Origin of the sequence: Massilia sp. LXY-6, from assembly GCF_051233485.1 — a bacterium.
Classification (GTDB): Bacteria; Pseudomonadota; Gammaproteobacteria; order Burkholderiales; family Burkholderiaceae_D; genus Telluria.
This window is the reverse complement of sequence record NZ_JBKFGF010000035.1, coordinates 1-57,671: the sequence shown is the minus strand read 5'-3', so window position 1 is coordinate 57,671 and position 57,671 is coordinate 1. Positions and strand designations below refer to the sequence as shown.

Below are 57,671 nucleotides of genomic sequence, written 5' to 3'. Positions count from 1 at the left end.
TGGCGCAGGCCGTGCTGGGGGACTTTCCGGCCTTGCGCGACGCCGCTGCCGCCCTGCCCTGCGTCGCCGCCCTCCTTGAACTGTCGCCGCGGCTGCAGGAGCTGGGCCTGGCCTGGGGTCCGGCCGGCGGCACCGGCTTCTGGCTGGCCTGCGGGCTGCCGGTGCTGCGTCCGGGCAGCGACCTCGATCTGCTGGTGCGCGCACCGCAACCGCTGGCCCCGGCCCTGCTCTCGGCACTGTGCGCGCTGCAGTCGCATGCCGGATGCCGGGTCGACATCCAGGTCGACACCGGCGCCGGCGGTTTCGCGCTGATGGAGCATGCGCGCGGCGGCAAGGTGATGCTGAAGACCGCCGGCGGCCCGCTGCTGGTGGCCGACCCCTGGCTGGCAAAGGAAGCGGCATGAGCGTCTTGTTCACCTTCCCCGGGCAGGGCGCGCAAAAGCCCGGCATGCTGCACGCGCTGCCGGAGCATCCGGAAACCGCGCGCACGCTGGCCGAGGCGTCGACGGCGCTGGGACGCGAGGTGCTGTCGCTGGATTCGGACGCCGCCCTGCGCTCCACGGTGGCGGTGCAGCTTTGCCTGCTGGTGGCCGGGGTCGCAATGGCGCGCGTGCTGGCGGCGCACGATGCGCAGCCGCAGATGGTGGCCGGACTGTCGATCGGCGCCTGGCCGGCCGCGGTGACGGCCGGCGTGCTGCCCTTCGGCGACGCGGTGCGCCTGGTGGAGTTGCGCGGACGCCTGATGGAGGATGCCTACCCGTCCGGCTTAGGCATGACGGCGATCGGCGGCCTGGCCCGGCAGCAGCTCGAACCGCTGCTCGCGCAGGTGCATGCGCCCGGCCGCGAAGTCTACCTGGCCAACTTGAACGCCGCGCGCCAGCTCGTGATCGCGGGCCGTGAGGCGGCGATGCGGGCGGTGGCCGAGCTTGCGATTGCCGCCGGCGCGCAGCGCGCCGAACGCCTGGCGGTGGCCGTGCCCTCGCACTGCGAATTGCTGGACGCCCAGGCGCGCACGCTGGCTTGCGCGATGGACCAGGTCGCGCTGGCGCGGCCGCGCATCAGCTTCATCAGCAGCAGCCAGGCGCGCGCGCTGTTCGACGGACGGCGGATCGGCATCGACCTGGCGGCGAACATGGCGCGCCAGGTAGCATGGGCGGATACGGTGCGGCACGCGTGGGAACGGGGGGCGCGCCTGGCAGTGGAGATGCCGAGCGGGTCGGTGCTGACCAAGCTGACCGGGCCCGAGTTTGCGGATGGGGTGGCGCTCAGTTGCGAAGCGGAGCGGCTGGACAGCCTGGTGGCGGCGGTCCGGCGGGCGGGCTGACGGGGCCTCCGCGGACGCTCACTCCAGGGCGCGGTTGCGCGATTCCAGGTCGACGCACAGGATCGCCCCCGCGCCGATCAGGAGCAGCGCGGCCAGCATCGCCAGCGCCAGCGTGAAATGCGCCGCCATCACCGGCGCGATCACCGCCGGCGCGAACAGGCCGCCGAAGCGCGCCACCGCGCCCGCCAATCCCATTCCAGTGGCACGCAGGTCGGTCGGATATACCTCCGGCGTGAAGGCATACAGCGCGCCCCAGGTGCCCAGCAGCGCAAAGCTCATCAGCAGGGTCGATCCGACCACCAGTGGCATCGCACTGCCGAAACTGTACAGCATGCAGCCGGCGGCGCTCAGCAGCAGGAAACCCACCAGGGTCGGCCTGCGCCCCCAGCGTTCGACGCCATAGGCCGACAGCGCGAAACCGGGCAGCTGCACCAGCGCCAGCACGATCAGGAATTCCTGGCCGCGCATGAAGCCGAAGCCCTCACCGCTCAGCTTCACCGGAAGGTAGACGAACACGCCGTAATACGCGATCGAGATCAGCATCCAGGCCACGCACAGCGACACGCTGCGGCGCCGCAGGCCGCCGGAAAACAGCGCCGCCAGCGATGCTTTCACCGGCGTTTCCGGGTGCAGCGCGGGAATGCTCACGGTGCGACCGTTGACCCTGGCGACGCGCTCCAGCACCGCGCGCGCCCGCTCGGGCATGCCGCTGCGGTTCAGGTACATCGGCGATTCGGGGACCGAGAAGCGCAGCACGACACCGACCAGGGCCGGGATACCGGTGACGAAAAAGATCACGCGCCAGGCGTCGGCCCCCCATCGCAGGGCGGCCAGGGCCAGCACCGCCAGCAGGATCGTGCCGACCGCCCAGAAGGATTCGAGCAGCACCAGCCAGCGTCCGCGGCGGTCGCTCGGCAGGAATTCCGCCATCATCGTGTAGTCGACCGGGAGCGTGCCGCCCACGCCGATGCCGGTCAGGAAGCGCAGCGCCAGCAGCCAGCTGAAATCGGGGGCGAAGCTTGATGCCACGCCGAAGCAGGCATCGACCACCACGGCGCCCATCAGCACCGGCCGGCGCCCGATCCGGTCCGCCAGGCGGCCGAACACGAAGGCGCCGATCAGCATCCCGATGAAGAAGAAGGTGCCGGTTTCCAGCGCCCGCGGCATCGCGATCCCGAAGGTCTTCGCAATCGAGGGCGCGCTGAAGCCGATCGACAGTACCTGCATGGCGTCGGCCATCCAGACCAGGCCGAAGATGACGAACAGGCGGTACTGGAACTTGCCGACGCCGGCCGTCCGGATGGCCTGTTCGACGCTCGCGGGTAAGCTCGTCATCTGCTTTTCTCCAGTATTCATCTCTGGGGTTCAGGCGCAAGCAGCCGGCGCAGCTGGGCCGCCTGGTAGGCGCCGAAGCTGTCGCCGAACAGGCAGCGGATCAACGGATCGTCGACCACGTCGGCCTGCGCCAGTTCGTGCTCGGTGGCCGCGTCGAACACCGCGTCGTTGATCCGCATGTACATCGAGGTCAGCGACTCGCCCAGTTCGAGCGCCGCATACAGTTTGGCGGCCGGGATCTCGGTGGTCCAGGCGAGCGGGGCCGACGTTTCGTCAAGACGAGCCCCGCCCTCCGGCTCGAGGCGGTAGCGGAACCGGATCGCCTGCCCCGTGTGATCGAGCACCGAGAGCTGCCAGATGCGGGGCCGGTCGAAATAGTCGGAGGCGGCTTCCGTCCCGGCGTATTTTTCCGGCAGCTCAATACGGCAGTACTCCATCACGCGTGCCTGCTGGGGCGCCGTCAGTGGCTCGAAGCGGCGCGCAATCTCGGCCGTCGGGGGCGCGGCCGCGTTTCCTTCGTAGACGTAGTCGACGTCCTGTTCGCCGACCGGCACGACCCAGCCGAGCGGCGGCGCGGACTGCAGCGACACGGCGTCCAGCCGCACCGACACCGAGGGATCGAGCCGCACCACCTGCAGCTGCGGCAGTGCCGCCCTCAGCTCCTGCGCAAAGCGCGCATAGGAAATCGGGAAGAAGGCGCGGTTGTACCACGACCACGGTTCGAGCCGGAACTGGCAGGAGCTGGGGACCACGTAGCGCGGTGCGAGCGCCTTCAGCTGCCCGATCCACTCCTCCGGCAGTTCGGGCGGCGCCGCGGCCGCGCGCGACGGCGCCAGCACTTCGAGTTCGCGCATGGTCTGGAACGGCCACAGCACCATGTCCCACGGCCCCTCCCGGACCAGCTGCGCGAGCGTGACGTCGTCGATCCACGAATCGACCACGTTCAGCACATTCAGCCCGGCGGCCTGCACCTGGAACATCGAATCCACGTCGGCATCCATGGCTTCGCGCGGCACCACGCGGAAGGCCCCGACCTCCACCGGATGGTCCAGGCGCAAGGCCTGCACGCACGTGAATCCGAGCTGGCGCACCATGTCGAATAGCTCCTCGAACAGGCAATAGATGTATAGCGGCGTGTCGCGCTCCAGCAGGTCGAGGCTCTCGAGCGAGCAGTGGTCGTCGTGGAAATGGGAGATGAACACCGCATCGAAACGCTGGCGCCGGATCTGCTCGTGGTCGAAACGGACGTCCGGAAAGGCGTGGCAATTGCGGCTGAACGGGTTTTCGAAGATCGTGTCGAAGGCGATGCGCGTGCCACCGCATTCGAACACATAGCCTGCGTGGAGGATGCGGGAAATGCTCAGCGACGGGCTGCTCATGGATGGCGTGCCCCCCGATTCAGTCGAGGCGCTTGAGGCGCTGGCCGTGGATGCCCCAGCGGCACTCGACGCCGTCGACGCTCCCGCACAGGGCCCAGCCGGTGCCGATCTTTTCGACCGTCACGCCGCTCTCGATTTCGCGGGCCAGCTTTTCGGCCCACATGCTCGCCGCGCCCCGGCCCTTGAACAATTCCTTGCCCTCATAGATGACGGTGGCGTCGAATACGGGCATGGCGAATACGGTCATTGCTTCCTCTGCATGGTGAATATATGTAGCGCCATCCTAACATTTGACGCGCAAGCGTGACAAAATCGTGGTTTTACCAGGCACAGGCGGCGGACATGGCGGAGCACCAGACGATGACATTCGAGGAATTGGCGGAACTGGCCCGCTCGTCAAGCGGCGTGACGCGCGCCTGCCCGTGCGCGCTCGATAGCTACCGCGAATGGACCCGCGTCCCGGCCGATTTCCCGCAAGCGCAGATGCGCACGGCCTGCACCCTGACGGGCGATCCCTACCTTGAACCGACCTATGCCGAATATCATCCGCATGGAAGCGCTTACTGGTCGGCCGACGCGCCGATCGCGCCGCGGTATTTTCCGTACAACCGCTGCACGGCGCAGCAATGCACGGTATGCGGCCGCAGCTGCCTGCGCTATGTCGAGGCGGGCGGCTATTACGTCGAGCCGCGCATCCGTGCGCTCGATCCCTCGCTGCTGGTGGATGCGCCGCTGGACGTTTAAGACGCGTCCAGCGCCGCCTCCAGCACCCGCGCCACGTGCAGGGCTTCGCGCTGGGCGCCGTCGGCGATCTGGTGCCGGCAGCTGGTGCCGTCGGCCACGATCAGCGTGTCGGGCCCGGCCTTGCGCACGGCCGGCAGCAGCGACAGCTCGCCCATCTTCATCGACGTCTCGTAGTGCTTCGCCTCGTAGCCGAAGCTGCCGGCCATGCCGCAGCAGCTGCTTTCGATGAGCTTGACGTCGAGCTTGGGGATCAGTCCCAGCACCAGCTGCACCGGCTTGACCGCGTCGAAGGCCTTCTGGTGGCAGTGGCCATGCAACAGGGCCGTCGATTGCGGCAGCGCCTTGAGCTTCAGCTTCAGCTTGCCCGCCTTCGATTCGCGGGCCACGAATTCCTCGAACAGCAGGGCGGCGCCGGCCAGCAACTGCGCTTCTTCGCCGAAGCCGTAGGCCAGGAACTCGTCGCGCATCGTCAGCAGGCAGGAGGGCTCGAGTCCCACCACCGGCACGCCGCGCCGTACGAAGGGCAACAGCGCATCGATGGCGCGGCGGGCTTCCTGTTTTGCTTCGTCGACCTGGCCGGCGGCCAGGTAGGTGCGGCCGCAGCACAGGGGACGCGACTCGTCCGGGGCGCGGGCCACGTGCACGTGGTAGCCCGCCGCCTGCAGCACGCGCAGGGCGGCGCGGGCATTTTCGGACTCGAAGTAGTTATTGAAGGTGTCGGCGAACAGCACCACTTCCATCGCATCCTTCGCCGCCTGCGTCGGCGTCGGCGCCACGGACAGGAAGGTGTCGCTGCGCCAGCGCGGCAGCGTGCGCTTGGCGCTCAGGCCCAGCCACGTCTCGCTCAAGCCGGCCGCGCCCGGCAGGCGGTCGCGCAGGTTCAACAGCGGCGCCAGCTTCGCCGCCCACGGCGCGTAGCGCGGCAGGTTCGCCACCAGCTTGTCTTTCATGGTCATGCCGTGGCGTTTGCGGTAGTGATACAGGAATTCGGTCTTCATGCGCGCCATGTCGATGCCGGTCGGGCAATCGCGCTTGCAGCCCTTGCAGCCCACGCACAGGTCCATCGTGTCGTACACGGCGTCCGACGTCAACGCGTCCGGCCCAAGCTGGCCCGAGACCGCCAGGCGCAGCGTGTTGGCGCGGCCGCGCGTGAGGTGCTGCTCGTCCTTGGTCACGCGGTAGCTCGGGCACATGGTGCCGCTGTCGAACTTGCGGCAGTGCCCGTTGTTGTTGCACATCTCGATCGCCTTGGCGAAGCCGCCGGTGGCGTCGCCGCCCGTGCCGGGCGCGCTCACCTGCTCCGTCACCGGGTCGGCCTGCACGTTCCAGGCCGACCAGTCGAGTGCCGTCCGCAGCGGCTGTTCGGCGTAGCCGGGCTTGAAGCGGTACAGCGAACGGTCGTCCATCTTGGTGGCGCGCACGATCTTCCCGGGGTTCATCAGGCCGTCCGGATCGAAGGCGTCCTTGATCTCGCGGAAGGCGCCCATCATGCGCTCGCCGAACTGCCAGTCGACCCATTCGCTGCGCACCAGGCCGTCGCCATGCTCGCCCGAGAACGCGCCTTTGTACTTGCGCACCAGGCTTGCCGCTTCTTCCGCGATCGCGCGCATCTTGGCGCTGCCGTCGCGCCGCAGGTCGAGGATCGGGCGCACGTGCAGCGTGCCGACCGATGCGTGGGCGTACCAGGTGCCGCGCGTGCCGTGCCTGGCGAAGACTTCGGTCAGGCTGTCGGTGTAGGCCGCCAGGTGTTCGAGCGGCACCGCGCAATCCTCGATGAAGGACACCGGCTTGCCGTCGCCCTTCAGGCTCATCATGATGTTCAGGCCGGCCTTGCGCACTTCCCACAAGGCCTTCTGCTCCGCTTCGTCCGCCATCTCGACCACCGTGCCCGGCAGGCCGAGCTCGCCCATCAGGTCGACCAGGTCCTTCAGCTTGCGGTCCTGCTCGGCCTTGTTTTCGCCGGCGAACTCCACCAGCAGGATCGCATCCGGCCTGCCGATCAGGGCTTTTTCGACGGTCGGGCGAAATGCAGGATTGGACAGCGCCAGTTCGATCATGGTGCGGTCGACCAGCTCGACCGCCACCGGCCCCAGCTTGACGATGTGCTGGGTACTGTCCATCGCCTTGCTGAAGTTGCCGAAGTTGACGATGCCCAGCGATTTTGCCTTCGGCAGCGGTGCCAGCTTCAGCGTCAGGCTGCGCGAGTAGGCGAGCGTCCCCTCCGAGCCGACCAGCAGGTGCGCCAGGTTGACGCTGCCATCCGGCGTGTAGGGACGCTCCGACTGCGGGTGGAAGATGTCGAGGTTGTAGCCGCCGACCCGGCGCATGACTTTCGGATAGCGTTCGCCGATCTCCTGGCGTTCGCGTACGGCGATCGCTTCCACCGTCTCGAGCAGGCGCTGGATGCGGGCGGACGCACCGGCACGCATCGCGGCCAGCGGGCCGAAACGACCCAGGCTGCCGTCGGCCAGCCAGGCGTCGATCGCCAGCACGTTGTGCACCATATTGCCGTAGTGGAGACTGCGCGAGCCGCAGGAGTTGTTGCCGGCCATGCCGCCGAGCGTGCACTGGGCCGCGGTCGAGACGTCGACCGGGAACCACAAGCCGTGCGGCTTGAGCCAGGCATTCAGGTGGTCGAGCACGATGCCGGGTTGTACCGTGACCGTCAGCGCTTCCTTGTCGAAGTCGATCACCTTGTTCAGGTACTTGCTGTTGTCGAGCACCAGCGCCGCGCCGACGGTCTGGCCGCACTGGCTGGTGCCGGCCCCGCGCGCCAGCACGGGCACGCGCGCCTCGCGCGCCAGCGCCAGCGCCCGGACCACGTCGTCCTCGGTGCGCGGCACGAACACGCCGACCGGCTCGATCTGGTAGATCGACGCGTCGGTCGAATAGCGTCCGCGCGACTGGCGGTCGAACAGTACCTCCCCCGATGTTTCGCTGCGCAGCCGGCTGGCCAGTTCCTGGCCGTCGATGCGTGCCTGCACGCCGGCGGACAGCAACACCTTGGACGGTACCGAATCGTTCATGTCAGGGACTCCGGGTGATGGATTGATCGATGCTGCTTATTCGGATGCGGGGCCTTGCGCCGCGCGCAGCACGGCGATCACGGCGTCGCGCTTGTTGCGCAGGTGCTGCTGCAGGATCAGGCGCAAGGCGTTGCCGTCGCGCCGCTCCAGCGCTTCCAGCATGAGGCCATGCTCGTGGACGGCCGCGTCCCACTTGTCCTGGTTGAAGTTCGAGCGGAAGCGCAGGCTCTGGATCCGCGCATTGATCTGCTGGTAGGTCTCGGTCAGGACCGTATTGCGCGCCATCGCGTTGATCAGGTCATGGATCGCGTGGTTCAGCTTGTAATAGGTCGGCAGGTCGCGCCGCGCATGGGCTGCCAGCATTTCGTAGTGCAGCGCGCGCACTTCGGCGACTTCGGCGTCGGTCGCGCGCGCACACGCCAGCTCGCCGGACAGGCTTTCCAATGCGCCCATCACTTCGAAGGTCTGTTCGATGTCGGGCACCGACATCTGCGCCACGACCGCGCCGCGGTTCGGCTGCAGCACGATCAGTCCCTCGACCGCCAGTGTCTTGAACGCTTCGCGCAGCGGGGTGCGCGAGACGTTCAGCTGTTCGCACAGCATGCGCTCGTTGAGGCGGGTGCCGGGCGCCAGGACGCCCTCGACGATCATGTCCCTGAGGCGCGCGCCGACGGCCGCAGACAAGCCCAGGCGGTCGATGCTGGCAATCACGGGTGGAGTTGCAGGATTATTCATGTGACGATTGTATACCAGATACAAAATGCCTGGTGAGTACACCCTCTCATTTCTGCTAGGTCCGCACTGCACAAAACACGATATGCATTGACTTGGTTTTAATTCTGCATATTGTATACAAAAGTTTTCACTCCTCTTTCTCAACACGACAGGCTTACACATGGTAAAACTGAACTCCCACCCGGCCGGCCGCCACTTCCTGCAGATCCCGGGCCCTTCGACCGTCCCCGACCGCATCCTGCGCGCGATGGACTATCCGACCATCGACCACCGCGGCCCCGAATTCCAGGCCCTGGGCAAGAAGGTGCTGGCCAATATCGGCAAGATCTTCCAGACCGCGAACCCGGTCGTGATCTACCCGGCCTCGGGCACCGGCGCCTGGGAAGCCGCACTCGTGAATACCCTGTCCCCCGGTGACACCGTGCTGATGTATGAGACCGGCCACTTCGCTACGCTGTGGAAGAAAATGGCCGACAAGCTGGGCATCAAGCCCGAGTTCATCGGCGACGACTGGCGCCGTGGTGCCGACGCCGCCAAGATCGAAGCGCGCCTGGCTGCCGACACCGAGCACAAGATCAAGGCCGTGTGCGTGGTCCACAACGAAACCTCGACCGGCGTGACCTCCGATATCGCCGCCGTCCGCCGCGCGATCGACCGCGCCGGCCACCCGGCCCTGCTGCTGGTCGACACCATCTCCTCGCTCGGTTCGATCGACTACCGCCATGACGAATGGGGCGTCGACGTCACCGTCGGCGGCTCGCAGAAGGGCCTGATGCTGCCGCCGGGCCTGTCGTTCAACGCGGTATCAAGCAAGGCGATCGCCGCTTCGCGCCAGGCCGGGCTGCCGAAGGCCTACTGGGGCTGGGACGACATCCTGGAAGCGAACAAGAACGGCTTCTGGCCCTACACCCCAGCCACCAACCTGCTGTACGGCCTGTCCGAAGCCTGCGACATGCTGCTCGAAGAAGGCTTGCAGAACGTGTTCGCGCGCCACCAGCGCCACGCCGCCGCCACCCGCGCCGCCGTCGAGGCCTGGGGCATGGAGGTCCTGTGCCAGAACCCGGCCGAGTACAGCGGCGTGCTCACCGGCGTCGTGATGCCGAAGGATGCCTCGGGCCAGTACTACAACGCGGACGCCTTCCGCAAGACCGTGCTGGAGAACTTCAACATGTCGCTGGGCCAGGGCCTCACCAAGCTGTCCGGCTGGGTGTTCCGCATCGGCCACCTGGGCGACTTCAACGACCTGACCCTGATGGGCACCTTGGCCGGTGTCGAGATGGGCTTCGAGGTGGCGGGCATCCCGCACCGCAAGGGCGGCGTACTGGCCGCCATGCAATACCTGACGGCCACCAGCCCACAAGGCCGGCGCGCCGAGACGCTGGCAAAGGCGGCATAAGAGCGCCACGCCGGTTCCAAGAGAAAAACGAACAGGAGACACCACATGAAAGCAAGCCGTGCCACGACGCAGGTGCTGTTACTACTCTGCGTGATGTACCTGATTACCTATGTCGACCGAGTCAACGTCAGTACCGCCGCGGCCAGCTTCGGCAAGGAGTTCGGTCTCAGCAAGACCCAGCTGGGCCTCGTGTTTTCCGCCTTCGCCTATCCCTACCTGGTGTTCCAGATCATCGGCGGCTGGCTGGGCGATAAGTTCGGCGCCCGCAAGACCCTGACCATCTGCGCGCTGGTCTGGGCCGCGGCCACCATCCTCAGCGGCCTGGCGACCGGCCTGGTGTCCCTGTTCCTGGCCCGCATGCTGCTGGGCCTGGGCGAGGGCGCCACCTTCCCGACCGCGACCCGCGCCATGGCAAGCTGGTTCTCGGCCGAGAAGCGCGGCTTTGCGCAGGGCATCACGCACGCCTGCGCGCGCCTCGGCAACGCGGTCACCCCGCCGCTGGTCGTCGCCCTGATGGCAGCCACCAGCTGGCGCGGCTCTTTCATCATCCTGGGCTGCATCAGCCTGGGCTGGGTGCTGTGGTGGGCGATCAGCTTCCGCGACAACCCGTCCGACCATCCGCGCATCACCCAGGACGAACTGGCCGCACTGCCCGAGTACAAGCAGTACAAGGACCGCCCGAAGGTTCCGTGGATGCCGCTGTTCAAGCGCATGATGCCGGTGACCATCACCTACTTCTGCTACGGCTGGATCCTGTGGCTGTTCCTGAGCTGGATTCCGCAGTACTTCCTGCACAACTACCAGCTCGACCTGAAGAAGTCCGCCATCTTCTCGGCCGGCGTGTTCTTCGCCGGCGTGATCGGCGATGCGCTGGGCGGCATCGTCTCCGACCATCTGCTGAAAAAGACCGGCAACCTGAACACCGCACGCCGCAACATCGTCGTGATCTGCATGCTGCTGACCCTGGCCTCGCTGGTGCCGCTGATGTTCGTGCATGACCTGGCGATCTCGGCGATCTGCCTGAGCCTCGGCTTCTTCTTCATCGAGTTCACCATCGGCCCGATGTGGGCGATCCCGATGGACATCGCGCCGAAGTTCTCCGGCACCGCCAGCGGCATGATGAACACCGGCTCGGCGCTGGCGGCGATCATCAGCCCGCTCTTCGGCGGCTGGCTGATCGACAAGACCGGCAACTGGGATACGCCCTTCATCTTCTCGATGGCGCTGATGGTGGTGGGTTCGATCACCGCGTTCGCGATGAAGCCGCAGAACAAGTTCGACGAAACGGCCCACGCCGTCCTGAAGGGAGTGCAACCGGCCTGACCGGGCCGGCATGCGCCAGCGGAGCCGGCCCGGGTACGCGACCGGCCGGCTCCCGCATTCACCAATGCAAGAGATCGATACAGAGGAGTTCCATGAGTAACGGCCGTGTGCAGCTGACCGTCGAAAACGGCATCGCTGCCATCCTGATCGACCGCCCGGAGGCGCGCAACGCCATGACCTGGGCGATGTACGAAGAGCTGGGACGCATCTGCGAGGAGCTGGCTGGCCGCTCCGACGTGCGGGTCGCCACCTTCCGCGGCGCCGGCCTTGAAGCCTTCGTGGCCGGCACCGACATCGAGCAATTCAAGACCTTCGACAGCGGCGCCGACGGCATCGCCTACGAACAGACCATCGACCTGCGCATCGGCCAGATCGAGCGGCTGCCGATGCCGACCGTCGCCATCGTCGACGGCTGGGCCATCGGCGGGGGCTTGGCGATCAGCGCCGCCTGCGATTTCCGCATCGCCACGCCAACCGCCTCCTTCGGCGTGCCGATCGCGCGCACGCTGGGCAACTGCCTGTCGATGGCGAACACGGCCCGGGTCGTGGCCGCGTTCGGCGTGGCGCGCGCCAAGCGCATGCTGCTGCTGGCCGAACTACTCTCCGCCCAGGAAGCCCTGGAGTGCGGCTTCCTGACCGCGGTGGCGGACGCGGCGTCGATCGACGCCGCGGCGCGCGAGCTGTGCGCCAAGCTGTCGAAACTGGCCCCGGTGACGCAGCGGGTCTCGAAGGAAGCGATCCGGCGCATGGTCGCCGAAACCGTGCCGCAGGGCGACGACCTGGTCGCGGCCTGCTACGGCAGCCGCGATTTCAGGATCGGCGTGAGCGCCTTCCTCGACAAACAAAAACCCGCCTGGACCGGGTCCTGAACACGAATCCCATGACAAGCACACCCACCATACCCCATCCCGGCCCGCTGGCCGGCATGCGCGTCCTCGAACTGGCGCAGATCATGGCCGGCCCCACCTGCGGCATGATGCTCGCCGATATGGGCGCCGACGTCATCAAGGTCGAGAAGCTCCCCGGCGGCGACGATTCGCGCGCCTACCGCGAGCCGCGCGTGAACGGCGTGTCGGCGCCGTTCATGATCCTGAACCGCAACAAGCGCGGCATTGCGCTCAACCTGAAGCACGCGAAGGGACGCGAGGTCCTGCTGAACATGGTGAAGCGGGCCGACGTCCTGACCGAAAACTACCGCCGCGGCACACTGGAACGACTGGGCCTCGGCTACGAGACGCTCAGGCAGATCAATCCCGGCCTGATCTACTGTTCGGTGTCGGGCTATGGCCGCGACGGCCCGTATGCCGACAAGGGCGGCTTCGACCTGATCGCGCAAGGGTTTTCAGGCCTGATGTCGGTGACCGGCGAACCCGGACGCCCGCCGGCCAAGACCGGAAACTCGATCGCCGACATCAACGCCGGCATCCTGGCCGTGGTCGGCATCCTGGCCGCCTATGCGCACAAGCAGAAGACCGGCGAGGGACAGATCGTCGAAACCTCGCTGATGGAGGCGGCGCTGCAGCAGACCTACTGGCACGCGGCGATCTATTTCGCGACCGGCCAGTCGGCCGGGCCGACCGGCTCGGCCCACCTGCTGACGGCGCCCTACCAGGCCTTCCAGGCCAGCGACGGCTGGATCAACATCGGCGGCGCCAACCAGGCCAACTGGGAACGCATCGCCGACGTGCTGGGCCATCCCGAATGGCGCGACGACTCGCGCTTCCACGACAACGCCGCGCGCATGCGCAACCTGCAGGCCCTGACCGAGGCGATGGCCGAGGTCCTGAAGACCCGCACGCGCGACGAATGGATCGCCGCCTTCGACGCCGCCGGCGTACCGGTCGGTCCGGTGCACACGATCGGCGAAGCGCTGAGCCACCCGCAGGTAGAGGCGCGCGGCATGGTGGTCGAGGTCGAGCACCCGCAGGCAGGCCGCACCAAGTCGCTGGGCTGCCCGCTGCACTTCTCGGCGACGCCGACCAGCGTGCGCCGGCATGCGCCGATGCTGGGCGAGCATTCGCGCGAGCTGCTCAGGGAGTACGGCTACGACGATGAGCAGATCGACGCGCTGGCGGCGGACGGGGTGATCGAGGAAGCACGCATGGACTAGCGCCTGCGCCGAAAAAGCCCCGGGACCGGGGCTTTCCTTATTCCGCCGAGCCGGCCGGAGCCCCACGCTTCGCCTCGAATTTGGCGAATGCGTCGCGCACCGCCCCGGTCAGCTCTTCGTCGACCCAGGGCTTGGTCAGGAACTTGAAGATCGCCCCCCGGTTCACGGCATCCGTCACCGATTGAAGATCGGTATAGCCGGACAGCACCATGCGGACCGCGTTCGGATACATCTGCTTGACCCGCGACAGGAATTCGGTGCCGCTCATGCCGTGCATGCGTTGGTCGCAGAGGATGACCCCGACCTCGTTGGTGGCCAGGATTTCGAAGGCTTCGTCGGCGCTGCTTGCCACCAGCACCCGATAGCCGCTATGGCGCATCGTGCGCTTGATCGCCGCCAGCAGATGGACCTCGTCGTCCATGAACAGCAGCGTGCGCTGGTAAGGCTGTGGCCGCAGCTTCTCCAGCGCGAGCGATGTCTCCTCACGCAGCATGCGCTCGCACTCGGCGGGCGGCACCGGACGGCTGAACAGGTAGCCCTGGATCTCGTCGCAGCCATGCTGCGCGAGCAGCGCCAGCTGGCCCTCGGTTTCCACGCCTTCCGCAATGACCTCGAGCCGCAGCCCGTGCGCCATCGCGATCACCGCGCGCGAAATCGCCAGGTCGTCCGGATCGCTGGTCAGGTCGCGCACGAATGACTGGTCGAGCTTGAGCTTGTCGACCGGGAAGCGTTTCAGGTAATTCAGGTTCGAGTACCCTGTTCCGAAGTCGTCGATGGCAAGCAGCACCCCCATGTCCTTCAGCTTGCGCAGCGTCTCGAAGGTCTTCTGCGGATCGTCCATCGAGGCGCTTTCGGTCAGCTCCAGCTCGAGCAATCCAGGCTCGAGCCCGGTCTCCGCGAGAATCTGGCCGACCGTGTCGGCGATCCGTTCCGAGAACTGGCGCGCCGACAAATTGACCGACACCGGCACCGCGCGCAGGCCCTGGCGCTGCCAGGCGCAACTTTGCGCGCAGGCGAGCCGCAGCACCCTTTCGCCAATCGGCAGGATCAGCCCGGTCTCTTCGGCCAGGCCGATGAAACGCCCGGGAGGGATCAAACCCAACTCGGGGTGCTGCCAGCGCAGCAGCGCTTCGAAGCCGATAATGGCGCCGGTCGACAGGCTGACCTGGGGCTGGTAGTGCACGATCAGCTCGTCGCGATCGAGCGCCCGGCGCAATGCGCTTTCGATGCGGAAGCGCTCGACCATGCCCTCGTTGAGCTCGGGGCGGTAGAAGGCGTAGCGTTCGTCCTTGCTCACCATGGCGCGCTGCAGCGCCGCTTCGGCGCCCTGGACGATATTGTCGAAGTCATCGCCATCGTTCGGGAACAGCGCAACGCCGATACACGGATCGAGATGGACCTCTTCACCCTGGTAATCGAAGGGCCGGTCCATCATCTGCTGCACCTGGCGCACCAGCGTGCCGACTTCGCTTTCATTGGCGCGCAGCGCCGCGATCGCGAAGGTGCGCTCGCCGGTGCGGGCCACCGTGAGATCGCCCGCCGCCAGCTCGCCCAGGCGGGCGGCGACCCGGCGCAGCAGCGCCCGCTCGGCATCCAGCCCGAGACTCGCCTTGATCGCCTGCAGGCGCACCGCCTTCACCGACAGATAGCCGATCACCTGCTTGCCCTCGATCACCCTGGCCGTCATCTGGCGCACGCGGTCGCGCAACAGCACCTGGTTCGGCAGGCCCGTGCCCGGGTCGAAGTTGCTCAGGTAGCGCAGCCGCTCCTCGGTGCCGCGCAGCTCGGTCACGTCCAGCCCGGTCATGACCACATAAGCCACCTTGCCGTCGCCACCCCGCAGCCAAGTGGACACCCAGATCACCTTGCGCACGCTGCCGTCGTGCGCCAGCCATTCACCGCTCCGCTGGACGGGCGGCTTGCCGGGAGGCGGCGGCTCGAACAGGACCGGCCCGTTGTCCGCGCGGCGGAAGAATTCGCGGAAATCGTGGCCCAGCACTTCGTCCGCGCGCCAGCCCGAGCTCTTTTCGAAGGCCGGGTTGAACAGGCGGATGATGCCGTTGCCGTCGAACACGGCGACCAAGGCGCCGCTGGTATCGACCACGGTCGACAGCAGCGCACGCTCCGATTCCAGCGCCGCCGTGCGCTCGTGCACCAGGCTTTCCATATGGCCGTACAGGTGCGCACGCTCGATGGCGACCGCGATCTGGCTGCCGACCGTCTCGAGCACGTTGCGGTCGTCGCTGGCCGGCTGGCCATCCATGAGGCTCAGGCACATCATCCCGCGCGAACGTACCCCCGTCACCAGCGGTATGTGCAAGCCGGGCCGTCCATGGCAAGTGGACAGCCAGGCCCCCGCAGGCTGTTCCTCGCCCGCCGAGGCGCCGCAGCCGCAGGGCTCGACCGCCGCGCCCGAGGCGTCGCGCGCGGCCGTGAAGCCCGGCTTGCCATCATGGTCCAGCAGCGTGATCGCGGCCTTCTCCACGCCCGGCAAATCCAGGACGAGGTCCAGCGCGAGTTCCGCTACCGCCTGCTCCGAGAGCACGGGGTTGAGCGCTTCGGCGACCCGGTACAGGCCCTCCAGCGACTGGTACGAATGGGCGATCCGCTCCTGCTGGGCGCGCAGCTGTTCGGTCATCTGGATCGCTTCTTCGTAGGTCGAGATCAGCAGGTCGAAGATTTGCTGGCGTTCGGCGGTGATGAAGTGGGTCTGCCCCCCCAGGTTGACCTGCATCCCGAGCTGCACCCGCTCGTTGCAACGCAAGGCCCGGTTGGCGAGGATGAACCGGATACGGCCGAGCAGGTAATGGGCCTTGAACGGCTTGCGGATGAAATTGTCGGCCCCGCAATCGAGGCCCTTGATCACATCGTACAGGCTGCTCAGGGACGTCAGCAGGATCACCGGGATGTCGCGCAGCGCCTCATCGCGCTTGATTTCCTTGCACATCTCGAAGCCATCCATGTTCGGCATGGCGATATCGGTGACGATCAGCGTCGGCGGCAGGCGCCGCGCTTCGCGCAGCCCTTCCCTGCCGTCGCTGGCGATGCGGACGCGGAAGCCGCCTTGGGCCTCGAGCATCTCGGCCAGCTGGCGGGCCTGGGTGGCGCTGTCCTCCACCACCAGGATCTCGATCTCGCTCTCGTAATGTGGACGTGTGGTGGTCATTGCATGGCTGTCTTCATTGTTGGAATGGGTACGGAAGGCATGGATCGGCCGGCAGCCGCGCCAGGAGCTTGCCGATCTCGGACGGCTCGAGCACCAGCATCGCGGCATCGAGCCGCACGGCTTCGCCGGGCATGCCGTACACCACCGAGCTGGCGCGGTCCTGCGCGATCGTGAGCGCGCCCTGTTCGCGCAGCTGTTTCATTTCGACGGCCCCGTCCTTGCCCATGCCGGTCAACAGCACCGCGGCGGTGGCCGGGCGCAGTTCGGGATCGATGGCACGGAACAGATACGACACCGACGGACACATGCCATGTTCCGGCGGCGCCTCCAGCAGCCTGCAGGCCGGGCCGGGACCCAGCGCCGCCTGTCGCCCTTCCGGGACGAGGTAGGCACGGCCGCCCAGCAAGAGCCCGGCATCCCGGGCCAGCTCGACCGGGTAACCGCTGGCGCCGGCCAGCCAGTCGGCCATGCCGCGCGTGAAGCCGGGCGCAAGGTGCTGGACGATCACCAGCGGCAGCGGAAAGCCGGCCGGCAGTTCGGCCAGGATATCGCGCAGCACGGTCGGCCCGCCGGTCGAGGCGCCGATCGCCACCAGCCGCCACTGCGCGCCCTGGACGCGCGGCATGGGGCGGCGCGTATCGCCCCAGCGCCGCACCACCCGCACCTCGGCCATGGCCCTGACGGTGCGGACCAGCGCCCGCGCGCTCTCGGCGTGCGCGGGACTGCCGATGCCATGGGGGCGCCGCACCAGCACCAGCGCCCCGGCCTCGATCGCGCGGAAACTCGCGTCGACCTCCTTGCGGTCCTCGCTGCCGCTGACGACGACGATGCGTGTCGGGCACGATTGCATGATCTGGCGGATCGCCTCGTAGCCGTCCATGCGCGGCATCTGCAGGTCCATCGTGATGACGTCGGGCCTGAGTTCCTGCGCCAGCCGCAGCGCGTCCACGCCATTCGCGGCGCTACCCACCACCCGCAGGCCGGAAGCGGCGCCGAGGATATGCTCCAGCAATGCCCGCACCGAGCTCGAATCGTCCACCACCAGCACCCTGATCATCGGGCCTCCATCCCGCCGACCCGGCGCACCGTGGCCAGCAGGCGGTCCTGGTCGAAGCTGCCCTTCGTGAAGTAGGCGTCGGCGCCGGCGCGCAGGCCGGCCTCGCGCTGCTCCGGGGTCTGGAGCGAGGTAACCAGGATGACCGGCAGCTCGGCGGTAGCCGGATTGGCGCGGATGCCGGCCGTCAGCGCCAGCCCGTCCATGCCGGGCATCTCGACGTCGCTCACCACCACGTCGTAGCGCGCGCCGCGCAGCCTGGACAGCGCGTCGAGCCCGTCGACGGCGGTGTCGACGCTCCACCCGGCGCCTTCCAGCAGATGCTTGAGCAGCAAGCGCGAGGTGACCGAGTCTTCGACCACCAGTACCCGCTTCACGCGCTTCGCCACCGCTTCGCCGGCTGGCAGGGCGCGCAGGCTGCCGAAACCGTGGCTGGCGATGTCCTCGAGGGCGATCACCGGCGCCAGGGTGCCGTCGCCGAGCTGCGCCGCGCCGCTGAACCAGCGCACCCGCCGCAGCATGGGGCCGAGGCGCTTGGGCAGGACGTCCTGCTCGGCAACGATGGCGCCGGCCAGCATGCCGAAGGCCTGGTCGCCGACGCGCGCCACGATCACCACCTCGGGTTCGGCGGCCTGCCCCGGCCGGGCCGTGCCGAACAGCGCGCCGAGCCGCACCAGCGGCAGGACCCGGTGCCCGACCCGCAGAGTCTCGATGCCCTCGACCGTGCGAATCTCCGCCTGCGCCGCGCTGCGCACCGATTCCAGGCCCGACAGCGGCACGGCATAGGGCGCGCCGCCGACCTCCACGACCAGCGCGCGCAGGCTCGCGACGCCGACCGGCAACAGCAGTTCGAAACAGGCTCCCGCGCCCGATGCGGTCCGGACCAGCACCTGGCCGCCGGCCGCGGCCACCTTCTCGGCCACGATCGCCAGCCCCATGCCGCGCCCGGAAACCGGCGTGACCTCGGAACGGGTCGACACCCCGGCGCGCAGTGCAAGCTGCAGCTTTTGCGCATCGCTCATCTGCGACAGGCCGGCTTCGTCCAGCCCCAGGCGTCGAACGGCCGCCTGCGCGACCGCATCGATGTCGATTCCCGCGCCATCGTCGCTGACCCGCAGCGCCACCGTGCGCGCATCGTGCTGCGTCACGGCGATCTCGATGCGCCCGACGCGATCCTTGCCCGCCGCAGCGCGCAGCGCGGGCGGCTCGATACCATGGTCGACGGCGTTGCTGACGAGGTGGATCAGCGCCTCGCGGACCACGCCCAGCACGCGGCGGTCGATCGAGACGCCGGCCCCGCGTGTCTCGATCCGAACCTGCTTTTCGTGGCCGCGCGCCAGCTTGCGCACCAGCGCCGGCAATTCGTCCAGCGCCATGGCCGACGGCACCAGGGCGGTTTCCAGCGCGGCGTCGAACAGGCGTGCGCGCACGGCATGCAATTCCTTGCCGGTGCGTTCCAGTCCGGCAGCCAGGCGGTCGCAGGCCAGCTCGAAGCAGCTGCTGTCATCCCGGTCCGCGCCGGCGTCCGTGTCGCGCCGGCCCGCGGCCATCGCGGCTGCGAGCGCGCGCAGTTCCTCGACGTGATGGCGCAGCTTCAACTCGACCGGCAGCAAGGCCTCGGTCTGCGCACGGATCGCATCGATGCTGCGGCCGTCGACGCGGATGCGCTCTCCCGCGCCATCGCCCCCGCCCGGTTCCGCGCCGGGTTCCGCATCTTCGCGCAGCGCGCCCTGCGCCGGTTCGGCCTGGTCGGCCGGGTCGGCAAGCGCCGCCGCTTGCGCCGGCAACCGCGGCGCGGCCATGAAGCTGGCGCCCGGCCTGGGCGATAGCTGCTGCGTGACGGCGTCGAGCTTCCCGGCCAGCACGGTGGCCCGCTTGCGGCTGCGCAGGCCAGGCGCATCGACCACCTCGCGCGCCGCGCCGGCGGCCAGGTGCATGCCGTCGAACTGTTCGGCGGAGGCCGGCACACCGGTTTCGCGCATGGCCACCAGCACGCTTTCGAACGCATGACACAGCTGTTCGAGCTCGCGCTCGTCGACCGCGCGCGCCGCCCCTTTCAGCGTGTGCAGCGCCTTCAGGGCCTGCTCGATCGCCGGGACACGCTGCGGCTGGTCCGCCTGTTCGAGCGCAAGCAGGGCGGCCTCGATATGCGCCAGGTGCTCGCGCGCCTCCTCGCTGAAGATCGCTCGCAGCCGCTGATGGAACTGCTGGTCGGTCATTGCCTGTTCAAAGCTGGAAGCGATCGACGACCTGGCGCAGCGACTGCCCCAGGGCGTGCAGATTCCGCGCCGACGCTTCCGTCTGGCGCGAGCCGGCCGCGTTTTCCGTACTCGCCTGCTGGATGTTTTCCATGGCCAGCGCTACCTGGTCCATGCCGGCTTGCTGCTGCTGGCTCGAGACAGCGATCTGCACCGCCGCCTGCGCGGCGTCGGCAATATTGTCCGCCAGTTCGTGGATGGCTTGCCTGGCCTGGGTCGCCTGGTCCACGCCCTGGGCCACGGTCTTGGCGCCCTGTTCGGTGATCATTACCGCCGCACTGACGCTCTTCTGGATGTCGCCGAGGATCTCGCGCACCTGGCGCGTGGCCTGGCGCGACTGTTCCGCCAGGCTCTTGACTTCCTGCGCCACCACGGCGAAGCCCTTGCCGTGCTCGCCCGCCTTGGCGGCTTCGATCGCCGCGTTCACCGCCAACAGGTTCGACTGCTCGGCCAGGCCGGCGACACTCGACGTGATTTCGCCGATGGCATGGCTGCGCTCGCTCAGACGGACGACCGTGCCGGCGATCGCTTCCATTTTTTCCTGGATGGTCCGCATGCCCTGCATGCTGTCCTCGAGCGCCCGGCGTCCCGCCGACGCGATGCGGGCCGCCTCCTGTGCGGACTCCGACACCGCGCGCGACTTCTCGCTCGACAGCATCGAGGTCTGCTTGACCTCTTCCACGGTGGCGGTGGTCTCGCTCACGGCAGCCGCGGTCTCGGCGGAGCTGGCGGCCCCCTGCGCGGTACTGGCGAGGATTTCGCCCGCGGCGCCGGTCAGCGTGGCCACCCCGCGGCTGGTTTCCGCCGCCAGCGTGCGCCATGCCTGCACCATGTCGCCGAGCGCCCGCAGCAGCTGGCCGACTTCGTCCCTGCTCCGGCTCGCGGGCACTTCCACGCGCAGGTCGCCGGTCGCGATCTGCACGGCCACCGCGGTCGCCTGGCGCAATGGCGCGGCAATGGCACGGTTCAACCAGAACGCCATGCCGCAGGCCAGCAGCACGGCCGCCAGGTTGAGCGCCACCAGCCTGGTCACGGCGCGGTCGACCAGCACGACACCGTCCTGCATGCGCCGCAGCGCCTGGCCCATCTGCTGCTTGCCGATCTGTTCGGCAACCGACTTGAACAGATCGAACCTGCCCTGGAGCCGCCCGGTGGCGGCCGCCATGGCGGCCGCATGCTGGCCCGCCTTGAACAGGCCGAGCACCTCGTTATCGCGCACCGCGCTGTAATCATGGTGTGCGGCGACCAGGCGCGTGAAATCGGCGGCAAACTCCTGGTCGACGTTCTTGAGGGTGGCCAGCTCGCCGAGCAGTGACTGCACCAGGTCTTTCTCGGCATCGACCTGGCGGCTGAAGCCTGCCTGCGCGGCACCGGTGGCGATCAACTGCGACAGCAGGGCCACCCGCTCGCGGTTGATGGCGTTGCGCAGCTCGCTCAGCTTGAGCGTGATCGCCACGTCATCGTTGAACAGGCGTTGTTGCGAAACCCGCTGTGCGGCCAGGCCCTGGTAGGACAGGATACTGGTCAATGCCATCGTCGCAACCAGCAGCCCGAAGCCGAACGTCAGCTTCGCGCGGGTGGATAGATCGGCAAACATGCGCATTACATTCTCCTGTTTCAGCGGTCGACATTCACGACCAGGGTGGAATCGGTCAGCAGGCGGCGCGCGTCGAGCAGCGCGGTGCGGTCGGGGGCGACGCCCAGCAGGTAACTTTTATCGAGGTCGGCCAGCATCGGCAGGCAGTGGCCGAGGCCGTCCCGCGCGAAGCGGCAGGCACCGTCGACCGCCTCGGCCAGCACGGCAAAGCGCTGGTCCTCGCCGCGCAGGACGATCAATGCGGCAGGGTCGGCCAGCTCGGACAGCGGCAATGCAAGCAGCACACGCAGGTCGAGCACGGCCAGGACCTCGCCCTCGGCCATGGTGATGCCGGCGTAGAAGTCCGGCAGGCCCGGGACTGCGGTCAGCGGCAGCAGCGGCAGCACGCGCGCGACCCAGGCCGCTTCGAACGCATAGCGCTCGCCGCCGCACTGGAATGCCAGCACCTCGATGCCGTCGTCCGGCCGCGCCGCCGTGGGGACGGCGGTGCCGGCCAGAACCGCGGCGCGCTCCCTCAGGAGGCGCTCCTGCGCCGCCGGGTCCTCAGTGCCGAGCGCGGCCAGCGAGGCGGCGCTCGCTTCGAGCCGGCGCAACACCTCTTCCCATGCGAAGCCTGTCATTGGATGCGTCCCAGCCACTGGTCGACCGCGTCGCTCAGCTCGGCGTCGGCGCCGGCAGCCAGCCGGCGGCTGTCATGCAACAGGCGCATGGCGAGCTCACGCCTGCCCTCGGCGTCCTCGATCAGCGCGGACAGGTAATGGCCGATCGCACTGTCGGGATCCAGGTAGAGCAAGCGCCGGACGCCCTGGCGCGCCATCTGCCGGTCGCCGTATTCGAGCGCGAACAGCGCTGCGCTCTGCTGCAAGGGCGCCGACAGCGGGTGTGCCTCGACCGCCCGGCGCAGGCATTGCAGCGCATCCTCGCGGGCACCGGCGCCGGCCAGTGTGCGCACGCGCGCCATCACCTCCTCCTGCGCCTGCGCCTGCCCCTGCGCCTGCGGGGCATGCTCCTGTGCCGGTAGCGGCGCCGGCAGCACCGGCGCAGCGCGCTTGCGCCCGGCCGCACAGGCGGCGGGCAGGCGCGCGCCGCGGGCGGCTGCAACGGATGGACCGGCGCCGGCCGCCGTTCCTGCGTTCTTGCGGAAGAAGACCGCCTCGCCGTAGCGCACCGGAGTAAAGCCCGGGAACAATTCCGGCGACGCCTCGCTCGCGTTCACCACCAGCCAGCCACCATCGACCAGGCTATCGCGCAGCCGCGCAGTGACCTGCATGATCTGCGCCCGTCCGAAATACATCAGGACATTCCGGCAGAAGATGACATCCATCGCCTGCGTCTGCGTCGCCGCGGACGGATAGGCGCCGGAAGCGAGATTCAAGCGGGCAAAGCGGATCTGCTCGCGCAGCGACGCGTCGATCTCGTAGCGCCCGTCGTGACGCAGCCGGAAAAACGCCGCCAGGTCGGCCGGATCGGTCCGGCGGAACGACCAGCGCCGGTAGGCCCCGGCGCGCGCCACATCGAGGAATGCGTCATTCAGGTCGGTGGCGAGGATCGACACCCTGTCGGGCGCCAGCTGGGGGACCCGCCGGCGCAGCGCCATCGCGATCGAATACGGTTCCTCGGCGGTGCAGCAGCCCGCGCTCCAGACCCGCAGCGGCCGGGCCAGGTCTTGCACGATGCGCGCGCGCGCATGGTCGCAGACCAGGTCGAGCGCGCGCGGCTCGCGGAAAAAATAGGTTTCGCCAATGGTGAAGAACCGCGCGCAAAGCACGCTGCGCGTCTCGGTCCAGCGGCCTTCCAGCAGCCAGGCCGCGCATTCCTGCGGACTCGGGTAACCGAGCGCCGCCGCCATCTTGACCAGGGCAGTGTGGAACTGCCTGCGCTTCGCGCCGGAAAAGTCGAGGCCGATCTCCGCCGCGATCCGCCGCGCTGCCTGGTCCAGCCAGGCAGCGGCCGGCATCGGATGTTCACTCCAGCGCATGGGATGCTCCCTCCAGTGCCTGCGCCAGCCGTTCCCGCTCATGCCCGAACAGGAAGCGCGCCGGCTCGATCACGAAGCAAAGGCCGCCAGGCAACTGCAGGGCGCCGCCGACGAATTCGGCGGCGCCGGCCGCGCCCGGCCATCCGCCGGCAACGCACGGGGCCATGCTCGGGCCAATGATGCTGTCGACCACCAGCGCACAGCGGAACCCGCCCAGGTCGACGATGAGGAATTGCTGCGTGGGGTTGATCACGGTCGGGCCGCACCCGGCGCGGCGCGCGAAATCGAGCACGGTCACGGTATCGCCGGCGACCTTGAGGACCCCGAGCACGATCTCGATTGCCCCCGGCAAGGGGCTGGGCCGGGCGCTGAGCACGGCGCGCCGCACGCACGACAGCGGCACCGCAAACCGCTGCTCCTGGCAGACAAACACCAGCACCGGCATGTCGTCGTGCAAGGCCGACCCGGCGTCATCCGGCGGCAATGCAGAGCTCGTCGCCTGGGGCGCGCGAATGGAAGGATTCATGGCAGTGGCTCTGTAAGCCTGCAGGTCGTTGACCAACAGTATCCGTTGTGTGTACGCCGAATCGTATCCAAGCTTAGGGCCGCCGTCACAGCCCGGTGTCGTCTGTATTTATCCGGCGCCGCCCGACGACATCCATACGATTGCGTCAGCAACTACTTGAAATCACGCGATTTTTTAACGGCGCTGAGTCGATAGGCGAGGCCATGCGTCATGAATAAGCCCGCTTCCTGTCGCGAATTGAACGACGTAGGCGTCGAAAAAATGTTGTTTCTCATCAACAATTGATGCGCCACGTCTTCAAGTTTCCAGCTTGCTCAACTTGCCCAGGCAACGGCGCTGGAAGCTGTCGAGACCTTCGGCAACGAGAGGGTCGTCCTCGGTCAACATGGCGCCGTCGAGCAACAGGCGCAGCTTGGCGATGCGGTCGCCCTGGCTCAGCGCCAGCGCAAGGCTGGACTCGCCTGGCTGGCTCGCCTGTGCGATGGCGTTTGCGACATCCTGCGGGAACTCCCAATGCTTCGCGATCTCGGCCGAGAGCTGGCGGCTGGCGGCGAGCAGGCTGATACCGAACTCGCCCGACACAGGCACGTTCCCGTTCTGGCAAACGCGGTCCGCCAGCCGGAACGCGACGACCAGGCCCACGTTCTGCATCAGGCCGGCCAGGTAGGACTCGAACACGCCGGCAGTCAGGCCAGGCGCCATCAGGCTGGCTGCCAGCGCGCATTTTTCGGACTGCCCCCAGATCTGCGGCACGACGCGCCGCGAAAACCCATCGGACTGCATCTTGATGATGGGCCGGAAGCCAATGCGCGCCAGCAGCATGCGCAAACCGTTTTGTCCGAGCATCATGATGGCGGCCTCGACGGTTTTTACCGTACTCATGGGCCGATAGTAGGCACTGTTGGCCTCGCGGATGACTTCCGCCGCCAGCACCACATCCTGGGCAACCAGGCGCGACAGTTCGGCGGCGGACGCGTCCTCGTCGGACAGGCTGCGCAAGACCTGCGGGATCACCTCGGGCACGCGCGGCACCAGGCCGGCCGCATCGCCGGGACGGCCGGTCAGGACCTGGACCTCGTCGAGAATCCGGGACTCCAGCTCGGCGGGCGCGTTGAATCCCGCGGATCCGGTCAGCCAATGGTAGTAGGCCGTGTCGATCTCCTTGCTGATCCCTTGCGAGCGCTGCGCCTGGTCCTCCCCGCCCCCATCCGGACCGGAATCATCGGACGTGTTGGCACCGCTTTCGGTGCCGCCCATTAAACGAGAAATCCATTTCTTCATGCGATCCTACTTTCTGGCATACAACAGTTGGTGATCAGGGCAGGCGGAGTTCGCGGCGCACGGCAAGGATCGTGCCGCGCCCCGGCCGGCCGCGGATCTGCAGGCTGGCGTGGATGCCGGCTGCCCGTTCGCGCATCCCGGCGATACCGATCGCGGTCGGCGCGTCGGCGACACCGCGGGGCAGCCCCACGCCGTTGTCGCACACGCGCAGCACCAGGTTGCGGCCGCGTACCGCGAGCTGCACCTGAATGTCGGTAGCGCCGGCGTGGCGAAGCACGTTCGTCAGGGCCTCCTGGCATATGCGAAACAGTTCAGCGGCCACGAGGCACGTCGGCTCGACATACCCGGCTTCGGCATGCCGCACGCTACAGCGCAGTGCGAAGCGGCGCTGGAATTCGCCGGCCTGCCAACGCAATGCCGCGACCAGCCCGCCGGCCCCGAGGTCGGGCGGACGCAGAAGCAGCGACAGGTCCTGTACCGATGCGATCGCCTGTTCGATGCTCGACAAGGCCGCGCGCAGCTCCCGCAGCAGCTCTTCACGGGACGGGAGCTCCTTGCCCTCGCCCGCGCGCCGTTCGAGCAGGCGGATGTCGATGTTCGCGGCGGTCAGCAGTTGCCCGAGGCGGTCATGGACTTCGCGTGCCAGCAGCCGGCGCTCCTCGGTGCGCAGCTGCTCGCACGCGCCCCATGTGGCGGCGCGCTGCGCCTGCGCCATGCGCACGTGCGCCTGGATGCGTTCGACAAGCTCCCCGGCATCGATGGAGGGTGCGAGGATATCGTTCGCGCCGGCCCGCAGGGCAAGGGTGGGCGCCGCCGCATCGGCGCGCGCCGACAGCATGAGCACCGGCACCGCGTCGAACGCCCGGTCGCGGCGAATCGAGCGCAGCAGTTCGAAGCCTTCCGCGTCCGCCAGCGCTTCGCCCAGCACCAGGACATCGGGCCGGATCGACCGCGCCAGCGCCATGCCCTGCAGCGCCGTCGACGCAGCATGAAACCCGACGCCGCGCCGGCGCAGGCGTCGCCCCAGCCCGCCGTGCCGCGATGCGTCGGCATCGATCAGCAAGACCTTCGGCGCTGGCTGCTTCGCCGGCATTTGTTCGAACGAAAAGTCTGTCATCGCAGCTTAGTACAGGCGGATGTTTCCATGCTCATCCCAGTCCACGCGGGTCATCCCCGGCTCTTCCACCTCGAGCTCTTCCAGCTCGATCTGGTGCGAAGGAGGATGCTGTCGCCCGGCCCGCAGGTCGGGCATCTGCGCCGCGGGCTGCTCCAGCCTCGCCCGCACCCGGCTGTCCCTGCGGACGAATGCTTCCCGCACCGTCGCGATCAGCTCCTCCTGTTGCCAGGGCTTGGCCAGATAGCGAAACACTTCAGCCCGGTTGACGGCGGCGATGATATCGCCAAACGCGGTGGTCGCGCTGACGACGATACGGACCGCATCCGGCTGCAATCCCTTCATCAGCTGAAGCACGTCGGCACCGTTGAGGCCGGGCATGCGATAGTCCGAGATGACGACATCGAAGTCTTGCACGCCGGCACGTAGCACCGCGTTTTCCGGTTCATCGAAGGTTTCGATCTCGATGGCCTCGTCGGGGAAAGCCGCGCGCAAGGTGCGCCGCAGGGCATTCAATACGGCGATCTCGTCGTCAAGAATCAGAATGCGGCGCATCCGTTCCTCCCGACTTGATGAAGAGTTGCAGTTCGACACCCGACCTGCGCTCGAATTCGGCAAGCTGTTTCAGCATTCTTTCACCCAGCACATGGTCTGCCGACAGCAGCAACGCGCCTTCCGTGGAAAGCAGGTCGCGGCTGAGCACCATGCCCGGCATGAGCTGCCCCACCCCCATCGCGACTTCCGCTATTTCGTCGCCCATGCTGCGCCCTGTCCGGATATCGTAGAACGCCTCCACGACGCCGGGATCGTAGCGCTTGCCCCTGCTTTCGACGACGAGATCGGTCGCCCGTTTGGCGTCCATCTGCTGCTGAACCAGCAAGCCCTGCTGCAATGCTTCGAAGTCGCGGGCCACCGCCAGCACCCGCGCGCCGAGTGGAATGTCGAAGCCGGCGCTGCCGTCAGGGAAGCCGGAGCCGTCGAAGCGTTCGCGGTGCGAGCGAACGATGCGTGCAGCTTCGCGCAATTCCTCGAGCGGCATCAGCAATTGCTCGCCAAGCTGGGGATATTTGCGGTATCGCCCCACGTTATCTCCTTTCAACAAGGACTCGGGCATGCCGAGCAAGTCGTCGGGAAGCCCGGTCTTGCCGATTTCATGGAGCAAGCCTGCCACGAACACATCCTGTACCTCGCGTGACGACAAGCCCATCCGCTGAGCAATCCGGCGCGCGAGGTCGGCGACCCGCCGCCCATGTCCTGCCATCACGCCGCCGCGCATTTCGGTCAGGCTCGACAGCATTTTGATCAAGGTAAGGAAATTCGCCTTCAGCCGCTCGTGCGACGCCTGCAAGGACTGCTGGGCGGAGTCCAGTTCCGCAGTCCGCTCACGCACGCGTCGCTCCAGCGTGGCGTTGAGTTCGCGCAGCGCCTCGTTCTGTTCCCTGGTCAGCGCCTCCAGCCGGCGCTTCTCGCGCTCCAGCGCCTGGCGCTCCAGCGCGTCGCGGATCACCAGCAGCATGGCGTTTTCATCCCACGGCTTGGTGATGTAGCGGTAGATCTCGCCACGGTTGATCGCACCGATGGTCGACTCGACATCCGCGTGTCCGGTCAGCAGCAGGCGCAGCGTGGCGGGCCAACGCTGCCTCACGCACTCGAGGAACTCGGTCCCATTGATCTCTGGCATTTGCATGTCGGAGATCACGATGTCGACCCGCTCCTGCTCCAGTACCGCCACCCCTGCCGCGGCGCCGCCGGCGCACAACACCCGGTAGTTCTCCTTGCGGAAAAGGCGGCGCAAGGCCGCCAGGATATTCGGCTCATCGTCGACGCACAGGATGGTGGCGGCGGGGGCGTCCGGCCTCATGGCGGCGCACACGCTCATTCGTGCACCTCGGACTGGTCCCTTTCCTCGTCATGCTTGATCGGCAATTCGATCCGGAACACGGTGCCGACTCCGGGCTCGCTCTGCACCTCGATCCGGCCATGGTGTTTTTGTATGATGCCGTAAGATAAGGACAGACCCAGGCCCGTGCCGCTGCCGATCGCCTTGGTCGTGAAGAAGGGGTCGAAGATGCGCGACAGGATCGTCTTGGGGATGCCGTTCCCGTTATCGCCAATCTCGATCCACACGTGGCCTTCGCCGGTCCCGGTCCTGATCGTGATCCGCCCACGCGGCCCGCTGATCGCCTGGGCGCCGTTCACGACGATGTTCATGATCACCTGGTTGATCTGGGACGGCAGGCATTCGACCTCGGGAATGTCGCCGTATTCCTTGACGATATCGGCCTTGTACTTGACCTCGTTGTTCACGATGTTCAAGGTCGAGTCGATCCCATGATGGAGGTTGGCCCACTGCCAGTCCTGGTGCGCGTCGACGCGCGAGAAGTCCTTGAGGTCCTGCACGATCTTGCGCACCCGTTCGATGCCTTCGCGCGACTCGCTCATCAGGACCGGAACGTCATCCATCAGGAAATCGAGGTCGACCTGCTGGCGCAAGGCCGCGATCTGCTCGACCATCTGCGGGTTCGCGATGAACTGCTCGGCCTTCTCGTACTGGGCAAGTACCCGCAGCAGGTCGGCGAGGTAGGTCTGCAAGGTCCCGAAGTTCGAAAACACGAAGCTGATCGGGTTGTTGATCTCGTGCGCCACCCCCGCCGCGAGTTGGCCGATGGACGCCAGCTTTTCCGACTGGAGCAACTGCTCCTGCGCCCGGGAAAGCTTTTCGTTCAGCTCGGTCAGTTCCTGGTTGCGGCGCAATAACTCCGCCTCGACCGACTCCCGGCAGGTCGAGGTCGCGCCACTGCGTGCCGTTTCTACATTGTCTTTCATATTCCTAGGCCACCATTAAAAGTCGACATGCTTCCTCGAACTGCCCTTCGGTCTCGCGGCAGACTGTCCGCAACTGCTCCGGCGTGAGGCGAAGACTGTCCCAGGTCGCATCGAGCAGGCGCGGCACGGCGGCATGGTCGCCACCGCCCAGGTCGAGTGCGTGCACCATCGCATTCGCCGCATGGACCACGCCGGGCAAGTTGCCCAGATCGTTCGTGGCCGGCGCGTGGTGCTTGCCGATCGCACGCTGGATCAGGGGCGGAAACTTCCAGGCTTCCGCCAGCATCTGGCCGGCGAGCTGGTGGTCCACGCCAAGCACGCGCAACTCGGCCTCGCTCATGCTCGTGTCGTTGCGCTCGGCGTAGTCGACGGCCTGCGCATACTCAACGGGAAAATTGGACGCCAGCACGAGCCGGCCGATGTCGTGCAGCAGGCCGGCAATGAAGGCATAGTCCTGGTCGACCTTGGCATGGCGTGCCAGGCTTTTCGCACACAGCGCGGCCGCGATCGAATGGCGCCAGAAGACGGCCACGTCGATCTGCTGGCAATTGCTGTTGCCGAAAGTCTCGATGACGCTGCTGGCGACCGCCAGCGCACGCGCACTGTCGAAACCGAGCACGACGATGGCCTGCTTGACCGTCTTGACCTTCGCCGCCAGGCCATAAAACGACGAGTTCGCCAGGCGCAGCGTCTTGGCAGCCAGCGCCTGGTCCCTCGACATTTTCTCCGCCAGTGTCGTCACGTCGACATCCGCGCGTTCGAAGGAAGCGATCAGGTCGAGGACGATCGAAGGCAAGCTCGGCAGATCCCGGATCCCTTTCACTACTTGGGCAATATCGACCATGATCAGGACAGCTCCGCCAGGCGATAGTCCTCGACCACCTGGCGCAGCAGCAAATTCGCCGCTCCGGCACCGGCATGACGGCACAGGTACGCGAGCCGTTGCTGTACCCGTCCGCGCTCGGCGGCAAGCTGTTCCGGCGTGATCGTGTCGTCGACGATCGCCACGGCTTCGACGCCACGCCGCAGCAGGGACTTGATCATCGTCGCGGACAGCGCGGTCAGCTTTGGCAGGAGGACGTTGCCGGCCCGGTCCCGCAGATCCTCGTACAGGCACATGCCCTCCTCGGCCTCCTCGGTTGGAACGATGCGAAATTGTTTCATGGGTCTAGTGCTCCGCGGTATCGAGTTCCCGTCCTGTGACAGCGATCAGCCAGCCGCGCGAATGGCTCCCATTGCCCATCGGGCGCAGTTCGGCGGGGAATCGCTTGTCACCAAGACGGTGTTCAAATGAAAATCCTGTACCTTCCGGCAATTCAGCGGGAAGACCGGGAAATAGTTGACGGACGTCGCAACCCAGCACCGGTCCGTGGCCCGAGAAGAGGTCCAGCGCGGCGCGGTTTGCCAGCACGATGGTGCCGATGTCATCGCTCGCCAGCACGGGTACCGGCACGTTGCTGAGCGCTTCGTGCACGATGTCCAGGCTGATCTCGCCACGTTCGATCTCGTTGCGCTGCTGCGCCAGCACCGACTCGAGCTGGTGATTCACCGCCGCGAGCTGCTGGTTGGCAGTGCGCACCTGCAGGGTCAGCAAACGGTTCTCGTTCGCCATCGCGCCATACAGGAAAGCCTCCTGGATATGTCCGCGCAACTGCTCGTCATCCCATGGCTTGGTCAGGAACTTGTAGATTGCCCCGGCGTTGACGGCATCGGTGACCGTTTGCAGCTCCGTAAAACCGGACAGGACGATGCGCACCGTGTCCGGATACAGTTGCCGGACGTTACGCAAGAAGTCGACCCCGGTCATCTCCGGCATGCGCTGGTCCGACACGATGACGTCGACGGCGTTTTCGGCAAGCACCTTGAGTCCTTCGCTCCCGCTGTTCGCGGTCAGGATCCGGTAGCCCTCGTTGCGCAGCAGGCGCCGGAGCGACGACAGGATGCTCGGCTCGTCGTCCACCAGGAGCAGCGTGGGCCGGGTCCGGTTAAAGCGCAGCAAATGCGGCGCCAAGCCGACACCGGCACGCAGGAACTCGGTCATGGCGTCTGCGGGTACCGGTCCGGAAACGTAGTAACCCTGCACCTCGTCGCACATGTTACGCGACAGGAAATCGCACTGGGCTTCGCGTTCGACCGCTTCGGCCACGACGCGCATCCCCAGGCTGTGTCCCATCGTGATGATGGCGTCCACGATCGCCGACGCGTCTTCCGCCTCCGGTACGCGCTGCAGGAACGAGCGGTCGATCTTGAGGACGTCGATCGGCAGGCGCTGCAGGTTGGCCAGGCTGGAATAGCCGCTGCCGAAATCGTCGAGGCACAGCTGGACCCCACGTTTTCTCAACGCGAACAGGCTCTCGACCGCGTGGTCCAGGTTTTCCATCAACAGGCTTTCGGTCAGCTCGAGAACCAGGCAGCTGGCGGGCAGTCCCGTGTCGGACAAGGCCTTGACGATGGAACTCTCCAGATTTCGCATCGAGAACTGGCGTGCCGACAGATTGACCGCGACCCGCAGGGAGCTGAAGCCTATTTCGCGCCAGCGGACGGCCTGGGTACATGCCGTGCGCAACACCCAGTCACCCAGCTCGCCGATCAGGCCACACTCGTCCGCCACGCTGATCAAGGTTGCCGGCGGCACCTTTTCGCCATCCTTCATCCAGCGCACCAAGGCCTCCACGGTGCACGGCTTGCCGGTCACCAGGTCGAGCTGGGGTTGGTAGTGGACCTGCAGCTCCCCCCGCGCCATGGCCTCGCGCAAGGCAAAGCCGAGACGCAACCGCTCGAGTTCGGCGCCGTCCGGCGCGGTATCGTCCCAGCGCAGCATGCCGGCGCCCGCTTCCCTGGCGCGTGCCAGTGCGCGATCGGCGGCGAGCAACAGGCTGTCGGCCGTCTGCCCGCTCAAGGGGAAGGTCGCACCGCCGACACAGCAGGTCACATACACCGCATGTCCTTCATGGTCGAAGGGTTCCGCCACGGCCTCGATCACGTCCTGGATCCGCTTCGCCGCGTCGGCCTCCTGCTCCCCTTCGAACATCAGCAGGAACTTGTCACCGCTTTCGCGCGCGAGCGTCGCCTCGGGCCCGGCCACGTGCTGAATGCGAAGCGCCACCTCGCGCAGGATGCTTTCGCCGCACTCGCGGCCGAGCAAGGCATTCACGCGCTTGAACATGTCGAGGTCGAATGCCGCAAGCTGCAGCAAGCCCTGGGCACGCGCGGCCCGCTGCAAGGCATGCGCGAGCCGGTCACGGAACAAGGCGTAGTTCGGCAACCTGGTCAGACTGTCGTGGGTGAGACTGAACTGGAGTTCACGCTGCGAAATCGTCTCCAGTGTCACATCGCTGCCTTGAATCAAGAGGCCGGCGATGCCTTCTCCATCGCCGGACGGAACCGGCTCGATGACAAAGTCCACATAGCGAAGTTGCGATCCGCCGTCGGCACCCGGCACCAGCACCGCGCGTGCGCGCTCGACACGCCTTTCCCCGCGCGCGAGCACATCGGCGATCAGCCCCGTCACCCCCTGTCCCGCCATTCCCGGCAGGGCGACATGGAGAGGCAGGCCGATCAGGTGTTCGCGGCCCACCAGGCGCTTGTACGCATCGTTTGCATGGGCAAACACCAGGTCCGGACCGGCAAGGAAGGCGACGAAGCCGGGTGCGTGCTCGAACCATTCCAGCGCCACATGCGCTTCGGGGCAAGCGGAGATGGTGAATGCACCCGCTTCACCCGGTCCTGGGGCAGAATGGTCCGGAAACCCTGTAGCGTGTGGTTTGACTGCTTTCATGAGATGGTGCCTGAAAAATTCGACAGGCTCTTGGGGAAATCGAGCGGATATCTCAAGGATATAGGACAGCTTCGCGCGACATGCTCACATAATTTGCGACAATCCTGTCGTAAAAACGAGGCAGCTACGCCCGCAAGACAACGCCACGGCCCAGCCTCCCCCATTCCTTGCCCGGGAAAGCCCGTCACTGGCAGCAGGATCGCTGTCGCTGTTTCTACGACAGGACGTCGTTACGCGTCTTGCTTACAATCATCATTGTGACTTGCAGTGACGCAACACTTTCCACTGCAATGAGAAAAGAAAGAGGGAGACACCACAATGATCGACGCCAAGCTCACCGATAGGCCCGGCAGGCGGCACGGCGCCGATTCCGCGGCCCCGCCATCCTGGAGTCCTTGCACATGATCAGGATTGTCCTTGCCGACGACCATCAACTCATCCGCGAAGGCATCAAGAAGACGCTCGCGCCCGCAAGCGACATCGTCGTCGTCGGCGAAGCATGGGACATGAAGTCCCTGCTGTCCGTGCTGAGTCAAGACGAGGTCGACCTGGTCGTGCTCGACCTGACCCTCAGCCCCCTGCATGAGCTCGCCGCGCTTCGGATCGTTCGCGAACGTTTTCCGCACATCCCCGTCCTTGTGATCAGTATGCACCTGGAAAGCCAGTTCGGCGTCGAGTGCCTGCGTGAGGGTGCAAGCGGATACATCAGCAAATCCATGACCGTCGACGTCATCGAGAAGTCGGTGCGCAAGGTGCACGCGGGCGGACACTACGTAAGCGAATCGCTGGCGGACCTGCTGGCCCTCGAATTGACGGCGCCGAAAACGCCGAGCCCCCACGCGCTATTGACCGACCGGGAACGCCAGGTGTTCGCCCTGCTCGCTATGGGGCTGTCGGTCAAACAGGTCGCGGGCAAGCTCGATATCAGCAACAGTTCCGTGAATACTTATCGAACCCGCATCTTTGCCAAGATGCAGCTGACCTCGAACGCCGAGCTGATACGCTACGCCATCAAGCACCGGATCGCTTCCTGATGCAAGGCCTGCCTCCGACAGCGCTCAGCCGGCCAGGCCAAGCTCGGTAGCAAGCTGATCGCGCAACAGGTACTTCTGGATCTTGCCCGTCACCGTCATCGGGAAGGCGGAAACGAAACGGATGTAACGGGGCACCTTGTAATGGGCAATCTGGCCGCGGCAGAAGTCCTGGATTTCTTCGGCGCTAGCCTCTTGCCCGGGACGCAGGATGATGCAGGCGCACAGCTCCTCGCCGTATTTCGGATCCGGTACGCCGACACACTGCACATCCATGATCTTGGGATGGCGGTACAGGAATTCCTCGATCTCGCGCGGATAGATGTTTTCGCCGCCGCGGATCACCATGTCCTTCGAGCGGCCCACGATAGCCGCGAAACCGTCCTTGTCGATGACGGCCAGGTCGCCCGTATGCATCCAGCGCGCGGCATCGATGGTGTCGCGCGTCTTTTGCTCGTCGCCCCAGTAGCCCAGCATGACCGAATAGCCGCGGGTCAGCAGTTCGCCCTTGACCCCGCGCGGGACGATCTTGCCGTCGGCATCGACGATTTTCACTTCGAGGTGGGGATGGACGCGGCCGATGGTGGAGACGCGCAGCGCGACCGGGTCGTCGACCGAACTCTGGAACGACACCGGCGAGGTCTCGGTCATCCCGTAGGCGATCGTGATTTCTCCCATGTGCATGAGATCGATGACCCGGCTCATCACCTCGGCCGGGCACGGGGAGCCGGCCATGATGCCGGTCCGGAGCGTCGACAGGTCGTAGCCTGAAAAATCCGGGTGGTCGAGGATCGCGATGAACATGGTGGGCACGCCATGCAGGCCGGTACAGCGTTCCTCCTGCACCGTCTCCAGTACCGTTTTCGGATCGAAGCTCTCGCCCGGGAAGACCATCGTCGCGCCGTGCGTGACACAGGCCAGGTTGCCGAGCACCATGCCGAAACAGTGGTACAGGGGGACCGGAATGCACAAGCGGTCGCGCATGCTCAGCTTCATCGCCTCGCCGATGAAGAAGCCGTTGTTCAGGATATTATGGTGGCTCAGCGTGGCGCCTTTCGGCGCACCCGTCGTACCCGAGGTGAACTGGATATTCACCGGGTCGTCGAACTGTACGCCGTCCTGCACCCTGGACAGGTGTTCCAATGCCTGTGCGCCGGGCGGCGCCAGCAGCTCGTCGAAGTTGAACATGCCGGGCGTCCGTTCGGTGCCGAGGCGCACGAGGTGACGCAGCTGCGGCAGCCGCGCCGAGCGCAGCGCGCCCGGCTGGCAATCATGGATTTCCGGCGCGATCTCCTGGACCATGCCGATGTAGTCGCTCGACTTGAAGGCGGGTGCCAGGATGAGGGCGCTGCATTCCACCTTGCCGAGCACATACTCGAGTTCCGAGCGGCGGTAGGCCGGATTGATGTTCACCATGATCAGGCCGGCGCGCGCCGTGGCAAATTGCACCAGCACCCACTCGGCGCAATTCTGCGCCCAGATCCCGACCCGCGCGCCGGGATCGAGGCCCAGCCCGATGAGGCCGGCGGCCAGGCGGGTGACCCGCTCGTCGAACTCGCGGTAGGTCCACCGGATGTTCTGGTGACGCACGACCAGCGCATCGTTATCGCCGAAACGCTCGGCGATCGAGGCCAGGTGAACCCCGATCGACTCCCCGATCAAAGGCCGGTCATGGGCGCCGTGCACATAGCTCAGGCTTTGCAGCATGCTTGTCTCCTTGTTGTCCGCAATGTCTTCATGGCTTATTTACCATAATGATCGGTTATATTCTAGGCCATCAAGACGATGCCCCTCCCGATATGACCTCTGCCCGCCACGAAGACGTCTGGATCGCCCATCCGCAAGGGCGCCTGTTTGCCCGCATCTGGAACGGTCCCGGCCCCGGCAAGGCGCCCATCGTGCTCTTCCACGATTCGCTGGGCTGCGTCGACCTGTGGCGGGATTTTCCGGCAAGCCTGAGCGCCGCCACCGGGCGCACCGTGATTGCGTATGACCGGCTCGGATTCGGGCGTTCGGACCCCAGGCAAGGCAGGCTGCCGCCGGCGTTCGTGGCCGAAGAAGCGGCCGCGTTTTTCCCGCTGCTGAGGGAACGGCTCGGCCTGGGCAGCTTCATCGCCTTCGGCCACAGCGTGGGTGGCGGCATGGCGGTGCATTGTGCTGTCCTGTACGGAGCGCACTGCGCCGCGCTGGTCACCGAATCCGCCCAGGCATTCGTCGGCGACGAGACCCGGCAAGGCATCCTGGCGGCAAAGGAAGGCTTCCGGCACGCGGACCAGTTCGCGCGCCTCGTGAAGTACCACGGCGAGAAAGCCAGGTGGGTCCTCGACGCCTGGACCGAGACCTGGCTGGACCCGGCATTCGCAGGATGGTCGCTTGCCGGGGTCCTGCCGATGGTGGCATGCCCGCTGCTGGCGATCCATGGGGCGCGCGACGAATACGGCTCGGCGCGCCACCCTGCGATGATCGGCGAGCTGTGCGCCGGCCCGGCGCGTATCGCCATGCTGCCGGACACCGGGCACGTGCCGCACCGGGAGCGTCCGGAAGAAGTCGTCGCGCTGCTTGCCGCATTCACCGCGCAGGCGGCGTGAGGCCAGGCGGCGCCAACTCGACCGGTTCTCAGTCCCCCCGGCGCTGGACCAGGCCCTTCAGGACTTCATCGGTGTGTTCGCCGACGGCCGCCAGTGCCCGCTGCACGCCAAGGCGTTGTCCGCCCAGCGACATCGGCAGCAGCACGGTCTGGGCGACGCCGCCGTCTTCGGTCTGGATGGGCACCAGTCCGCCGCTGGCCTTCAGGTGCGGGTCGTCGAGGAGCTGGTCCGGGCGCGCGATCGGCGCGTAAGGCAGCCCCGCCTTCTCCAGCTTGGCGGAGAGTTCCTCGATGCGGTGTTCCTTCAGGATCTCGCTCAGGCGGGCCAGCACCTGCGGACGGATCGCCACCCGCTGCGCGTTGGACCGCAAGGCCGGGTCCTCGAGCAGGTCCGGGCGCTCCAGCACGCCGCACAGCTGGTCCCACTGCTTGTCGCTGATGGCGCCGATGAACAACTGCTGGTCGTCGGCCAGCGTGAACACGTCGTACACGGCCCAGGGGCTCGAACGGGCCGGCATCGGCGGCGGCACCTCGCCCGTCATCGCGGCCTGCTGCATGTGCGAAGCGACCAGGAAGGCGCAGTTCTCGAACAGGCCGCTCTCGATCTCCTGGCCCTTGCCGGTGCGCTCGCGCTCCCGGAGCGCGGCCAGCACGCCGATCACGCCGAACATGCCGCCCATGATGTCGTTCACGGAGGCGCCGGCGCGCACCGGACGGCCCGGCGGGCCGGTCATGTAGGCCAGTCCCGCCATCATCTGCACGACCTCGTCGAGCGCCAGGCGCTTCTCGTACGGCCCCGGCAGGAAGCCCTTGTGCGACACATACACCAGGCCGGGGTGCCCCTTCGACAGGGTCGCGTAGTCGAGGCCGAGCCTGGCCATCAGTCCCGGCCGGAAGTTCTCCAGCATGACGTCGCAGCCGGCGATCAGCGCGCGCGCGCTCGCCAGGCCGTCCTCGGTCTCGATATCCAGCACCACGCTCTTCTTGTTGCGGTTGAAGGTGCGGAAGAAACCGACGCCGACGCCGGTCATCCTGCGGGTCCTGTCGCCGCCCGGCGGCTCGATCTTGATGACCTCCGCCCCGAGGTCCGCCAGGATCATGCCGCAGGTCGGCCCCATGACCATATGGGAAAATTCAATCACGCGGATTCCCGCGAGCGGCAGCGGGCGGGCGTTCGCTTGGTTCATGTGCATAGTGGTGTCCATCGTCAGTCAGGCCGCCCTGGCGGCGAATGTTTTTGGAAGACCCGCGCGTGCCAGCGTGCCGTGCAGGGTCTCCCCTTGCAGCCATTGCGCAAGCTTCGCGCGCAGGTCGAGCAGCCGTTCCAGGTCGATGCCGGTCTCGTTCCCCATGCTGGCCAGCATGAAGGCCAGGTCCTCGGTCGAGACATTGCCGCTGGCGCCGGGCGCGTGCGGGCAGCCGCCGATGCCGGCCAGCGAGGCGTCGAAGCGGGTGATCCCGGTCTCGAGCGCCGCATAGACGTTGGCCATCGCCATGCCGCGCGTATCGTGGAAGTGGGCGCCCCAGAAGCGGTCCCCGGCAACGCGCCTCGTCTGTTCGCACAGCGCGCGGACGGCGGCCGGGTCGGCATAGCCCACGGTGTCGGCCAGGTTGATGCGGTCGGCGCCGGCATCCAGCAGCGCCTGCGTCAGGCGCAGCACTTCGGACCATTCGACGCGGCCCTGCAGGGTGCAGCCCCAGGCGGTGCCGACGCCCCCCTCGATCAGGGTGCTGGAGCCGGCGGCGTCGCGGGCGGCGCGGATGCGCGCCACCTCGGCCACGACTTCGTCGGGCGTCTTGCGCAGGTTGGCCAGGCTGTGCTGGTGGCTGGCCGACAGCGGCACCACGATCAGGTCGGCCTTGCCGTCGATCGCGCGTTCCGCACCCTTCAGGTTCGGCACCAGCACCGATGTGACCAGTCCACGCAAGGTCCTGGCGTAGGCCAGCACTTCGGCGGTGTCGGCCAGCTGCGGCAGCAGCCGCGCCGGCACGAAGGAGCCGACCTCGATCTCGCGCAGGCCGGCCTGGTGGGCCTCGCGCAGCCACTCCAGTTTGCGTTCGGTGGGCACGATGGTCGGGATGCTCTGCAGGCCGTCGCGCATGCCGACTTCGCGGATCGTCACCTGCCTGTTGCTCGTATTCGTCATGTTCGCTGCTCCGCTCATGCGTTGATCCATTCAGCCGACCCGGGTGAGCTGGGTCTTGAAATACTGGGCGCGCTCGACATAGCCGCCGGTATTGCGGCGCAGGCCGGCAATATCCTCTTCCGTCAGCGTGCGCACCAGCTTGGCGGGCACGCCCAGGATCAAGGAATTGTCGGGAAATTCCTTGCCTTCGGTGACCAGGGCGCCGGCGCCGACCAGGCAATTCCTGCCGATCCTGGCGCCGTTCAGGACCACCGCCTGCATGCCGACGGTGGTGCCGGCGCCGATCGCGCAGCCGTGCAGCATGGCCTGGTGGCCGACGGTCACGTCTTCCGCGATCGTCAGCTGATAGCCCGGGTCGGTATGCAGCACTGCGCCTTCCTGCACGTTGCTGTTGCGGCCGATGGTGATGCGGTCGTTGTCGCCGCGGATCGTGGCGCCGAACCAGACGCTGGCGCCGTCCTCGACGGTCACGTGGCCGATCACGGCGCTGGTTTCCGCAATATAGGCGGAGGATGCGATGGAGGGCATTGCCGCTCCCAACTGGTAAATCGCCATTGTGTTGTCTCCCGATCGTTAAAATACGTGGCGGATGCCGACCATGAAACCGGTCTGGTCGTCCCCGGCGTTGGGCTGGTTGCCGGCGCCGCTCGCCGAAGTGAATTTGGCCAGGTTGACGATATTCAGCCGGCTGCCCTTGTCCTGCCGCGATGCCGCATAACCCGCGTATAGCATGCTGCGCTTCGACAGGTAGTAATCGCCGCGCAAGCTCCAGGTGAGCGGCTGCTCGTCGAAGACCCGGTTGTCCACCCTGCCCAGGAAGGCATTCAGCATGACCGACGGGCCGGCCGGAATGTTTGCGCCGACGAAGTTGCTCACGAACTTGCCGCCGCCCGGTCCGAGGCCGATGGATTCGGTATGTCCGGCGACGATGCGCGCAAAGCCGAATTGATAGCGGAGATAGCCCGCCTCATAGCGGAACACGAGCTTCGGCGCTGCCGGCGAGTACATCTGGCCGAGCACCAGCGCGCCGTCCAACGGCCCCCTTGTGTACTCCACGGAGCCGGTCCTGACGGAATTCGTTTTCGTGCTCCCGGCCGTCTCCCCTGCCGAATAGGTCACGCGCCCAACCAGGCCGAGCATGTTCGGCGTCCGGTAATGGATGCTGTTATCGACCCGCGCCGAACCATAGGAAGCGAACAGGTTGCCCGAAGTCGGGTTCAGCCCGGTCTGCCGGCTGTCGAACACCGCCATCACGCCACCGAAATTACCGCCGCTCATGGGATCGAACTTGGCACCCAGCTCGTAGGTTTCGGTGTAATTGCGGCCCAGGCGAATCTCGCCCCACTTGCCGCTGGCGCCGACCCAGGACGAACGGGCGAACAGCGGCCCGCTGCCGGTCGAACCGACGTCGGCCAGCACGTCCATTTCAAGCAGATAGTTGATCGAGTTCCCGTTGCCGATGTCTTCGCTGCCCTTGAACCCGAGCCGCGAGGAGCTCATGCCGCCGTTATGCTCGCCCGTTACCCGTCCCTTGCCGGCCACGTTGCTGACGGTGGCGATATTCAAGTCGATCGCCCCGTAGATGGTCGGCCCTTCGGCCTGTGCGGATGCACAGCCGACGCCGAGCAGCAAGGCTGCCAGTTGCTTTGTTCTCATGCATGTCTCCGTGATTGTTGTTGTATGCGGCCGGCTCAGTATGGGTAGGCATGCGGCAGGGGAACAGCGCTGTTTCGACAAGGCAGGTTTCACGTTCCGAGATGGCAGGCATGGCAGGCATGCGTTTTCCAGAAGCCTGCATTGCCGAATCAGGTCTTCTGCGCACATTCGCGCTGCCTATAATCGGACGCCTAAAAAGGAGACACCCTCACATGAATTCCCCGTTTACCCCCGCGCAGCAGAAGGCCATCGCCCAGGTCACGATCGACGACAAGTACACGCTGCAACAAGGACGCGTCTACATGAGCGGCACGCAAGCCCTCGTGCGCCTGCCTATGCTGCAGCAGCAGCGTGACCGCCGCGCCGGCCTGAAGACCGCCGGTTACGTGTCCGGCTACCGCGGCTCGCCGCTCGGCGCCCTCGACCAGCAGCTCTGGAAGGCGAAACACCACCTGGCCGGGCACGGGATCGTGTTCCAGCCGGGCGTGAACGAGGAACTGGCGGCGACCGCGGTGTGGGGGAGCCAGCAGACCGGGCTGTGGCCGGGCGCCAGGCATGATGGCGTGTTCGGCATGTGGTATGGCAAGGGCCCTGGGGTCGACCGCAGCGGAGACGTCTTCAAGCACGGGAATTCCGCCGGCTCCTCACCCCATGGCGGGGTGCTGGTACTGGCCGGCGACGACCACGCCGCCAAGTCCTCGTCGGTTGCGCACCAGTCGGAACATGCGCTGATCGCCGCCGGCATTCCCGTACTGTATCCGTCCAACGTGCAGGAATACCTGGATTACGGCCTGCACGGCTGGGCGCTGAGCCGATACTCCGGCCTGTGGGTCGGCATGAAGTGCGTCACCGACGTGGTCGAGTCGACCGCCTCGATCGACATCGATCCCGACCGGGTCGAGGTCGTGATTCCGTCCGATTTCCCGATGCCGGAGGGCGGGCTGAACATCCGCTGGCCCGACCCGCCGCTGGAGCAGGAAGCGCGCCTGGTCGAACACAAGTGGTATGCGGCGCTCGCGTATATCCGCGCCAATAAGCTCAACAGGATCGTGGTCGATTCGCCGCGGCCGCGCTTCGGCATCGTCGCCGCCGGCAAGGCCTATCTCGACGTACGGCAGGCGCTCGCCGATCTCGGGCTGGACGAGGCCACCTGCGCCGGGGTCGGGATCCGCGTGCTGAAGCTCGGCTGCGTGTGGCCGCTCGATCCGCACATCGCGCGCGAATTCGCGACGGGGCTGGAAGAAATCCTGGTGGTCGAGGAAAAGCGCCAGATCGTCGAGTACGCGCTCAAAGAGGAGCTGTACAACTGGAATGAACAGGTCCGTCCCAAGGTGTACGGCAAGTTCGACGAGCGCGACCACCAGGGCGGCGAGTGGTCGGTGCCGCGCGCCGAGTGGCTGCTGCCGGCGCGCTACGAGCTGTCGCCGGCCATCATCGCGCGCGCGATCGCACGCCGCCTCGACCGCGGCGACCTGCCCGCCGAGGTGCGCGCCCGCATGCATGCGCGGGTGGCGCTCATCGACGCCAAGGAAAAGCCGGCCAGCGCCATGGCGATCGCCGAACGCCGCCCCTGGTTCTGCTCCGGCTGCCCCCACAATACCTCGACCCGGGTGCCGGAGGGTTCGCGCGCGGCGGCCGGCATCGGCTGCCACTACATGGCGATGTGGATGGACCGCAGCACCGAGACCTTCAGCCAGATGGGCGGCGAAGGCGTGTCCTGGCTCGGCCAGATGCATTTCACCGACGAGAAGCACATCTTCGTGAACCTGGGCGACGGCACCTATTTTCACTCGGGGCAGCTGGCGATCCGCGCCGCCGTCGCCGCGCATGCCAACGTCACCTACAAGATCCTGTACAACGACGCGGTGGCGATGACCGGCGGCCAGCCTGTCGACGGCGTGCTGACCGTTCCGCAAATCGCGCACCAGCTGCAGGCGGAAGGCGTCGCCAGGATCGTCATCGTGAGCGACGAGCCGCAAAAATATACCAGCGAGATCGCGCTGCCGGCCGGCGCTACGGTCCATCACCGCGACGAACTCGACCGGATCCAGAAATCCCTGCGCAGCACGGCCGGCGTCACGATCCTGATCTACGACCAGACCTGCGCCACCGAAAAGCGCCGCCGCCGCACACGCGGCAAGGCGGTCGATCCGGCCCGGCGCGCCTTCATCAACGACGCCGTCTGCGAAGGCTGCGGCGACTGCTCGGTAGAATCCAACTGCCTGTCGGTCGAACCGCTGGCCACGCCGCTGGGCGTGAAACGCAAGATCAACCAGTCCTCCTGCAACAAGGACTTTTCCTGCGTCAAGGGCTTCTGCCCGAGCTTCGTCACGGCGGAAGGCGCGGCCATGCGCAAGCCCGTGACCGCATCGCCGAGCGCCGACCTGGCCGCCGCGATCGCGGCCCTGCCCTTGCCGCCGGCCGAGGCGCTCGAGGCCACCTACAGCATCGTCGTCACCGGCGTCGGCGGGACCGGCGTGGTGACGGTGGGCGCCCTGCTGGGCATGGCGGCCCACCTCGAGCGCAAGGGTGTGACGGTGCTCGACATGGCGGGCCTGGCGCAAAAAGGCGGTGCGGTCATCAGCCACGTCCAGATCGCGCCGACGCCCGCCTACCTGCATGCGACCCGGGTCGGCACCGGCGAGGCACGGCTGCTCATCGGTTGCGACGCACTGGTGTCGGCGTCGCCGGAAGTGCTGTCCAAGACCCGCGAAGGCCATACCCGCGCGGTGGTGAACACGGCGGACACCCCGACCGCCGACTTCGTCAAGAATCCCCGCTGGCGCTTCCCGGCCGAGCAGGCGCAGGACGCGGTACGCAGCAGCGTCGGCCATCAATCCGATTTCCTCGATGCGCACGCGGCCGCGCTCCACTTGCTGGGCGACGCCATCTTCGCCAACCCGCTCCTGCTGGGCTTCGCCTGGCAGCGCGGCTGGGTGCCGCTGGCCTACGACAGCCTGGTGCGTGCGATCGAGTTGAACAACGTCGCCGTCGACAAGAACCGGCGCGCCTTCGACTACGGACGCTATCTGGCCCACCACGGCGTGGATTCGCTGGGTACGACGGCGCGCGACAAGGCCGTACCGATCATGCTGCACCGGCCGGAGTCGCTCGACGCCATCGTGGCCCGGCGCACCGAACTGCTGACCGCATACCAGGACGCGGCCTACGCGCAGCGCTACCGGGACGCGGTCGAGCGGGTGCGCGTGCGCGAACAGGCCAGCGGCGACGCCAGGCGCCTGCCGGTGACGACGGCGGTGGCGCGCAACCTGGCCAAGCTGATGGCCTACAAGGACGAATACGAGGTCGCGCGCCTGTACGCCGACCCGGCCTTCCTCGACAAGCTGCGCAGCCAGTTCGACGGCGAACCCGGCAAGGACTACCGGCTGCACTTCCACCTGGCACCGCCGCTGCTGGCGCCGCGCGACGCCGAGGGCCACCCCGTCAAGCGCAGCTACGGGCCGTGGATGCTGCCGGCGTTCCGGGTCCTGTCCAGGCTGAAGGGCTTGCGCGGCACGCTGCTCGATCCCTTTGGCCACACCGAAGAACGGCGTGCCGAGCGGCGCCTGGTCGAGGAATATGTCGGGCTGGTCGACGAACTGAGCCACTCGCTGACGCATCACAACGCGGAAGCGGCCGTGAAACTGGCCAAGCTGCCCGACGCCATCCGCGGCTACGGCCGGGTGAAGGAAAAGTCGATGGCTGCCGCGGCCGCCGAGCGCACTGCATTGCTCGCCGCCTACCGCGGCGCGGCCCCGGCGGCGGCAGCCTGAGGCCGTCCCTGATGCTATGATGGCAAGGGACCGCAGCTGCAGTCCCTTGCCATTCATCCTTGCCTCATCGGTTCATGAATAATTTGCTGAGAAAGCTGGACCTGACCTCGCTGCGCCTGTTCGTCGCGGTATGCCAGGAACGAAATATTGCCCGTGCCGCGGAACGGGAATTCATCGCACCGTCGGCGGTCAGCCGCCGCATCGCCGAGATCGAAGCCGCCATCGGCCTGCCCGTCATCGAACGCAAATCGCGGGGTATCGCGATCACGCCGGTCGGTGAAACGCTGTTGCGGCATGCCCAGCTGGTCATCGGGAATATCGAGACCCTCGGTGCGGAACTCTCCCAGTTTTTTTCGGGGGCCAAAGGCAATATCAAACTGGTCGCCAATTTGTCCTCGATCGTACAGTTCCTTCCCGAAGACATCGCCTCCTTCCAACGGCAGTTCCCGGACGTGCGCATCGACGTCGAGGAACAGAACAGTGCCGACGTCCTCAGGTCGATCGAAGAGCACAGCGCCGATTTCGGCATCTGCAACGTCATTCCGGGCATCGAGCGCTTTACCCAATGGCCTTATCGGACTGACCGGCTGAGCCTGGCCGTACCGCGCAGCCACCGTCTTGCCACCGCGCCCCAGGTGACGCTGGCCGAAGTCGTGCACGAGAATTTCGTGAGCCTGCCGAGCAAGAGCACCTTGAGCCTGAGGATCGCGGAGGAAGCTGCGCGGCTTGGCAGCCCGATCTCGATGTCCATCAGTTTCCGGGTGAGCAGTATCGATGCGCTATGCCGGATGGTGCGCGCCGGGCTGGGGATAGCCGTCATACCGCACCTGATGGGGGAACCGAATGCGAGCAGCCTGGACCTGGTCATGGTGCCGCTGGCCGATCCGTGGGCTGTCCGGCAACTCGTCATCGTCGCGAATGGGCGCGAGCAGTTGACCGCAGCGGCTGCCACGCTGGTCAACTTCCTGTCCCGGCAAGACTAGCTGCTGCTTAGCGGCGCAGGGGTCGGATCCACGTCCTGCGCGAGCGCGGCCTGCCGCTCCGCCCGCAGGGATCGCTGGAACGAATCCACCTCCTTGAGCCTGTCGAAGTAGGCGCGCACCGCCGCCGGAAATTGCGGCGCCAGGCCGATGTACTCCGCCAGCAGCAAGGCATAGCCGACCGAGATGTCCGCCGCCGTGAAGCGGCCGGCGCACAGCCAAGCGCGTTCGCCGACTGCCGCATCCACCGCCCGCAGGCGCGCCAGGAACCATTTTTGGTAATCCTCCGCGGCCTGCGGCAAACGCCGCTCGGGCACCTCGAAGCGCCCGTATCGCAAGATGATCGTTTGCGGAAATGTCAGCGTCGCCTCGCCAACATGCAGCCAGTTCAGGTACGCTCCGAAGTCCTGCTCCGCCGGCAGGACTTCCAGGGGACTCGGCCCATACCTGGACGCGAGGTATTGGCAAATGGCGGCCGATTCGGTCATCCTGCAGTCGCCGTCGAAAAAGGCGGGGACCGTGCCAAGGGGATTGACTTCCAAAAATGGCCGGGAGCGTACGCGCGGTGGAAACGGCAGCACCTTCAGGCTATAAGACAGCCCCATTTCTTCGAGCGTCCAAAGCGGCCTGAACGATCTGGCGCCTACGCAGTGATAGAGAGTGATCATGGTGTTTACTGGAGATTGGCTGGGGGTCGGCTCTATTGTGGGGCATCTTTCAGCGTCCCATGCCATACGCTGCCCTCTCGCATCGAGAAGGCTGCAATCCCGATACGTCACTGTATTGCCCAGCCACCCGTGGTTATATTACTTATAAGTCGCAATATGCCCGCCCCTGGCTGGCCTGCGATCCCTAAAAAACAAGCACAAAGCCGGCGCAGAGCGGCTTTTCAGGAGACAAAGCATGTCAAATCCCTTGCCGGAAGCCGGCGCCGTGACGGGCGCGCACCTGTTTGCCGGACAAAGCACGGCATCCGCGGCCGCTGCGGAGACGGTCCACAACGCCGGCACGATTTCTGCCAGGCTCGACCGCATTCCCGCCACACGCAGCATCTGGAAGCTGGTCGCATTGCTCGCGCTCGGCTATTTCTTCGAGATCTATGACCTGCTCTACTCCGGTTACGTCGCACCCGGTCTCGTCAAGAGCGGCATCCTGACGCCGGCCACGGGTGGCCTGTTCGGCACCACCGGCGTGGCCAGCTTCATTGCCGCCCTGTTCTCCGGACTGTTCATCGGCACGATGTGCTGCGGCTTCCTGGCCGACCGTTTCGGCCGGCGCGGCATTTTTACCTGGTCCTTGATCTGGTACGCCGCCGCCAACCTGATCATGGCAATGCAGACGACCGCATTCGGCCTGAACTTCTGGCGCTTCGTGGTCGGCATCGGCATCGGCGTGGAGATGGTCACGATCGGCACCTACCTGACCGAGATCGTCCCCAAGCAGATCCGCGGGCGTGCGTTTGCGCTGGCCCAGGCGGTCGGCTTCTGCGCGGTACCGGTCGTCGCCTTCATTTCCTCGGCACTCGTCCCGAGGACCGTGTTCGGCATGGAAGGCTGGCGCATGGTGGTGATCATCGGCTGCCACGGCGCCCTGTTCGTATGGTGGATCCGCCGCCACTTGCCCGAGAGCCCGCGCTGGCTCGCCCTGAAAGGCCGCTATGCCGAAGCCGACAGGATCATGTGCGATCTGGAGGCGAAAGCCCGCAAGGAATACGGCCGCGAACTGCCGGCGCCCGCCGCGCCGGAGCCGGTGGTCGCCAAAAGCAGCTTCCGTGACCTGTGGGTGCGTCCCTACGGCAAGCGCACCACGATGATGACGGTATTTAATGTCTGCCAGACCGTCGGCTACTATGGCTTCGCAAACTGGGTCCCCTCCATGCTCGTCAAGCAGGGCATCACCGTGACCACCAGTCTGATGTACTCGAGCCTGATCGCCATCGCCGCGCCGCTGGGCCCCCTCCTCGGCCTGCTGATCGCGGACCGTTTCGAACGCAAGCATGTGATCGTCACCATGGCCGCGGTCAATATCGTGTGCGGCCTCGTCTTCAGCCAGGCACGCGATGCCTTGCTCCTGATCAGCATGGGCATCTGCCTCACCCTTGCCGGCAACATCATCTCCTACAGCTACCACGCTTACCAGACCGAGCTGTTCCCGACCGGCATCCGCGCGCGCGCCGTCGGCTTCGTCTATTCCTGGAGCCGCTTCTCCGCCATCTTCACCGCCTTCATCATTTCGAGCACCCTGCACAGCTTCGGCGTGACCGGGGTGTTCCTGATGATCAGCGCCGCGATGGCGCTCGTGATGCTGGCGATCGGCGTGTTCGGTCCGCGTACCCGCAACGTGGCGCTGGAGTCGATCTCCCGCTGAAGCCCAGACATCCCATGTATCCCGATACCGCAATGACGACCCTGACTCTCCCCGGCCGCATCCTGTTCCTGTCCTCCGATCCGGCCCGGATCGAAGCGCAACTGGACGGCCGGGATTTGACGCTGCTTGACGCCGGCCCGCTGCGCGACGATATCTCGACCGACGAGATCACGCCCCTGAGCGTCCTCACCGATTACGACGAGCGACTTGGGCATTATCCCTACGTGGGCCTGGAATGCGGCGGCCGCCTGCCGATCGGTGTCAACGGCGTCAAGCGCGGCGCTTTTTGCGTGACCGTGGCCGGCAAGCGCTACGGCAAGGGTTCCTCGCGCGAGCACAGCCCGGTGGCGGAGCGCGAAGCCGGCATCCGGCTGGTGATTGCGGAAAGTTTCGAGCGCATCTACCGCCAGAACGCCGACAACGTGGGCCTGTTCACCTCCACCGACTTCGGCCTGGTCGAGCGCATCGCCCGCGGCGAGCCGATCGGCATCGAGGAACTGGTCGCCTCGCGCGACAGCGTGGCCGCCGCGATCCTGCGCAGCGGCGGCCTGCTGCGCTACGGACGCGAACGGATGCGCGAAGTCAGCCACAAGGTGGTGCTTCCCGCCAGCGGCCCGCTGACCCTGGCCGAGAAGATCCTGGCGCGCCACCTGGTGGCGACCGCGGACGCTCCCGCCACGCTCGACGCGGGAAGCGGCGGCTTCGTGCGCGCGGACTGGCGCTTCATCCACGAGTACTACACGGGCATGTGCACGCATATGCTGCACAAGGAGTTCGGCCGTCCGCTCACGCTGCACGATCCGGCAACCATCCTGGCTTTCGAAGACCACCTGTCCTACTCGAACCGCAGTCCGATGCACTTGAAAAACGGCCTGATGGCGAACCTGCGCCACCTGTCGGACGCGCACCGCGCCTTCGCCGCGGACTACGGCATCCGGAACCACGGTTACCTGGGCGGCGCCGAGGTGGCCGCCGGCGAGGGCTCGGAAGGCATTTCGCATGCCATGATGGCCGAGTCCTACGCCCTGCCCGGCCAGGTCGTGGTCGGCACCGACTCGCATACGCCGCACAGCGGTGCGCTCGGCTGCCTGGCCTTCGGGGTCGGCACCACCGACCTGGCCAACAGCATGGTGACGGGCGCGGTGCGCTTCACGGTCCCGCGCTCGCTGCGGGTCGAGTTCAACGGCGACATCCCGCCGGGCGTGACCGCGAAGGACCTGATACTGCACCTGCTGGCCACGCCGCAGATCAAGGCCGGCGCCGGCGTCGGCAAGATCTTCGAATTCGCCGGCAGCGCGGTCGCCCGGCTGTCCACGGATGAACGCAGCACGCTGACCAACATGAGCGCGGAACTGGGCGGGTTTTCCGGCATCGTCGCGCCCGACCAGGAGACCGTGCGCTTCCTGCGCGAACGCCGCGGCGTCGACTTCAGCATCGAGCCGTGGATGCGCAGCGACCCCGGCGCCCAGTATGCCGACACCATCGCGATCGACTGCCCGCTACTAAGCCCGATGGTCGCCAGGCCGGGCGACCCCGGCAACGGCATCCCGCTGGGCGAGCTGCAGGAGCGGGTGAAGTTCGACATCGCCTACGGTGGTTCCTGCACGGCCGGCAAGCGCGAAGACTTCGATCACTACCACGAGGTGCTGGCCTGGGCGGCCGGGCGCGGCCTGCGGGTGGCGCCCGCGGTCAGGCTCTACCTGCAGTTCGGGACCACGGCGGTGCGCGACTACTGCATCGAACGCGGCTACCTGGATGCCTTCGAACGGGTCGGCGCCGAGCTGCTGCAACCGGCCTGCGGCGCCTGCGCCAACTGTGGACCGGGGTCGTCGACAGACCCCGCACAAATCACGGTGAGTGCCATCAACCGCAACTTCCCCGGCCGCTCCGGCCCGGGCAAGGTCTGGCTGGCCAGCCCGCCGACGGTGGCCGCCAGCGCCATCGCCGGCGAACTGGTCTCGTTCGCCGAACTGCGGGCCCGCCATCCCGGCTGACAGACCACCGCCAGGCAAGGTTTGCCCCGTGCCTGGTCACATCTTGGAGATATCGACATGGAAAACCTGTTTTCCACGGCGGACCTGTGCGACCTGTTCCTGGACCGCGCCGACGGCCTGCAGGTGCTGGCGCCGGGCCTGCGCTCCTTCGGCGGGCGGGCCGCCTACTGCGGACAGATAGCCACCGCCGCGCCGGCCAAGCCGGGCGGCGTTGTGCGGCTGCGCGACCTGCTCTCCGAGGAGGGGCACGGACGCGTGCTGGTGGTGGACGGACACGCCAACGACGAATGGGCCGTGCTCGGCGACCAGCTGGTGGCACTCGGCCGGCACAATGGCTGGGCGGGCGTCGTCCTGAACGCTTATGTGCGCGACGTCCGCGCGCTCGCGGCGATCGACATCGGCGTGCACGCACTCGGCGCCATCCCTTGCCGGCCGCGCGAATTCGGCGCTGTGGAGCGCGGCGCCCCGGTGTCCTTCCAGCGCGTGCGCTTCGTACCCGGCAGCTGGCTGTACGCGGACGAGGATGGGATCATCGTCTGTACCGAGGAAGTCAATCCGAGGAGCTCCGCATGAAAGTACTTGTTGCCGTAAAACGGGTCGCCGGCTTCGAGCTCAAGGCACGCTCGAGGCCGACGGCTCCGGCAGTGCCGAACAGCGCGCAATCGGTGCCTGTCTAGATGCGTGCTGCCGCGACGGCGGCGCGCAGCTTGTGCAGTTCCTGCAGCGAAAACCCGGCAAGCGCGCGCACATGGCCATCGTGGGCAAGCACGCGATCGGCAACGACGAATGCCAGCGCCCAGGCCAGGGCGATGACGATGACGTCGCATCGCCCGCTTTTCCACAAGTTGAGCGAGTGCCGTCCCATCAGCCACGGGACTCCCAGCGGGTTCGGCCAGTCTGCCAGCAAATGCATGATGCCGCCGGCCGCGAAGCCGAACGGCAAGGGCGCCCAGGGTACCCTGTTGAGCGCCAAGAAGGAACACGCCAGCAAGGCAAACCATCCGATGCCCCAGTGCGTCAAGGTCCGATGGGTAATCCAGAGCTTTCTTTTTCTCGACCACCATGCCACTTCGAGCCAGTCGGGAGCGGTTCCCCCGGCGCTTCCGGTAATTGCGGCAAGAACGCTCCACGCCTGGTAGGGGCCGCCGGCGCCGGCGTGATAGACGAGGACGGCGGCAATCAATCCGGCGGCCAGCCCGGTTGCGTGATGTGCGTGATTGGAAGCCATGGTGCGGGCAAGACCTTGCTGCAAATGAGGAGGTGCCGCACTATACTGTCTGGCCCCGAAAAAAAACGGGTTTGAAACGTCTCCTTGCAATTGGCGCCGATGTCCGGCAGTGCCGCGCCGGGCAGCCCACGAAGCCACTGGTGGTCGGCGCCGCCGAAGTGGTCCGTGGCTGCGCGGCCGAGGTGCCGGTCGAACAGCCCTCGCTCAGCGGCTGGCGGTTTGCGTGCCGGCCGCCGGGGTAGCGGCCGGTGCGTTCTTCACGTACTTGTCGAACCAGCGCAGCATCTCGTACACCAGCTGCTCGTTCGACTCGCGCGCCGCGTACCAGTGCGGCTCGTGCGGCAGCATCACCAGGCGGGTCACGCCGCCATTGCCGCGGATCGCTTCGTACAGCTTGACCGACTGCAGCGGCGTGGTGCCCGGGTTGGCGTCGTCGGCGCCGTGCACGATCAGCAGCGGTGTCTTCAGCTTGTCGGCGTAGAAGAAGGTCGAGGCCTTGGTGTAGACGTCCGGCGCTTCCCACACCGAGCGGCGCTCGTTCTGGAAACCGAAGGGCGTCAGCGACTTGTTGTACGAACCGCTGGTGGCGGCGCCTGCGCGGAACAGGCTCGAATGCGCCAGCAGGTTGGCGGTCATCAGCGCGCCGTGGCTATGGCCGGTCACTCCCACGCGTTCCGGGTCGGTCACGCCCAGGCGCACGGCTTCGTCGACGGCCGCCTTGGCGTTGGCCACCAGCTGCTCGGTGTAGGTGTCGTAGGCCTTGCGCGGATCGCCGACGATCGGGAAGGCGGCGCTGTCGATGATGGCGTAGCCCGACAGCAGCAACAAACGGTATTGGCGCAGGCGGGTGAAGGTGGCCTGCGAGCCGGTGGTCTGGCCGGCCTTGGACGCATCCGCATAGTCGAGCGGATAGGCGTTCAGGATGGTCGGCAGGCGCGTGCCCTCCTTGTAGCCCGGCGGGGTGTAGAGCGTGAACGACAGTTCGATACCGTCGGCGCGCTTGTACTTCACCAGGCGCTTCTTGATCTGGCGGACTTCCGGCGTGGGGTCCGTCAGGCGGGTCAGCGCCACCCCGGACGAGGCATAGACCGGCTCGCCGGCGGCGGCGGCGCTGCCGGCGCCCAGCGTGCGCACGAAGGCGTTCGGGGTTTCCGTGGCCGACTGGTACCAGGTCAGCAGGCGCCCGGTGTCGTTGCCGGCGAAGCCGATGAACTGTTCGTAGGAGGTTTTTGTGCTGCGGAACAGGCGTTCCGACTGCTGCGTCTTCAGGTTGAATTTATCGAGGAAGGGACGGTCGCCGTCGGGCGAGGAACCGGCGCCGGACAGGAAGATCGTGTCGCCGTCCTGGCGGATCACCGAGAAGCCGTTGGCCAGCTGGCGGCGCACCGGGCGGCCGGGGTCGGCGTACTTCTCGTCGCTCGACATGTCCCAGACCAGGCGGCGCGCGTTCTTCGCATCGTCGACGTTGAGCTGCCAGGTGCGGACCCATTTGCGGTTGACGTCATAGTCGCTCAGCAGGGCCACGCCCGGCTGCTCGCTCCAGTTCAGCCCCGCGTAGCGCTGTTCGGTACGCGCGATTTCCACGGGGGCCGTGTTGAACGGCGCCTTCAGCATCATCAGCTTGTCGCGCTCGGCCGCCTGGACGTTCGGATTGCCGCCGTCCAGCGCCTCGGCCCAGACCAGGGTCGCGGCTTCGGTGGGACGCCAGCTGAAGTTGCGCGGACCGACCGGCACGCCACGGTTCGGCACGCGGTCGGCCAGCGGCAGCGCCGCGATTTCGTGCACCACCGGGTTGGCGCCCTTGGCCGGACGCTGCGTCAGGTCCCATATGTCGATCTGTTTCGGGAAGCGGTCGAAGGTGGTGACGTAGGAATACGGCGGGCGGATCTCGGTGACGACCGCGTGCCGGCCGTCCGGCGCCACATCCAGCTCTTCGTACAGGCCGGGCTTGCCGACCGGCGTGATCTTGCCGCTGGCGGCATCGACCAGGGCCAGCTGCGACCTGCCGTAGTACTCGAACAGCTGTTCGTCGTGGCGATTGCGCAGCGTGTCGCGGTTTTCATAGGTGCTGCTCTGGCCGGTCGCGCCCAGCGATTCCTGGATGCCGGGACCGTCCGAGCCCGGCGGTGCCTCCGGTGGCGCCTTTTGCGCCGTCGTCAGTTTGACCAGCAAGGTTTTCTGGTCGGGCATCCACTGCATCTGGTCACCGAACATCTGGTTCAGGCGCACGCCCGGCAGGCGGCGCACGGCGCCGGTCCTGGCATCGCCGACCCACAGCTCGACCGCCTCGCTGCTGATGTTCTCGAAGGCGAAGCGCTGGCCGTCGGCGCTCCAGACCGGGCGGCGCGGGCAGGCGCCGGCCGGCAGCTTGACCGCGGTCTGCTTGCCGTCCGCAACCTGGACCAGGTCGATGGCGCTCACGCACGGCGGGATGCCGTAGCCGCCCGGCGTATCGTGCTGGCTCTGGTTACCCGGCTCGATACGCACGCCGGCCAGGCGCAGGAAAGGCGTGGCCACCTTGGCGATCGACGGGTACTCGTCCATCGTAACCAGCATCAGCTTGTCGCGGGTCGGGCTGAGCGAAGGCGATGGCGGCGGCGGCGCGCGCATCACGTCGAGGATTTCCTTCGGCGGCCGGTTATAGGCGCTCGACGCGCTTGCGGTAGGGGATGTTGCCGCCTTCGACGCTGCGGTCGCGGTGGGCGTCATGCCGACTGCGAGCGTGGCGCTCATGATGCCGTAGATCAGGTGTTTCGCCTGCATGGGTTCTCCGTTTTTTTATCGAATACGTGGATCCACGGAGAGGATGGGTTTTCCGCCGCCGTGAAATTGGACATTGCCATAGAAATATTTTCAGAGCAACATCAAATTTTTGGCGAGGAATTTTTGCTACGGACTTATTCGGACATTCAGCAGGCAGCTTTCATACGCTAGATCCCGGCATACCACTCATACCCCAGATCCTCCCAGTACCCGCCCCTGCCTCCGCGGATATGCTCCAGCCGGTCCACGACATCGATCTGCATCAGGTACTTGGCCTGCTTGTAGCCGAGCTGGCGCTCGACCCGCAGCCGCAGCGGCGCGCCGTTCTTGACCGGCAGCGGCTGGTCGTTCAGTCCATACGCCAGGATTGTCTGGGGGTGGACCGCCTCGACCAGATCGATGCTTTCGTAATAGGTCGAGCCCGGTGCCTGCAGGTCGGAACCGTCCATCGGGTCGGCGCAATGAAACACGAGGTAGCGCGCCATCGGCAGCGGCTGCACCCGCGACAGCAGGTGCCGCAGCGGTAGACCTGTCCACTTGCCGATCACGCTCCAGCCCTCGACGCAGTCGTGGCGCGTGATCTGGGTGCGCGATGGCATCGATTGCAGATCGGCCAGGCTGAACTGCGCGGGCCGCGCAACCAGTCCGCCGACCCGCAGCCGCCAGGAGCGGAACTGGTCGGCCAGCAATTGATGGTACAGGCGGCTGTCCGGCATCGCCGTGCCGTTGCTGCGGAACTCGTCGGCGATGTCGTCTTCGCTGAATTCCTGCGCCATGGCCTCGCGCCCTGTCAGCAGCGCCTGGGCGCGCTTGTTCAGGAACTGGGCGCTGCGCAGCATGCTGTTGAAGGAGTCGCTCGCCGCGAGGCGATCGCAGCCGGTCAGAGCGCCCGGCAGTGCCGAGCCGGCGGCCAGCCTGAAGAATCGCCGGCGCGTCATCGTAATCATGGCGCCCTCTCCTCATCCTTATGCTCGGGCAATCGGTAGTAGCCCGTGATCATCGAGCGCAGGTTGTTCCACAGCCCGGTGACGATAACCTCGAACACGTGCACGACCACGAAGGCCAGCAGCAGGAAAGCCGCAGCAAAATGCAGCGTGCGCGCGGATTGCCGCCCGCCGAGGAGATCGACCCAGCCGCCGAACAGGGTATCCAGGCGCGGCGACATCCCAAGGCCGGCCAGGACGATGAACGGAAGCAGGACGAAGATCACGATCAGGTAGGTGAGGTTCTGCAGCACGTTGTAGCGCTTGGCTGCCTCGCCGGCGGGATGGCGAAACAACAGGTGGTCCTTGAGGGAGCCGCCGATCCCGCGCAGTTCAGCCTTGCGCGGCAGCAGGTCACGCCGCAGATGGCCGCTGAACACCGTAAAGGCCACATAGGTAATGCCGTTGAGCACGAAAACCCAGGCAAAGAACAGGTGCCAGTTGCGTGCCGTCGCCAGGTATTGCTGGCCAGGGATGGTCGCCCAGGACGGGAACGCCCGCTCGACCTGCTGCGCTGCCCCACCGGCATGCGACGCGCCCAGCACGCCGTCGGTGTCGAAGACGTGCGAGCCGACCTGCGTGACACCGTGCGCCTGGCCATCGGGGCCGGACCGGGCGCTGATCGACAGCAGCGGGGCCTCGAAATCCGACTGTGTGCCCCAGTACAGGTGAGGATGGGCGTTGAAGATGCCGAGCCCGCTCATCAGCATCAGGAAGAAGCTGATGACGTTAATCCAGTGCATGATGCGGATAGGTAGCCGATGCCGGTAGAACAGCTGGCGATCGCTTGCCGCGGCGCTGGCCGGCATTATCTGTGACGTGACACGATGCATGGCCCTGACTCCAAAAGGCCGGCGTCTTGCCATCGTTCGACCACCGGGGAAGGCGATCGGTGCCGGTCTCTTACAGGATAGCACTCGCGCGGCCGCTGTCTACTTGACCATCAGGCGTAGTGCCGACGAGATAGTGTATTCTGTGCTCCAAACAAGGAGCTGTCGTGGCAACGCTTATTCCCTCAATCGGTTCCTGCGCATCGCGGATGACTGCCGGCGAACGACGGCTGGCGTCGCGCCTCGAAGACAAGCTGGAAGACGATTACCTGTGCTGGTACGACGTCTCGATCGGACATCGCACTCAGCACCCGGATTTCGTCGTCTTCCACCCCAGCAGGGGCCTGCTGGTCCTGGAAGTCAAGGATTGGCGGCTCGACACGATCAGCAGTATTGATAAGCAACACGCCGAGATCTTCGTCGGCCAGGACATCAAGCGTGTACTGAACCCGCTCGAGCAAGCACGCCAGTACATGTTTGCCGTCACGAACAAGCTCGAGCGTGATCCGCTATTGGTATGGCCGAGCGGCTCACTGAAAGGCAAACCGTTTTTCCCTTACGGCCATGGGGTCGTACTGACAAACATCACACGCAAGCAGTTCGACAGGACGGACATGGCAGATGTCCTCCCGGCGCACCTCGTCATTTGTCAGGACGAGATGACGGAACACGCCGATCCGGAATCCTTCCAGCAGCGGCTATGGGAAATGTTCCCAATTAAATTCAAGATGAAGTTGTCCTTGCCGCAGATCGAACGCATCCGCTGGCATATATTCCCGGAAGTTCGCATTCCGGCTCGACAAGACGTGCTCGACGACGCCGGACAAAAAGCCGTCGAGATTCCGGATGTATTGCGCGTCATGGACCTGCAACAGGAGCAACTGGCCCGCAGCCTTGGCGAAGGACACCGCGTCATTCATGGTGTAGCCGGATCCGGCAAGACGCTCATCCTCGGTTACCGCGCCGAGCACCTCGCCAAGTCTACCCAGCGGCCGATCCTGATCCTCTGCTATAACAAAACCCTGGCAACCAAACTGGCAAGTGTGATGGAAGCGAAAGGCCTGCAGGACAAAGTCAACGTGGCCACCTTTCACGCCTGGTGCGTCAGGCAGCTCGATGCCTACCATGCCGGCAAGCCGGTCAACGATGGCGATGCGAACGCCTTTTTCGAAGCCTGCGTTGAGCGCATCATTCGTTCCGTCGACCAGAAACTGATCCCATCTGCACAATACGATGCCGTCCTGATCGACGAAGGACACGACTTCAAACCGGAATGGTTCAAGCTGGTCGTCCAGATGGTTCACCCCGAATCGAATTCGCTTCTCGTACTGTACGACGACGCTCAATCGATCTACAGCCCACAGAAGAAATCCCGGTTTTCCTTCTCCAGTGTCGGCATCCAGGCCAAAGGCCGTACGACAATCCTGAAACTGAATTACCGCAACACGGCGGAAATCCTCGCCGTGGCGCGTGCGTTTGCCGACGACCTGCTGTCGCCCGCAGATGCAGAAGAGGATCAGGCGCCGACCGTATTGCCGATGAGCGCCGGCCGCCGTGGCCCGAAACCCTTGCTCGTCAAACTGCCGACGATCCGGGACGAAGCGGAATTTTTGGCAAACCAGCTGACCAAGGCCAACAGACTAGGAATGCCCTGGAATGATATGGCGGTAATCTACCGCCATTACGGTATTGGAAAAAAACTGGTCGACGCCCTTGCGCGAAAAGGCATTCCGTTCCAGTGGCAACAGGATAAAAGGCACTCCTATTCGCCATCGCATGACAGTGTGAAAGTGATCACCATGCACAGCAGTAAGGGATTGGAATTTCCGTTGGTGTGCATTCCCGGAATTGGTGCCGAAGCCGGTAAGGACCTGGATCTCCAGGACGAAGCGCGCTTGCTGTATGTGGCAATGACGAGGGCCACGCACGAGCTCGTGATGACGCAGAGCGACAGCTCGTCCTTGTCGGTGAAAATGGAAAGGGCGATGGGAGTCTTGCAAGCGGTCTGACATCCGCGGGGATGCCCTCCCTTTCAGCCTACAAAAGCAAAAAGCCCGCCCAGACTTAACTGGGCGGGCTCTGCATAATAATTAGCCTGACGATAACCTACTTTCACACTGGTTGCAGCACTATCATCGGCGCAAAGTCGTTTCACGGTCCTGTTCGGGATGGGAAGGGGTGGTACCGACTTGCTATGGTCATCAGGCATGACTTGTACGCGTGTCGCTTTCGATGCAAGCGTCACGCTGAATCCGGAAGAAGTAGTTTTTTGTATTCTGGTATCAACAAACAGCTGTCATTACCCGGCATTGACTGCCAAGGTTATAGGGACAAGCCGTACGGGCAATTAGTATCGGTTAGCTTAATGCATTACTGCACTTC

At 66.3% G+C, this 57,671-nt stretch carries 45 protein-coding genes and 1 rRNA gene (1 of these 46 running past the window's edge); 15 read left to right on the top strand and 31 right to left on the bottom strand.

Going from position 1 to position 57,671, the window contains the following annotated elements; all coding sequences use genetic code 11:
- Together ACI48D_RS16240 and mdcH are read left to right on the top strand one after the other, a co-directional pair.
- A protein-coding gene (locus tag ACI48D_RS16240) for a malonate decarboxylase holo-ACP synthase (RefSeq protein WP_435572275.1) crosses the window boundary here: on the top strand, positions 1 to 404 show its 3' portion. Its footprint begins 259 nt before the window's first position; 404 of the gene's 663 nt are visible here — the last part of the coding sequence; its start codon lies off the left edge, out of view; the stop codon is at positions 402 to 404.
- The gene (gene mdcH / locus ACI48D_RS16235; RefSeq protein WP_435572274.1) at positions 401 to 1,324 is read left to right on the top strand and encodes a malonate decarboxylase subunit epsilon; all 924 of its coding nucleotides are present in this window, start codon (positions 401 to 403) and stop codon (positions 1,322 to 1,324) included. The genes ACI48D_RS16240 and mdcH overlap by 4 nt, the downstream gene beginning before the upstream one ends.
- Positions 1,325 to 1,342: 18 nt before the next feature.
- Here mdcH and ACI48D_RS16230 read toward each other — a convergent pair whose 3' ends face one another.
- The 3 genes from ACI48D_RS16230 to ACI48D_RS16220 are packed head-to-tail and all read right to left on the bottom strand — an operon-like array spanning position 1,343 to position 4,285.
- Complete coding sequence (locus ACI48D_RS16230; RefSeq protein ID WP_435572273.1) at positions 1,343 to 2,659, bottom strand: MFS transporter; 1,317 nt, start codon at positions 2,657 to 2,659, stop codon at positions 1,343 to 1,345.
- A 17-nt stretch (positions 2,660 to 2,676) separates the two neighbouring features.
- Entirely contained in the window at positions 2,677 to 4,038 is a 1,362-nt protein-coding gene (locus tag ACI48D_RS16225) for an MBL fold metallo-hydrolase (protein ID WP_435572272.1), read from the bottom strand.
- 19 nt (positions 4,039 to 4,057) lie between these two features.
- A complete protein-coding gene (locus ACI48D_RS16220) occupies positions 4,058 to 4,285 on the bottom strand; it encodes a hypothetical protein (protein WP_435572271.1) in 228 nt (75 codons plus the stop codon).
- A 95-nt stretch (positions 4,286 to 4,380) separates the two neighbouring features.
- Here ACI48D_RS16220 and ACI48D_RS16215 point away from each other — a divergent pair, with 95 nt between their 5' ends.
- A complete protein-coding gene (locus tag ACI48D_RS16215; protein WP_435572270.1) occupies positions 4,381 to 4,782 on the top strand; it encodes a hypothetical protein in 402 nt (133 codons plus the stop codon).
- On the opposite strand, the gene ACI48D_RS16210 is transcribed toward ACI48D_RS16215, so the two are convergent.
- Positions 4,779 to 7,808 (bottom strand): FAD-binding and (Fe-S)-binding domain-containing protein, encoded by a 3,030-nt coding sequence (locus tag ACI48D_RS16210; RefSeq protein WP_435572269.1) that lies wholly within the window; start codon positions 7,806 to 7,808, stop codon positions 4,779 to 4,781. The genes ACI48D_RS16215 and ACI48D_RS16210 overlap by 4 nt on opposite strands.
- A 36-nt stretch (positions 7,809 to 7,844) precedes the next feature.
- A complete protein-coding gene (locus tag ACI48D_RS16205; protein WP_435572268.1) occupies positions 7,845 to 8,543 on the bottom strand; it encodes a GntR family transcriptional regulator in 699 nt (232 codons plus the stop codon).
- A 160-nt stretch (positions 8,544 to 8,703) separates the two neighbouring features.
- Here ACI48D_RS16205 and ACI48D_RS16200 point away from each other — a divergent pair, with 160 nt between their 5' ends.
- From ACI48D_RS16200 to ACI48D_RS16185, 4 genes are all read left to right on the top strand, one after another.
- Positions 8,704 to 9,939 carry a pyridoxal-phosphate-dependent aminotransferase family protein gene (locus ACI48D_RS16200; protein ID WP_435572267.1) on the top strand — a complete coding sequence of 412 codons (1,236 nt, stop codon included), beginning with the start codon at positions 8,704 to 8,706 and terminating at the stop codon, positions 9,937 to 9,939.
- A 45-nt stretch (positions 9,940 to 9,984) separates the two neighbouring features.
- A complete protein-coding gene (locus tag ACI48D_RS16195) occupies positions 9,985 to 11,262 on the top strand; it encodes an MFS transporter (protein ID WP_435572266.1) in 1,278 nt (425 codons plus the stop codon).
- 92 nt (positions 11,263 to 11,354) lie between these two features.
- Positions 11,355 to 12,131: an enoyl-CoA hydratase/isomerase family protein gene (locus tag ACI48D_RS16190; protein ID WP_435572265.1), complete on the top strand. Its 777-nt coding sequence runs from the start codon at positions 11,355 to 11,357 to the stop codon at positions 12,129 to 12,131.
- A gap of 11 nt (positions 12,132 to 12,142) precedes the next feature.
- Complete coding sequence (locus ACI48D_RS16185; protein ID WP_435572264.1) at positions 12,143 to 13,372, top strand: CaiB/BaiF CoA transferase family protein; 1,230 nt, start codon at positions 12,143 to 12,145, stop codon at positions 13,370 to 13,372.
- Positions 13,373 to 13,409: 37 nt separating this feature from the next.
- Here ACI48D_RS16185 and ACI48D_RS16180 read toward each other — a convergent pair whose 3' ends face one another.
- From ACI48D_RS16180 to ACI48D_RS16110, 15 genes are all read right to left on the bottom strand, one after another.
- Positions 13,410 to 16,538, bottom strand: a complete 3,129-nt coding sequence (locus tag ACI48D_RS16180; protein ID WP_435572263.1) for an EAL domain-containing protein — start codon at positions 16,536 to 16,538, stop codon at positions 13,410 to 13,412.
- Between the two features lie 13 nt (positions 16,539 to 16,551).
- Complete coding sequence (cheB, locus tag ACI48D_RS16175) at positions 16,552 to 17,595, bottom strand: chemotaxis-specific protein-glutamate methyltransferase CheB (RefSeq protein WP_435572262.1); 1,044 nt, start codon at positions 17,593 to 17,595, stop codon at positions 16,552 to 16,554.
- The gene (locus tag ACI48D_RS16170; protein ID WP_435572261.1) at positions 17,592 to 19,811 is read right to left on the bottom strand and encodes a hybrid sensor histidine kinase/response regulator; all 2,220 of its coding nucleotides are present in this window, start codon (positions 19,809 to 19,811) and stop codon (positions 17,592 to 17,594) included. Before ACI48D_RS16170 ends, cheB begins: the two co-directional genes overlap by 4 nt.
- A gap of 7 nt (positions 19,812 to 19,818) precedes the next feature.
- Positions 19,819 to 21,453 carry a methyl-accepting chemotaxis protein gene (locus ACI48D_RS16165; RefSeq protein ID WP_435572260.1) on the bottom strand — a complete coding sequence of 545 codons (1,635 nt, stop codon included), beginning with the start codon at positions 21,451 to 21,453 and terminating at the stop codon, positions 19,819 to 19,821.
- Positions 21,454 to 21,467: 14 nt separating this feature from the next.
- On the bottom strand, positions 21,468 to 22,067 hold the full coding sequence (locus tag ACI48D_RS16160; protein WP_435572259.1) for a chemotaxis protein CheW: 600 nt from the start codon (positions 22,065 to 22,067) through the stop codon (positions 21,468 to 21,470).
- The gene (locus ACI48D_RS16155; RefSeq protein ID WP_435572258.1) at positions 22,064 to 23,425 is read right to left on the bottom strand and encodes a CheR family methyltransferase; all 1,362 of its coding nucleotides are present in this window, start codon (positions 23,423 to 23,425) and stop codon (positions 22,064 to 22,066) included. Before ACI48D_RS16155 ends, ACI48D_RS16160 begins: the two co-directional genes overlap by 4 nt.
- Positions 23,412 to 23,951 carry a chemotaxis protein CheW gene (locus ACI48D_RS16150; RefSeq protein ID WP_435572257.1) on the bottom strand — a complete coding sequence of 180 codons (540 nt, stop codon included), beginning with the start codon at positions 23,949 to 23,951 and terminating at the stop codon, positions 23,412 to 23,414. The genes ACI48D_RS16155 and ACI48D_RS16150 overlap by 14 nt, the downstream gene beginning before the upstream one ends.
- A gap of 297 nt (positions 23,952 to 24,248) precedes the next feature.
- Entirely contained in the window at positions 24,249 to 25,232 is a 984-nt protein-coding gene (locus ACI48D_RS16145; protein ID WP_435572256.1) for an HDOD domain-containing protein, read from the bottom strand.
- Between the two features lie 34 nt (positions 25,233 to 25,266).
- Positions 25,267 to 26,349: an ATP-binding response regulator gene (locus ACI48D_RS16140; RefSeq protein WP_435572255.1), complete on the bottom strand. Its 1,083-nt coding sequence runs from the start codon at positions 26,347 to 26,349 to the stop codon at positions 25,267 to 25,269.
- Between the two features lie 6 nt (positions 26,350 to 26,355).
- A complete protein-coding gene (locus ACI48D_RS16135) occupies positions 26,356 to 26,901 on the bottom strand; it encodes a response regulator (RefSeq protein WP_435572254.1) in 546 nt (181 codons plus the stop codon).
- Entirely contained in the window at positions 26,879 to 28,225 is a 1,347-nt protein-coding gene (locus ACI48D_RS16130; RefSeq protein ID WP_435572253.1) for an HD domain-containing phosphohydrolase, read from the bottom strand. The genes ACI48D_RS16135 and ACI48D_RS16130 overlap by 23 nt, the downstream gene beginning before the upstream one ends.
- Positions 28,222 to 29,172: an ATP-binding protein gene (locus ACI48D_RS16125; RefSeq protein ID WP_435572252.1), complete on the bottom strand. Its 951-nt coding sequence runs from the start codon at positions 29,170 to 29,172 to the stop codon at positions 28,222 to 28,224. The genes ACI48D_RS16130 and ACI48D_RS16125 overlap by 4 nt, the downstream gene beginning before the upstream one ends.
- Positions 29,173 to 29,176: 4 nt before the next feature.
- A complete protein-coding gene (locus ACI48D_RS16120; RefSeq protein WP_435572251.1) occupies positions 29,177 to 30,016 on the bottom strand; it encodes an HDOD domain-containing protein in 840 nt (279 codons plus the stop codon).
- Positions 30,017 to 30,018: 2 nt separating this feature from the next.
- Complete coding sequence (locus ACI48D_RS16115) at positions 30,019 to 30,336, bottom strand: hypothetical protein (protein ID WP_435572250.1); 318 nt, start codon at positions 30,334 to 30,336, stop codon at positions 30,019 to 30,021.
- 4 nt (positions 30,337 to 30,340) lie between these two features.
- Positions 30,341 to 32,950, bottom strand: coding sequence for an EAL domain-containing protein (locus ACI48D_RS16110; RefSeq protein WP_435572249.1), 2,610 nt, complete (start codon positions 32,948 to 32,950; stop codon positions 30,341 to 30,343).
- A 401-nt stretch (positions 32,951 to 33,351) separates the two neighbouring features.
- Here ACI48D_RS16110 and ACI48D_RS16105 point away from each other — a divergent pair, with 401 nt between their 5' ends.
- Entirely contained in the window at positions 33,352 to 33,984 is a 633-nt protein-coding gene (locus ACI48D_RS16105) for a response regulator (RefSeq protein ID WP_435572248.1), read from the top strand.
- A 24-nt stretch (positions 33,985 to 34,008) separates the two neighbouring features.
- Here the strand turns inward: ACI48D_RS16105 and ACI48D_RS16100 are convergent, their stop codons facing one another.
- Positions 34,009 to 35,688 carry an AMP-binding protein gene (locus tag ACI48D_RS16100; RefSeq protein WP_435572247.1) on the bottom strand — a complete coding sequence of 560 codons (1,680 nt, stop codon included), beginning with the start codon at positions 35,686 to 35,688 and terminating at the stop codon, positions 34,009 to 34,011.
- 92 nt (positions 35,689 to 35,780) lie between these two features.
- Here ACI48D_RS16100 and ACI48D_RS16095 point away from each other — a divergent pair, with 92 nt between their 5' ends.
- A complete protein-coding gene (locus ACI48D_RS16095; RefSeq protein WP_435572246.1) occupies positions 35,781 to 36,569 on the top strand; it encodes an alpha/beta fold hydrolase in 789 nt (262 codons plus the stop codon).
- A gap of 28 nt (positions 36,570 to 36,597) precedes the next feature.
- Here the strand turns inward: ACI48D_RS16095 and ACI48D_RS16090 are convergent, their stop codons facing one another.
- Genes ACI48D_RS16090 through ACI48D_RS16075 form a run of 4 tightly spaced genes read right to left on the bottom strand, consistent with a single transcriptional unit; the run spans position 36,598 to position 40,371 of the window.
- Positions 36,598 to 37,755 (bottom strand): CaiB/BaiF CoA transferase family protein, encoded by a 1,158-nt coding sequence (locus ACI48D_RS16090; protein ID WP_435572245.1) that lies wholly within the window; start codon positions 37,753 to 37,755, stop codon positions 36,598 to 36,600.
- A 24-nt stretch (positions 37,756 to 37,779) separates the two neighbouring features.
- A complete protein-coding gene (locus ACI48D_RS16085; protein WP_435572244.1) occupies positions 37,780 to 38,733 on the bottom strand; it encodes a hydroxymethylglutaryl-CoA lyase in 954 nt (317 codons plus the stop codon).
- 12 nt (positions 38,734 to 38,745) lie between these two features.
- The gene (locus tag ACI48D_RS16080) at positions 38,746 to 39,270 is read right to left on the bottom strand and encodes a gamma carbonic anhydrase family protein (RefSeq protein WP_435572243.1); all 525 of its coding nucleotides are present in this window, start codon (positions 39,268 to 39,270) and stop codon (positions 38,746 to 38,748) included.
- An 18-nt stretch (positions 39,271 to 39,288) separates the two neighbouring features.
- Positions 39,289 to 40,371 carry a porin gene (locus ACI48D_RS16075; RefSeq protein WP_435572242.1) on the bottom strand — a complete coding sequence of 361 codons (1,083 nt, stop codon included), beginning with the start codon at positions 40,369 to 40,371 and terminating at the stop codon, positions 39,289 to 39,291.
- A 212-nt stretch (positions 40,372 to 40,583) separates the two neighbouring features.
- On the opposite strand from ACI48D_RS16075, the gene ACI48D_RS16070 reads away from it, so the two are divergent.
- Positions 40,584 to 44,144 (top strand): indolepyruvate ferredoxin oxidoreductase family protein, encoded by a 3,561-nt coding sequence (locus ACI48D_RS16070; RefSeq protein ID WP_435572241.1) that lies wholly within the window; start codon positions 40,584 to 40,586, stop codon positions 44,142 to 44,144.
- A gap of 74 nt (positions 44,145 to 44,218) precedes the next feature.
- The gene (locus tag ACI48D_RS16065) at positions 44,219 to 45,127 is read left to right on the top strand and encodes a LysR family transcriptional regulator (RefSeq protein ID WP_435572240.1); all 909 of its coding nucleotides are present in this window, start codon (positions 44,219 to 44,221) and stop codon (positions 45,125 to 45,127) included.
- On the opposite strand, the gene ACI48D_RS16060 is transcribed toward ACI48D_RS16065, so the two are convergent.
- Positions 45,124 to 45,792 carry a glutathione S-transferase family protein gene (locus tag ACI48D_RS16060; RefSeq protein WP_435572239.1) on the bottom strand — a complete coding sequence of 223 codons (669 nt, stop codon included), beginning with the start codon at positions 45,790 to 45,792 and terminating at the stop codon, positions 45,124 to 45,126. The two genes, ACI48D_RS16065 and ACI48D_RS16060, sit on opposite strands and share 4 nt — an antisense overlap.
- Before the next feature lie 235 nt (positions 45,793 to 46,027).
- On the opposite strand from ACI48D_RS16060, the gene ACI48D_RS16055 reads away from it, so the two are divergent.
- The 3 genes from ACI48D_RS16055 to rraA are packed head-to-tail and all read left to right on the top strand — an operon-like array spanning position 46,028 to position 50,058.
- A complete protein-coding gene (locus ACI48D_RS16055; protein WP_435572238.1) occupies positions 46,028 to 47,491 on the top strand; it encodes an MFS transporter in 1,464 nt (487 codons plus the stop codon).
- Between the two features lie 32 nt (positions 47,492 to 47,523).
- Complete coding sequence (locus ACI48D_RS16050) at positions 47,524 to 49,485, top strand: aconitase family protein (protein WP_435572237.1); 1,962 nt, start codon at positions 47,524 to 47,526, stop codon at positions 49,483 to 49,485.
- A 57-nt stretch (positions 49,486 to 49,542) separates the two neighbouring features.
- A complete protein-coding gene (gene rraA / locus ACI48D_RS16045) occupies positions 49,543 to 50,058 on the top strand; it encodes a ribonuclease E activity regulator RraA (RefSeq protein ID WP_435572236.1) in 516 nt (171 codons plus the stop codon).
- Positions 50,059 to 50,158: 100 nt separating this feature from the next.
- Here the strand turns inward: rraA and ACI48D_RS16040 are convergent, their stop codons facing one another.
- The 4 genes from ACI48D_RS16040 to ACI48D_RS16025 form a co-directional block, all read right to left on the bottom strand.
- On the bottom strand, positions 50,159 to 50,713 hold the full coding sequence (locus ACI48D_RS16040) for a metal-dependent hydrolase (RefSeq protein ID WP_435572235.1): 555 nt from the start codon (positions 50,711 to 50,713) through the stop codon (positions 50,159 to 50,161).
- Between the two features lie 204 nt (positions 50,714 to 50,917).
- A complete protein-coding gene (locus ACI48D_RS16035) occupies positions 50,918 to 53,476 on the bottom strand; it encodes a prolyl oligopeptidase family serine peptidase (RefSeq protein WP_435572234.1) in 2,559 nt (852 codons plus the stop codon).
- 167 nt (positions 53,477 to 53,643) lie between these two features.
- Positions 53,644 to 54,423 (bottom strand): molybdopterin-binding protein, encoded by a 780-nt coding sequence (locus tag ACI48D_RS16030; RefSeq protein WP_435572233.1) that lies wholly within the window; start codon positions 54,421 to 54,423, stop codon positions 53,644 to 53,646.
- Complete coding sequence (locus tag ACI48D_RS16025; RefSeq protein WP_435572232.1) at positions 54,420 to 55,292, bottom strand: cytochrome b/b6 domain-containing protein; 873 nt, start codon at positions 55,290 to 55,292, stop codon at positions 54,420 to 54,422. The genes ACI48D_RS16030 and ACI48D_RS16025 overlap by 4 nt, the downstream gene beginning before the upstream one ends.
- A gap of 164 nt (positions 55,293 to 55,456) precedes the next feature.
- Here ACI48D_RS16025 and ACI48D_RS16020 point away from each other — a divergent pair, with 164 nt between their 5' ends.
- The gene (locus ACI48D_RS16020; RefSeq protein ID WP_435572231.1) at positions 55,457 to 57,298 is read left to right on the top strand and encodes a DEAD/DEAH box helicase; all 1,842 of its coding nucleotides are present in this window, start codon (positions 55,457 to 55,459) and stop codon (positions 57,296 to 57,298) included.
- Positions 57,299 to 57,382: 84 nt separating this feature from the next.
- Here the strand turns inward: ACI48D_RS16020 and rrf are convergent.
- A 5S ribosomal RNA gene (gene rrf, locus ACI48D_RS16015) occupies positions 57,383 to 57,495 on the bottom strand.
- Positions 57,496 to 57,671 lie beyond the last annotated feature (176 nt).

Coding starts and splice junctions, on each gene's coding strand:
- mdcH (WP_435572274.1), top strand. CDS start 401: ATGAGCGTCTTGTTCACCTTCCCCGGGCAGGGCGCGCAAAAGCCCGGC.
- ACI48D_RS16230 (WP_435572273.1), bottom strand. CDS start 2,659: ATGACGAGCTTACCCGCGAGCGTCGAACAGGCCATCCGGACGGCCGGC.
- ACI48D_RS16220 (WP_435572271.1), bottom strand. CDS start 4,285: ATGACCGTATTCGCCATGCCCGTATTCGACGCCACCGTCATCTATGAG.
- ACI48D_RS16170 (WP_435572261.1), bottom strand. CDS start 19,811: ATGACCGACCAGCAGTTCCATCAGCGGCTGCGAGCGATCTTCAGCGAG.
- ACI48D_RS16135 (WP_435572254.1), bottom strand. CDS start 26,901: ATGCGCCGCATTCTGATTCTTGACGACGAGATCGCCGTATTGAATGCC.
- ACI48D_RS16215 (WP_435572270.1), top strand. CDS start 4,381: ATGGCGGAGCACCAGACGATGACATTCGAGGAATTGGCGGAACTGGCC.
- ACI48D_RS16165 (WP_435572260.1), bottom strand. CDS start 21,453: ATGCGCATGTTTGCCGATCTATCCACCCGCGCGAAGCTGACGTTCGGC.
- ACI48D_RS16080 (WP_435572243.1), bottom strand. CDS start 39,270: ATGGCGATTTACCAGTTGGGAGCGGCAATGCCCTCCATCGCATCCTCC.
- ACI48D_RS16095 (WP_435572246.1), top strand. CDS start 35,781: ATGACCTCTGCCCGCCACGAAGACGTCTGGATCGCCCATCCGCAAGGG.
- ACI48D_RS16200 (WP_435572267.1), top strand. CDS start 8,704: ATGGTAAAACTGAACTCCCACCCGGCCGGCCGCCACTTCCTGCAGATC.
- ACI48D_RS16075 (WP_435572242.1), bottom strand. CDS start 40,371: ATGAGAACAAAGCAACTGGCAGCCTTGCTGCTCGGCGTCGGCTGTGCA.
- ACI48D_RS16050 (WP_435572237.1), top strand. CDS start 47,524: ATGACGACCCTGACTCTCCCCGGCCGCATCCTGTTCCTGTCCTCCGAT.
- ACI48D_RS16100 (WP_435572247.1), bottom strand. CDS start 35,688: ATGCTGCAAAGCCTGAGCTATGTGCACGGCGCCCATGACCGGCCTTTG.
- ACI48D_RS16205 (WP_435572268.1), bottom strand. CDS start 8,543: ATGAATAATCCTGCAACTCCACCCGTGATTGCCAGCATCGACCGCCTG.
- cheB (WP_435572262.1), bottom strand. CDS start 17,595: ATGATCAGGGTGCTGGTGGTGGACGATTCGAGCTCGGTGCGGGCATTG.
- ACI48D_RS16055 (WP_435572238.1), top strand. CDS start 46,028: ATGTCAAATCCCTTGCCGGAAGCCGGCGCCGTGACGGGCGCGCACCTG.
- ACI48D_RS16195 (WP_435572266.1), top strand. CDS start 9,985: ATGAAAGCAAGCCGTGCCACGACGCAGGTGCTGTTACTACTCTGCGTG.
- ACI48D_RS16150 (WP_435572257.1), bottom strand. CDS start 23,951: ATGAATCCTTCCATTCGCGCGCCCCAGGCGACGAGCTCTGCATTGCCG.
- ACI48D_RS16090 (WP_435572245.1), bottom strand. CDS start 37,755: ATGAACCAAGCGAACGCCCGCCCGCTGCCGCTCGCGGGAATCCGCGTG.
- ACI48D_RS16110 (WP_435572249.1), bottom strand. CDS start 32,950: ATGAAAGCAGTCAAACCACACGCTACAGGGTTTCCGGACCATTCTGCC.
- ACI48D_RS16160 (WP_435572259.1), bottom strand. CDS start 22,067: ATGACAGGCTTCGCATGGGAAGAGGTGTTGCGCCGGCTCGAAGCGAGC.
- ACI48D_RS16115 (WP_435572250.1), bottom strand. CDS start 30,336: ATGAAACAATTTCGCATCGTTCCAACCGAGGAGGCCGAGGAGGGCATG.
- ACI48D_RS16060 (WP_435572239.1), bottom strand. CDS start 45,792: ATGATCACTCTCTATCACTGCGTAGGCGCCAGATCGTTCAGGCCGCTT.
- ACI48D_RS16040 (WP_435572235.1), bottom strand. CDS start 50,713: ATGGCTTCCAATCACGCACATCACGCAACCGGGCTGGCCGCCGGATTG.
- ACI48D_RS16155 (WP_435572258.1), bottom strand. CDS start 23,425: ATGCGCTGGAGTGAACATCCGATGCCGGCCGCTGCCTGGCTGGACCAG.
- ACI48D_RS16070 (WP_435572241.1), top strand. CDS start 40,584: ATGAATTCCCCGTTTACCCCCGCGCAGCAGAAGGCCATCGCCCAGGTC.
- ACI48D_RS16190 (WP_435572265.1), top strand. CDS start 11,355: ATGAGTAACGGCCGTGTGCAGCTGACCGTCGAAAACGGCATCGCTGCC.
- ACI48D_RS16185 (WP_435572264.1), top strand. CDS start 12,143: ATGACAAGCACACCCACCATACCCCATCCCGGCCCGCTGGCCGGCATG.
- ACI48D_RS16225 (WP_435572272.1), bottom strand. CDS start 4,038: ATGAGCAGCCCGTCGCTGAGCATTTCCCGCATCCTCCACGCAGGCTAT.
- ACI48D_RS16140 (WP_435572255.1), bottom strand. CDS start 26,349: ATGACAGACTTTTCGTTCGAACAAATGCCGGCGAAGCAGCCAGCGCCG.
- ACI48D_RS16035 (WP_435572234.1), bottom strand. CDS start 53,476: ATGCAGGCGAAACACCTGATCTACGGCATCATGAGCGCCACGCTCGCA.
- ACI48D_RS16180 (WP_435572263.1), bottom strand. CDS start 16,538: ATGACCACCACACGTCCACATTACGAGAGCGAGATCGAGATCCTGGTG.
- ACI48D_RS16130 (WP_435572253.1), bottom strand. CDS start 28,225: ATGAGCGTGTGCGCCGCCATGAGGCCGGACGCCCCCGCCGCCACCATC.
- ACI48D_RS16030 (WP_435572233.1), bottom strand. CDS start 54,423: ATGATTACGATGACGCGCCGGCGATTCTTCAGGCTGGCCGCCGGCTCG.
- ACI48D_RS16125 (WP_435572252.1), bottom strand. CDS start 29,172: ATGAAAGACAATGTAGAAACGGCACGCAGTGGCGCGACCTCGACCTGC.
- ACI48D_RS16120 (WP_435572251.1), bottom strand. CDS start 30,016: ATGGTCGATATTGCCCAAGTAGTGAAAGGGATCCGGGATCTGCCGAGC.
- ACI48D_RS16210 (WP_435572269.1), bottom strand. CDS start 7,808: ATGAACGATTCGGTACCGTCCAAGGTGTTGCTGTCCGCCGGCGTGCAG.
- ACI48D_RS16065 (WP_435572240.1), top strand. CDS start 44,219: ATGAATAATTTGCTGAGAAAGCTGGACCTGACCTCGCTGCGCCTGTTC.
- ACI48D_RS16105 (WP_435572248.1), top strand. CDS start 33,352: ATGATCAGGATTGTCCTTGCCGACGACCATCAACTCATCCGCGAAGGC.
- rraA (WP_435572236.1), top strand. CDS start 49,543: ATGGAAAACCTGTTTTCCACGGCGGACCTGTGCGACCTGTTCCTGGAC.
- ACI48D_RS16025 (WP_435572232.1), bottom strand. CDS start 55,292: ATGCATCGTGTCACGTCACAGATAATGCCGGCCAGCGCCGCGGCAAGC.
- ACI48D_RS16085 (WP_435572244.1), bottom strand. CDS start 38,733: ATGAGCGGAGCAGCGAACATGACGAATACGAGCAACAGGCAGGTGACG.
- ACI48D_RS16145 (WP_435572256.1), bottom strand. CDS start 25,232: ATGAAGAAATGGATTTCTCGTTTAATGGGCGGCACCGAAAGCGGTGCC.